The organism is Acetobacterium sp. MES1 (genome assembly GCF_002237635.1).
Lineage (GTDB): Bacteria > Bacillota > Clostridia > Eubacteriales > Eubacteriaceae > Acetobacterium > Acetobacterium wieringae.
Genome location: NZ_MJUY01000050.1, coordinates 115,343 through 173,013, shown reverse-complemented (window position 1 = coordinate 173,013; position 57,671 = coordinate 115,343). Strand labels below are relative to the sequence as shown.

The 57,671-nt window shown below is 47.0% G+C and carries 43 protein-coding genes, 2 pseudogenes and 3 riboswitches; of the genes and pseudogenes, 30 read left to right on the top strand and 15 right to left on the bottom strand.

The features are described from left to right. Positions 1-110 precede the first annotated feature (110 nt). Entirely contained in the window at positions 111-428 is a 318-nt protein-coding gene (locus BI182_RS14145; protein ID WP_148637708.1) for a hypothetical protein, read from the top strand. Positions 429-430: 2 nt separating this feature from the next. On the opposite strand, the gene BI182_RS14140 is transcribed toward BI182_RS14145, so the two are convergent. Next, a complete protein-coding gene (locus BI182_RS14140; protein ID WP_286808781.1) occupies positions 431-1,258 on the bottom strand; it encodes a metallophosphoesterase in 828 nt (275 codons plus the stop codon). A 208-nt stretch (positions 1,259-1,466) separates the two neighbouring features. Here BI182_RS14140 and BI182_RS14135 point away from each other — a divergent pair, with 208 nt between their 5' ends. The 16 genes from BI182_RS14135 (at position 1,467) to BI182_RS14060 (ending at position 19,233) form a co-directional block, all read left to right on the top strand. Continuing rightward, positions 1,467-1,964, top strand: coding sequence for a MarR family transcriptional regulator (locus BI182_RS14135; RefSeq protein WP_228880524.1), 498 nt, complete (start codon positions 1,467-1,469; stop codon positions 1,962-1,964). Positions 1,965-2,053: 89 nt separating this feature from the next. Beyond that, complete coding sequence (locus BI182_RS14130) at positions 2,054-3,220, top strand: ArsA family ATPase (RefSeq protein ID WP_228880526.1); 1,167 nt, start codon at positions 2,054-2,056, stop codon at positions 3,218-3,220. Between the two features lie 23 nt (positions 3,221-3,243). Further along, positions 3,244-3,489 (top strand): hypothetical protein, encoded by a 246-nt coding sequence (locus BI182_RS14125; protein ID WP_286808777.1) that lies wholly within the window; start codon positions 3,244-3,246, stop codon positions 3,487-3,489. 35 nt (positions 3,490-3,524) lie between these two features. Next, positions 3,525-4,685, top strand: coding sequence for an ArsA family ATPase (locus tag BI182_RS14120; RefSeq protein WP_228880531.1), 1,161 nt, complete (start codon positions 3,525-3,527; stop codon positions 4,683-4,685). Between the two features lie 60 nt (positions 4,686-4,745). Then, a complete protein-coding gene (buk, locus tag BI182_RS14115; protein WP_286808776.1) occupies positions 4,746-5,813 on the top strand; it encodes a butyrate kinase in 1,068 nt (355 codons plus the stop codon). A 219-nt stretch (positions 5,814-6,032) separates the two neighbouring features. Beyond that, a complete protein-coding gene (locus tag BI182_RS14110) occupies positions 6,033-7,262 on the top strand; it encodes an aminopeptidase (RefSeq protein WP_286808775.1) in 1,230 nt (409 codons plus the stop codon). 33 nt (positions 7,263-7,295) lie between these two features. Beyond that, positions 7,296-9,194: a phosphate/phosphite/phosphonate ABC transporter substrate-binding protein gene (gene phnD, locus BI182_RS14105; protein ID WP_286808773.1), complete on the top strand. Its 1,899-nt coding sequence runs from the start codon at positions 7,296-7,298 to the stop codon at positions 9,192-9,194. A gap of 205 nt (positions 9,195-9,399) precedes the next feature. Beyond that, complete coding sequence (locus tag BI182_RS14100; protein WP_070371298.1) at positions 9,400-9,618, top strand: hypothetical protein; 219 nt, start codon at positions 9,400-9,402, stop codon at positions 9,616-9,618. 38 nt (positions 9,619-9,656) lie between these two features. After that, a complete protein-coding gene (locus BI182_RS14095) occupies positions 9,657-11,558 on the top strand; it encodes a lectin like domain-containing protein (RefSeq protein ID WP_070371299.1) in 1,902 nt (633 codons plus the stop codon). A gap of 246 nt (positions 11,559-11,804) precedes the next feature. Next, complete coding sequence (locus BI182_RS14090; protein ID WP_286808771.1) at positions 11,805-14,447, top strand: cation-translocating P-type ATPase; 2,643 nt, start codon at positions 11,805-11,807, stop codon at positions 14,445-14,447. A gap of 245 nt (positions 14,448-14,692) precedes the next feature. Next, a complete protein-coding gene (locus BI182_RS14085) occupies positions 14,693-15,361 on the top strand; it encodes a hypothetical protein (protein ID WP_286808769.1) in 669 nt (222 codons plus the stop codon). Positions 15,362-15,627: 266 nt separating this feature from the next. Continuing rightward, complete coding sequence (locus BI182_RS14080) at positions 15,628-16,230, top strand: hypothetical protein (protein ID WP_286808767.1); 603 nt, start codon at positions 15,628-15,630, stop codon at positions 16,228-16,230. A 41-nt stretch (positions 16,231-16,271) separates the two neighbouring features. Continuing rightward, positions 16,272-16,820, top strand: coding sequence for a hypothetical protein (locus BI182_RS14075; RefSeq protein ID WP_286808766.1), 549 nt, complete (start codon positions 16,272-16,274; stop codon positions 16,818-16,820). Between the two features lie 138 nt (positions 16,821-16,958). Then, a complete protein-coding gene (locus BI182_RS14070) occupies positions 16,959-17,519 on the top strand; it encodes an RNA polymerase sigma factor (RefSeq protein ID WP_286808764.1) in 561 nt (186 codons plus the stop codon). Between the two features lie 2 nt (positions 17,520-17,521). Beyond that, on the top strand, positions 17,522-17,908 hold the full coding sequence (locus BI182_RS14065) for a hypothetical protein (protein ID WP_286808762.1): 387 nt from the start codon (positions 17,522-17,524) through the stop codon (positions 17,906-17,908). 32 nt (positions 17,909-17,940) lie between these two features. Then, entirely contained in the window at positions 17,941-19,233 is a 1,293-nt protein-coding gene (locus BI182_RS14060; protein WP_286808761.1) for a polymer-forming cytoskeletal protein, read from the top strand. 52 nt (positions 19,234-19,285) lie between these two features. Here BI182_RS14060 and BI182_RS14055 read toward each other — a convergent pair. The 3 genes and pseudogenes from BI182_RS14055 to BI182_RS14050 all read right to left on the bottom strand — a co-directional run. Beyond that, a pseudogene (locus BI182_RS14055) lies at positions 19,286-21,523 on the bottom strand (methyl-accepting chemotaxis protein); the annotation flags it as partial. Between the two features lie 81 nt (positions 21,524-21,604). After that, a pseudogene (locus BI182_RS17355) lies at positions 21,605-22,456 on the bottom strand (PDC sensor domain-containing protein); the annotation flags it as partial. Positions 22,457-22,863: 407 nt separating this feature from the next. Then, complete coding sequence (locus BI182_RS14050; RefSeq protein WP_286808757.1) at positions 22,864-26,049, bottom strand: methyl-accepting chemotaxis protein; 3,186 nt, start codon at positions 26,047-26,049, stop codon at positions 22,864-22,866. Positions 26,050-26,552: 503 nt separating this feature from the next. Here BI182_RS14050 and BI182_RS14045 point away from each other — a divergent pair. From BI182_RS14045 to BI182_RS14010, 8 genes are all read left to right on the top strand, one after another. Further along, positions 26,553-27,677: an ABC transporter substrate-binding protein gene (locus BI182_RS14045; protein WP_070371310.1), complete on the top strand. Its 1,125-nt coding sequence runs from the start codon at positions 26,553-26,555 to the stop codon at positions 27,675-27,677. Between the two features lie 3 nt (positions 27,678-27,680). Continuing rightward, positions 27,681-30,050 (top strand): bifunctional diguanylate cyclase/phosphodiesterase, encoded by a 2,370-nt coding sequence (locus BI182_RS14040; RefSeq protein ID WP_286808755.1) that lies wholly within the window; start codon positions 27,681-27,683, stop codon positions 30,048-30,050. A 71-nt stretch (positions 30,051-30,121) separates the two neighbouring features. Continuing rightward, a complete protein-coding gene (pdxA, locus tag BI182_RS14035; protein ID WP_286808754.1) occupies positions 30,122-31,126 on the top strand; it encodes a 4-hydroxythreonine-4-phosphate dehydrogenase PdxA in 1,005 nt (334 codons plus the stop codon). 240 nt (positions 31,127-31,366) lie between these two features. Next, positions 31,367-34,474 (top strand): EAL domain-containing protein, encoded by a 3,108-nt coding sequence (locus BI182_RS14030; protein ID WP_286808752.1) that lies wholly within the window; start codon positions 31,367-31,369, stop codon positions 34,472-34,474. A gap of 121 nt (positions 34,475-34,595) precedes the next feature. Further along, positions 34,596-37,667 (top strand): EAL domain-containing protein, encoded by a 3,072-nt coding sequence (locus BI182_RS14025; RefSeq protein ID WP_286808751.1) that lies wholly within the window; start codon positions 34,596-34,598, stop codon positions 37,665-37,667. Positions 37,668-37,870: 203 nt separating this feature from the next. After that, the gene (locus BI182_RS14020; RefSeq protein WP_242871607.1) at positions 37,871-38,512 is read left to right on the top strand and encodes an ABC transporter permease; all 642 of its coding nucleotides are present in this window, start codon (positions 37,871-37,873) and stop codon (positions 38,510-38,512) included. Then, positions 38,509-39,393 (top strand): glycine betaine ABC transporter substrate-binding protein, encoded by an 885-nt coding sequence (locus BI182_RS14015; RefSeq protein WP_286808749.1) that lies wholly within the window; start codon positions 38,509-38,511, stop codon positions 39,391-39,393. Before BI182_RS14020 ends, BI182_RS14015 begins: the two co-directional genes overlap by 4 nt. Before the next feature lie 4 nt (positions 39,394-39,397). Next, complete coding sequence (locus BI182_RS14010) at positions 39,398-40,342, top strand: ABC transporter ATP-binding protein (RefSeq protein WP_286808747.1); 945 nt, start codon at positions 39,398-39,400, stop codon at positions 40,340-40,342. 95 nt (positions 40,343-40,437) lie between these two features. Here BI182_RS14010 and BI182_RS14005 read toward each other — a convergent pair whose 3' ends face one another. The 7 genes from BI182_RS14005 to BI182_RS13975 all read right to left on the bottom strand — a co-directional run bounded on the left by BI182_RS14005 (position 40,438) and on the right by BI182_RS13975 (position 46,992). Next, entirely contained in the window at positions 40,438-41,652 is a 1,215-nt protein-coding gene (locus BI182_RS14005; RefSeq protein WP_286808746.1) for a cation:proton antiporter, read from the bottom strand. Continuing rightward, the gene (locus BI182_RS14000) at positions 41,642-41,995 is read right to left on the bottom strand and encodes a P-II family nitrogen regulator (RefSeq protein ID WP_286808744.1); all 354 of its coding nucleotides are present in this window, start codon (positions 41,993-41,995) and stop codon (positions 41,642-41,644) included. Before BI182_RS14000 ends, BI182_RS14005 begins: the two co-directional genes overlap by 11 nt. 123 nt (positions 41,996-42,118) lie before the next feature. Further along, the gene (locus BI182_RS13995; RefSeq protein ID WP_286808876.1) at positions 42,119-42,838 is read right to left on the bottom strand and encodes an amino acid ABC transporter ATP-binding protein; all 720 of its coding nucleotides are present in this window, start codon (positions 42,836-42,838) and stop codon (positions 42,119-42,121) included. A gap of 9 nt (positions 42,839-42,847) precedes the next feature. After that, entirely contained in the window at positions 42,848-43,528 is a 681-nt protein-coding gene (locus tag BI182_RS13990) for an amino acid ABC transporter permease (protein ID WP_070371316.1), read from the bottom strand. A gap of 184 nt (positions 43,529-43,712) precedes the next feature. Continuing rightward, positions 43,713-44,498: an ABC transporter substrate-binding protein gene (locus BI182_RS13985; protein ID WP_286808742.1), complete on the bottom strand. Its 786-nt coding sequence runs from the start codon at positions 44,496-44,498 to the stop codon at positions 43,713-43,715. A gap of 500 nt (positions 44,499-44,998) precedes the next feature. Beyond that, positions 44,999-45,868 (bottom strand): CPBP family intramembrane glutamic endopeptidase, encoded by an 870-nt coding sequence (locus BI182_RS13980; RefSeq protein WP_070371318.1) that lies wholly within the window; start codon positions 45,866-45,868, stop codon positions 44,999-45,001. After that, positions 45,865-46,992 carry a helix-turn-helix domain-containing protein gene (locus BI182_RS13975; RefSeq protein ID WP_070371319.1) on the bottom strand — a complete coding sequence of 376 codons (1,128 nt, stop codon included), beginning with the start codon at positions 46,990-46,992 and terminating at the stop codon, positions 45,865-45,867. Before BI182_RS13975 ends, BI182_RS13980 begins: the two co-directional genes overlap by 4 nt. A 221-nt stretch (positions 46,993-47,213) precedes the next feature. Here BI182_RS13975 and BI182_RS13970 point away from each other — a divergent pair, with 221 nt between their 5' ends. Then, positions 47,214-47,537 (top strand): cupin domain-containing protein, encoded by a 324-nt coding sequence (locus tag BI182_RS13970; protein WP_228880596.1) that lies wholly within the window; start codon positions 47,214-47,216, stop codon positions 47,535-47,537. Between the two features lie 61 nt (positions 47,538-47,598). Continuing rightward, the gene (locus tag BI182_RS13965) at positions 47,599-48,558 is read left to right on the top strand and encodes a D-2-hydroxyacid dehydrogenase (protein WP_286808741.1); all 960 of its coding nucleotides are present in this window, start codon (positions 47,599-47,601) and stop codon (positions 48,556-48,558) included. A gap of 158 nt (positions 48,559-48,716) precedes the next feature. Here the strand turns inward: BI182_RS13965 and BI182_RS13960 are convergent, their stop codons facing one another. From BI182_RS13960 to BI182_RS13950, 3 genes are all read right to left on the bottom strand, one after another. Beyond that, a complete protein-coding gene (locus BI182_RS13960; protein ID WP_286808739.1) occupies positions 48,717-51,236 on the bottom strand; it encodes a cation-translocating P-type ATPase in 2,520 nt (839 codons plus the stop codon). A gap of 107 nt (positions 51,237-51,343) precedes the next feature. Next, a riboswitch (NiCo riboswitch) is annotated at positions 51,344-51,438 on the bottom strand. A gap of 71 nt (positions 51,439-51,509) precedes the next feature. After that, a complete protein-coding gene (crcB, locus tag BI182_RS13955) occupies positions 51,510-51,869 on the bottom strand; it encodes a fluoride efflux transporter CrcB (protein WP_286808737.1) in 360 nt (119 codons plus the stop codon). A gap of 12 nt (positions 51,870-51,881) precedes the next feature. Further along, on the bottom strand, positions 51,882-52,319 hold the full coding sequence (locus tag BI182_RS13950; RefSeq protein WP_286808736.1) for a fluoride efflux transporter FluC: 438 nt from the start codon (positions 52,317-52,319) through the stop codon (positions 51,882-51,884). Between the two features lie 100 nt (positions 52,320-52,419). After that, a riboswitch (Fluoride riboswitch) is annotated at positions 52,420-52,479 on the bottom strand. Positions 52,480-52,620: 141 nt separating this feature from the next. Further along, positions 52,621-52,690: riboswitch (Fluoride riboswitch) on the top strand. Between the two features lie 88 nt (positions 52,691-52,778). On the opposite strand from BI182_RS13950, the gene BI182_RS13945 reads away from it, so the two are divergent. Together BI182_RS13945 and gshAB are read left to right on the top strand one after the other, a co-directional pair. Further along, complete coding sequence (locus tag BI182_RS13945; protein ID WP_286808867.1) at positions 52,779-54,467, top strand: dynamin family protein; 1,689 nt, start codon at positions 52,779-52,781, stop codon at positions 54,465-54,467. A gap of 131 nt (positions 54,468-54,598) precedes the next feature. Continuing rightward, entirely contained in the window at positions 54,599-55,588 is a 990-nt protein-coding gene (gene gshAB / locus BI182_RS13940) for a bifunctional glutamate--cysteine ligase GshA/glutathione synthetase GshB (RefSeq protein ID WP_286808734.1), read from the top strand. Positions 55,589-55,644: 56 nt separating this feature from the next. Here gshAB and BI182_RS13935 read toward each other — a convergent pair whose 3' ends face one another. Beyond that, positions 55,645-56,562 carry a LysR family transcriptional regulator gene (locus BI182_RS13935; protein WP_286808732.1) on the bottom strand — a complete coding sequence of 306 codons (918 nt, stop codon included), beginning with the start codon at positions 56,560-56,562 and terminating at the stop codon, positions 55,645-55,647. Positions 56,563-56,727: 165 nt separating this feature from the next. Between BI182_RS13935 and BI182_RS13930 the strand changes: the two genes are divergently transcribed. Further along, on the top strand, positions 56,728-57,627 hold the full coding sequence (locus BI182_RS13930; protein WP_286808731.1) for a ferredoxin-like domain-containing protein: 900 nt from the start codon (positions 56,728-56,730) through the stop codon (positions 57,625-57,627). Positions 57,628-57,671: the final 44 nt, after the last annotated feature.

Below are 57,671 nucleotides of genomic sequence, written 5' to 3'. Positions count from 1 at the left end.
ATTCGAAGAAGGGTGGAAACAAGCAGATCAGCGAAAATGAATTGCCAGGCTTTGAAAAAAAGCTTAAAATTAAAGACAGTCAAAAAACAGGGTTGGGAAAAGGAGTAACGATGTTAAAACGGATACAGAATATTAAAGGAATCGGAAAACGAGTCAGAGACATTAATAAAGCACTGAATCAGGAAGGGTTTTATCTGCCCTGGAATGACAGTCAGATCGAATTGTACTTCAGAAGTTTAAAACAGGAAATGACCACAGTCGATTGGAATGATGAAGAAGGCAATAAAATCAGGTTGATTTTTACACCCCAGATTATTAAAGAAGATGGCTATGATACAACGATCAATGTGATTGAGGTGGAATACTATACCATTTTGCAGATTGTCGAACAGATCCGTAAACAGCTTCATGCCCAAAAGCAATCATAAATCTAAGGACTGACTTCGATTGAGACAATCTCAGGGACGTTCAGGAAGCGAAAGGGCAATTTGGTCATGCCGGTGCCTTTGGTGACAAACAGGTTGGTTTGTCCCTGGCTGCCAATCGCATACAGCCCTTTGACATATTTTTTTCCATTGGCGGGCAGAATCTTCTCGGTGAGATAGGGCAGTGAGATCTGGCCGCCATGGGTATGGCCAGCTAAAACCAGCTGAACCGCATCACTGTTCATGTCATCGACAATATCTGGCTCATGGGTCAGCAGAATATTATAAGCGCCGTCCCGAGCCGCATCAGTCAGATTCAAATCAGGATTACCCCGATAAACATCATCCAGGCCTAGCACCCGCAAATTAAGCTCAGAAATATCCAGCCAGTCATTAATGAGAACCTCAAAACCGGCAGCGTTCATCAAGTCGGAATAATTGTATTGATCCAATAAGGCATACTCATGATTTCCGATAACGGCAACCTTGCCATAGGTGGCGTGGATTCCAGCCAGACTCTGAGCGATTATATCCGGATTGACGGTAAAATCGCCACTGGATCCAATCAGGTCACCGGTAAAGACAACCAGGTCGGCATTTTCCGCATTTATCTTTGCGACAATTTGCTCGAGCTGGCCGTTGTCGTTGAATTCACCCAAATGCGTATCACCAAAAAAAACGATTTTAAAGGGGGCCTCAAGTCTGCTGCTGACCAGTTTTTCCCGATTAACCATTAAGAGATTGGGTTCTATATATCGGGCATAAGGATAGCAGCCCACCAAAAGGGAGGCTAAGGTAATGGTTGTGATCAGTAAGAATTTTCCAAATTTCATCGTGACTCCTTTCGGCTCTCTGCATTATAACCCGCAAGCTTTAAAGGGTCTTTAATAATCAGGAAAAATTCTGAGAATGGCTCAGAATGGCACGGCCATTAAAAGGGAGACTTCAGAAAAAAGGGGTTGACAACAAAGTACTTCGGATGTAGAATTAAATTAATTCGAATGATGAAGTATCTTACACGTATAATAAAGGAACAGCAAAATGGAAAATCGTCTTAATGGCAATCTGGAAGCATTGATATTTGAATACCTGGACAAAATAAAATATCTTTTGTCGCCGGAGATCTGGGGCAATGAAATTTTTAATTGTTCGAAAAATGAGGTGTTTGTACTGATGCTTTTGTATCGACGAAGTGATGTGAATATGACCCAGATCGCTGACTATCTCAGTGTGCCACTGAATACGGCCACAGGGATTGTGGCCCGGATGGAAAAACGGGAGGTTGTTCTTCGCGAAAGAAGCTCAGAAGATAAACGGGTGGTCACCATTAAACTGACCGAAGTCGGCCGAGCATCAATCCAAAATATCCTCACGGAGATGATCCGTTTCGGACAATTGATAATGGATAGCTTCACTACCGAGGAGGTCAATCTGGTATTCAAACTGGTGGATAAGGTCATCGATACCATCAACCAAGATACCGGCGCGATCGTCGAAACGCAAACCAGTTCAAAAATCAGAAAAATCATCATTGAATAAAACGGCTGCCTCCGGGCAGCATCTTTTCAGCTGAATACTTCGAACAACGAACTATTCGAAAAAGGAATTAAAATAGCAGGAGGAAACTTATGAAGCGGATATTGATCTTTACCGGCAAAGGTGGGGTGGGAAAAACCAGTGTAGCGGCAGCCCATGCCCTTAAATCAGCTCAGCAAGGCCAAAAGACGCTGATCGTCAGTACGGATATGGCCCATAATCTGGGGGATCTCTTTAATCATCCAATTGGCAAAGAAGCGGTTACAGTGGCTGACAATCTTGATGCTCTGGAAATCGATCCCAATTATGTGATGGAAACGGATTTTAAAAACCTGATGCAGGCCTTTAACAACATGATCGGCTCAATTAATCCGGATGGTGCAGAAATGGATGAGTTCACGATGATGCCAGGGATGGATGAGCTATTCGCCTTACTTAAAATTCAGGAATTATACAATGACAGCGACTATCAGCGGATTATTGTGGACTGCGCCCCGACCGGAGAGACCCTGTCGCTGCTTAAATTCCCGGAGCTGATGTGCTGGTATATGGATAAATTCTTTCCTGTCGGCAAGGTGGCAGTACGGATTCTGTCGCCGGTTTCAAAATCATTATTTAAGATTCAATTGCCTGACCGTCATGCCATGAGTGATATTGAAACCCTCTATGTGAAGTTGATTGAGCTCCAGGAGTTGTTAAAAAATAAGGACGTATCCTCGGTCCGCTTGGTGACCATTCCGGAAAAAATGGTGGTGGCAGAAACCAAACGGAATTATATGTACATGAAGCTCTATAACTACAACGTCGATGGCATTTTTATCAACCGGATCTTGCCCCGGGAAATCGAAAATCCCTTTTTTGCAAAATGGATTACCATTCAGAAAAAGTACATTGCTGAAATTGAAGCCTGTTTTGATCAAATTCCCAAATATTATATTCCCTGGTACGACACTGATTTGCTGGGCCTGGATGCCATCAACCGGATCTGTACCGAGGTCTTCACCGACAGTTGCGACTTATTTGCGATCAAAGCGGATATTGCGGGTGAAAAATATGAGCAGACTGCGACGGGTTATGAACTGAAACTTTTTTTACCGAATATTACCAAAGATGCGGTGGCCGTTAATCTGGCCGGGTCGGATGTGATTGTCAAAATTGGTAATTACAAGCGGAATATTCCACTACCCAATAGCCTTAGAGGAATGACTGTCAGTTCGGCAAAATTTGACCAGAGTACCCTGGTCATTGCCTTTGAATAAAATTAAAAAGAGGAGGTTTAATAATGAACCGTGAATTTATTAAAAACATGATCTTGGCCAAGCAGTATGAGCGGGATGCGTTTTTGTCCCTGCTGTCCCCATCGATTGCCCAACATGTTTCGGTGATCGAAAAGGAAGTAAAAGGGATCGTCGTTGACCTGGCCAGGGAATGGGCACTGGATGTTGGCGCAGCGGTGAGCACTGCTGAACAGGAAAAAACTGCGGGATCGGAGCATGAAAAAAAAGTCAGAAAAGTATCTATCGATTAGTATTATTATGTGAAGATAAAAAAAGGGGGAAGACCATGCGAATTATTTTATATACCGGCAAAGGCGGGGTCGGTAAAACCAGTGTAGCGGCGGCAACGGCGGTTAAACTGGCCAAAGACGGCAAACGCGTTTTGATTATGAGTACCGACCAAGCTCATAGTTTATCAGATTCATTTGGTGTAAAGCTGGAGAACACCCCGGTTAAGATCAGTGAGTTGCTCTGGGGGCTGGAAATTGATGCGATCCTGGAAGGGGAACGAGCCTGGGGAAATATGAAAAACTACATGAAGGAATTGTTGACGGCCCGGGCGCAGGGGGGCATTGAAGCGGAGGAATTACTGGTTTTTCCGGGACTGGAAGAATTGTTTGCATTGTTTAAAATTATCGACATTTACGAGGAAAACCAGTACGACGTGTTGATAGTCGATTGTGCGCCGACCGGCGAGACCCTGTCGCTGCTGAAGTTTCCGGAAATGTTTGGCAATATGATTAAAACTGTACTGCCAATGAAAAAAAAGGCGGTTAAGGTGGCAGGCCCGATGGTTGAAAAGGTTATGAAAATTCCGATGCCGGAGGATAATGTCTTTGATGATGTGGAACAATTAAATGAAAAGCTCTATCAGCTACAGGCGTTGATGACCAATAAGGAAATCCTCAGCATCCGCATCGTCACGACCCCGGAGCGGATTGTCATCAAGGAGGCGAAACGAAATTTTACCTATCTGCATTTATACAATTATACGATCGATGCCGTGATCGTCAACAAAGTCTATCCGGCGATGGCTCTTGACGGGTATTTCAGTAAATGGATCAGTCTTCAGGAAGAGGGGCTTCAGGAAATTCGCGAGAGTTTTACCCCGGTGCCGGTTTTTACGCTGATGCTACTTGATCGGGAATTGATCGGTGAAGCGATCCTGCATGAAGCTGCACAGCAGATTTTTGGTGGAACCGACCCGGCTGGGATTTTATTTGAAGATACCATTTTTGAAGTAAAAAAAGAAGCTGATGGCTATGCGTTTATTTTAAACCTTCCGTTTGCCCAAAAAACGGATATGAATATGGGCCAGAAAGGCAGTGAACTGATGATTCAAATAAAGAATGAAAAACGCTGTTTTACCTTACCGGACGTCCTTCGCAATAAAACGGTGCAAAGTGCCAGATATGATCAGGGTAAGCTGACGATAAAATTTGCATAAAATAAGAATTGGGTTTACAATGGAAAAAAGCAATTAAAGTGAACAGGAGAACGGCAAACGATGCATAATTTTGTAATTTTAACCATCAATCCGGGCTCAACCTCCACTAAAATCGCAGTTTTTGAAAATGAAACCGAGCTGTTTAGCCAATCGGTTGAACATACCAGTACCGATCTGGAATCCTTTTTAACTGTAAATGAGCAGTTTGAATTCAGAAAAAAGACCGTTCAAAAAATTTTAAGTGCACACCGCTTTGATCTCAATCGATTGACGGCAGTGGTTGGCCGGGGTGGTTTGTTACCACCAATAGATGCTGGCGGTTACCGGATCAATCAGGCCATGAAAGAGTTGATTCTGAGTGGGCAGCTTTCGCCTCATGCCGCCAATCTTGGGGCCCTGCTGGCGGCGGCTATTGCCGAGCCGTTGGGGATTCCTGCTTTTATCTATGATGCAGTGTCGTCGGATGAAATGGCAGATGTCGCCCGGCTTACCGGGTTTCCGGAGATTCACAGAAAAAGTCTCTGCCATGTTTTAAACAGCAAAGCAATGGGCCGGAAATATGCCAGCGAAATGGGAACAAGCTATGAAAAGTTAAATCTGATCATCGCCCATCTGGGCGGGGGTATTTCGATCAGCGCACACAAACAGGGACGGATCATCGATGTGATTGCCGATGATAGCGGCCCTTTTTCGCCGGAACGGTCGGGTGGCGTTCCCTTATTGGCCTTGGTGGAGCTGATTTATGAGAAAAACTATCAAAAAGCTGAGCTGTTAAAAAAAATCCGCGGGCTGGGGGGCTTGAAAGCCCATCTGGGGACTGGGGACATCCGGGTCATTGAAAAACGGATTTTGTCCGGCGATCGGCGGGCAAAGCAGGTTTATGAAGCCCAGGCCTATCAGATTGCCAAAGGCATTGGCGAAATGGCTGCTGTGTTAAAAGGCGACATCAATGGGATTATCCTCACCGGCGGGATGGCCTATTCGGAGAAACTCACCTCGATGATCAAGGCATACATTGCCTTTCTGGCTCCGGTTAAATGTCTGCCGGGAGAAAACGAAATGGAAGCCCTGGCTCTGGGTGGACTGCGGCTGTTAAGAGGAGAAGAAGAACCCCGGATATATCGTTGACAAATTGTTCCCAGTGGAAGCTTGGTTTAACTGCTTTTCACAAATTTTTCTTGTTTCTTTCTCTGATGAACGTGATATAATTTTTACAGTTATGCAAATACGGTAAAATGAGAATTTTACAAAAAAGCAGCTGGTTTTTGCAGTGACCCGAAGCTGTCAAAACCGGCTTGGATTTTTTGTCGGGTCGCTCATAACGATATTTAAAAAGGGGGAGATCAAATGGACCATATGGAAAAACTGAGGGAATATGCCCGCCTGATTGTCCGCACCGGCGCAAACGTGCAGCCGGATCAGTTAGCGGTGATCAATTGTTCGGTTGAGAATTATGAATTTGGCCGAATGATTGTAGCAGAGGCCTATAAAGCTGGAGCCAGAGATGTAATCGTCTTCTGGAATGATGTCAAAACCAGCCGCCTGCGCTATGATCATGTCAGTCTGGAGGTATTGGGTAATATCCCGAACTGGTTGGCCGAATCCCGGAATTATTATGCCGACCAGAAAGCTGCGGTCATTTCCATTGTTGGTCATGATCCCGAAGCCTACAAAGGGGTGGCCAGCGAAAAACTGCAAACCAGCAGCAAGGCCTCGGCCAAGGCCTTCGAACCCTATTATAAAAAAATGATGAACAGTGAATTTCAGTGGTGTGTGGCGGCGGTTCCCGAAGCGAAATGGGCCAAAAAAGTTTTTCCGGAACTTTATGAACAGGAAGCCATCGTAAAACTATGGGATGCCATCTTTGAGGCGGTACGGATCGGTTCAGGTGATGCCGTTACAGCCTGGCATGACCATAAGGTGATGCTGGCTGAAAAATGTCGAATCCTCAACCAGGCCCATTTTGATGCCCTTCGTTATAAAAATAGTCTCGGAACAGATTTTACCGTCGGTCTTCACAAAGATCACATCTGGGAAGGTGGCGGTGAGTTTACCCCGGATCAGGTTTATTTTTTTGCCAATATGCCGACCGAAGAGATTTTTACCGCCCCGGACTGTTATCGGGCAGAAGGCACGCTGGTTTCCTCGCTACCGCTTTCTTATCAGGGAAACCTGATCGAAAATTTCAGCCTGACCTTTCACGAGGGTCAGGTGATCGACTATCAGGCCGCCAAAGGGGCGGAATATCTCAAGATTCTGATTGAAACCGATGCGGGCGCCCGGCGCCTGGGTGAAGTCGCCCTGGTTCCCTACGATTCACCGATTTCCAATACCGGAATTCTTTTTTATGATACCCTTTTTGATGAAAATGCCGCCTGTCATTTTGCCCTGGGAGAATGCTACCCCACCAATATCCGGGATGGCGGAAAGATGACCAAAGATGAGCTGTTGGCATCCGGGGGCAACCAGTCCGATACCCATGTGGATTTTATGATTGGTACCAAGGATTTAGAGATAACGGGAATTACCAGCGATGGTCTGGAAATTGCGCTATTCAAAAACGGTAACTGGGCCTGAAGCGTCATAAGAATTTAAGAACGGAGATAGATCATGGATGAGATAGAAAAAAATACAAATTTGGCAGATATTCACCAGGAGGTTAAAACGATTACTCAAACCTCGGAAGAACTGAAAAGTAACATCAGGAGCCTGGAAGAAAGTTCACTGCTTTCAGTCGAAATATTAAATGAAAACAAGGCCACGATGAACAACATTTTAGAGCTGCTTAACACTATCGCAGAAAAAGACAAAACCATGGAAGACGAGGAAAAGGAAAATGTCAACAGCGAGCTTTTTTCGCTGTTGGAAACCATGGACTTTGATATCAAAAAACTGAGCTGGTTTTCCGAAGAGAATGTCAAGGTCTTTAATACCATTGTCGATCAGGCCCATGAAATTGCCAAACTCAGCGAAGAAAATGCGGCCAGCACCTATGAAATCAATGCTGAAATCAATCATTTTACCCAGGTATCCAGTAAGCTTCAGGGAAATATTGTCAGAATTGAAGAAAACTCCAGCCAGTCGGTTGCGATGCTAAGCGAAAACAGAGCCACTATCAGCAGCATTTCCGACCTGCTGCTGGATTTGATTGAGGGGGTTAATCAGGCTTCAGGAATTAATGATGAATTGGACGGTTCGTCTAAACAGATCAGCAAGTTTGTCGATTATATCAAGGATATTTCCCGTCAGACCAATCTGCTGGCGCTGAATGCCAGCATTGAAGCGGCTCGGGCCGGAGCCGCTGGCAAAGGCTTTTCGGTGGTGGCAGAAGAAATCAAACGACTGTCAGACAGTACGGCGACCTTTGCCACCGAAATCGAACAGATTGTGAATCAGGTGATTGTCGAAGTGGATCGCTCCAATGCCGCCATTGAACGCTGCACTACCCGCACCAAAGATATTGAAGGAGCAGCCCAGAAATCCGGGGATGTCATCGGAGATATTCAGAAAGTCCTGATTGAGTTGAATCAATCGATGAATGAAATCAAAGATATTTCAAGCGTTCAGGTGAATACCTCCCATGGTATCCAGTCATCGGTTGCCAAGGTGTCGGATGCGGTGGACACCACCCACCGGGTGACCACCAATACAATCAGCACCATTGTGACCCAGAAGTCAAAAAATATTGAATTGCTGAATTACTGCACCAAGCTTTCAGAAATGGCCAGCAGCGTCCAGAAACTGACGGCAAAGAATAAAAATAAAGATGAAATTATCTTTGGGGTCAATCCCTTTACCTCGCCGGAAAACATCAAAACAATGTACGTGCCGATCTTAAATGCGGTATTTAAAAAGATTGGCTATAAGGTGCGCACGATGATTGTGAAGGATTATGATGCCCTCAGTGAAGGCATGAAAGAAGGCATCATCGACGTGGCCTGGTTCTCGCCCTTTGCTTATGTCACCGCTCATGAAAAAGTTAGCATTGAACCATTGGTATCGCCAAAAGTTCATGGTAAAGTATCATACAATGGCTACATTATCACCCGTAAAGACAGCGGTATTGGCAGCTTAAGTGGCTTGAGAGGTCGTAGTTTTGCCTACGTCGATGAAGGCAGTGCGTCGGGATACCTCTATGCTCAGCATAGCATGAAGTCAGAAGGGTTGAATCCCAAGACTCTTTTTTCCAGAACGGCTTATCTGGGCAGTCATGACAGTGTCATTAAAGCGGTACTGTCTCGGGAATACGATGCCGGGGCCACCTATAACGAGGCTATGGAAGAGGCAGAAAAAAGCGGGATTAATCTCGACGAATTCCGGATTATTGCCAAAACTCCGGATATTCCCAAGGATGCCATTGCTGCAAACCCCAAATTACCAATAGAATTTACTGATCGTTTACGACAGGCTTTTGTGGACTATGTCAAGGCACCCAATATCAAATCCCCCGTTGAAGGCTTTGTTGAAAGTGATGACGCCAAATACGATGTAATCCGGGAAGTAATGTAGTCTGTTAAAAAAAGGGATTATGGGGTATAACTTCCAAGAATAGAATAATGGGAGGTTGATCATGATCATATTGATTAGTAAAACAGTGGTTCTGAATCATGAAAAGATAACTGCCGAAAAACCTGGCGGTTATTTTTTTAAACAGAGCGGGTAAAATTATTTAAAACAGTGTCAAAATGACAAAAACCGACTGCAGGAGGAGAGAATGGAGAAAGTAACGGATATTAGAAACAAATATGCCCAGGAAATCACAGAGATTCTTTTTTTATTAAAGGAAGTGGGAAGCGGACGAATCTATGGCTTCCCCGGCAACTGTACTCCGGGAGATGACGAATTAAAGACCAACGTCGATACCCTCACTGAAAAATTCAATGATTTGCTTGATAAGATTGAGTATGGAAAGGATTTCGGAACGGGGGAGTAAACGGATTTAGATCCGACTAAATGAGGAGCGAAGCGAAGATGAAAAATAATCTCAAAAAATTACTGTCATTACTGCTGACCAGCTTAATGCTGACGGTTTTGATCCCGGGTAGCGCCTGGGCAGAAGAAGAAATTACCGAGCCGGGTATGGCCTCACTAAATCCGGCTTTTGTTCAATACCTGGAGGATGTTAACGCGGGAACCCTTAACACATCAACCAGTGATGGGCATGGTCGGGGTTATATCCCACCACCACTAAAACGTTATGAAGAGCCAATTGATACAGCGATCACCTCTGCCCAAGCCCTGCCAGCCGCCTTTGACCTTCGGGACACAGGCCGGATTACGGCGGTTCGCAGTCAGGGCGATTATGGCAGTTGCTGGGCTTTTGCCAGCCTGGCTTCGCTGGAATCCTATTTAAAAAAAGATACAACGGTTGATTTTTCTGAAAATAATCTGATGTGGAACAGCGGCTTTGACGGAAGCCCGGATGATGGGGGGAATTATTCCATGGCCACCGCCTATCTGGCCCGCTGGAGTGGCCCGGTGAGTGAAAGCAGTGACCCCTACGATACCCCGAAAAAAACCGGATTATCTCCGGTTTATCATGTTCAGGAAGTGAAATCGATTCCCGAACTGCCATCGGCGATCAAGCAGGCACTGATGGATGGCGGGGTGCTTTATACTTCGATGTATTCAGTACCTCTGGATGGAGAAGAGTATTACAACCCGGACACCTTTGCCTTTTATTACGATGGTACGGAAGAACCGGATCACGATGTGGCGATTGTTGGTTGGGATGACAATTACAGCCGGGATAATTTCAGTAAAAAACCGGAAGCTGATGGGGCCTGGATTATCCGTAACAGCTGGGGCGCGGATTGGGGAGATGGCGGTTATTTCTATATGTCCTATTATGATACCTATGCTGGCAGCAATGTGACCGCTTTTCATAATGCCGAAGCGACCAATAATTATAGCGCTATTTATCAGTATGATCCACTGGGTAACATCTCAGCCATGGGTTACACGGACGGAGACAACACTGCCTGGGGTGCCAATATCTTTACGGCAACAGCCAGCGACAATCTGATGGCTGTGAGTACCTATGCCTTAACCCCCGGAACGTCAGCTGAGATCAAGGTTTATACGGATGTGAATGATGGCAAGCCAAACAGTGGTACCTTACGAACCACGCAGACGGAAACCTTTGCCCGGGGCGGTTATTATACAATTGATCTGGACAATCCGGTGGGATTGGTCGCTGGACAAAAGTTTGCGGTGGTTGTTAAATACAGAACCCCGGGAACGAACGATTCAGTACCGGTAGAAAGCCGATTTGAAAACTACAGCAGCGCTGTGACGGCCAACCCCGGAGAAAGCTTTACCAGTAATACCGGAACTGGCGGTTGGTATGATACGTCTAAAAAAAGCCTCAGTAATGTGTGTATCAAAGCCTTTACGCAAAGCCGGGATACCTTTGCAAATTGTCTTTATCGCACCCATGTGCAAGATCAGGGATGGCAGAACTGGCAGAGCAATGGTGGAGTCAGCGGTACCTCAGGAGAATCCTTGCGATTGGAAGGTATTGAAATAAAAATGGACACCAGGGGCTATGATCTGGGGATTGAATACGCTACCCACGTCCAGAATCAGGGCTGGCAGGAGCTAAAAAGCAATGGCGTCATGAGTGGTACCGAAGGTCAGTCGCTGCGGCTGGAAGCCATTAAGATTCAGTTAACCGGGGCTGATGCGACGCAGTTTGACGTCTATTACCGGGTTCATGCCCAGAATGTCGGTTGGATGGATTGGGCAAGTAATGGTGGGGAAGCTGGCACGGCGGGCTTTGGTTACCGGTTGGAAGCCATTGAAATTCAGGTGCTGCCAAAGGGGTCACCGGCACCGGGATTGACTGGTCAACCCTTTCTTGAAAATAAGTAACAAAAAAAATCCGGAGTATTATCTTGACAAAGATAATACTCCGGGGTAAAATAAAACAGTTATGAGGGAGTAATTTGCGCAATTTGCGTGATAAGTCAACATGCATGGTAGTAATACCTGGCTTATCTTAATGAGTGAGACTCATGTACAGTTTTTCTGTACTTGGGTTTATTTTTTCCAGGTGCAGAGGCATCTGGTTTTTTTATTTTTTGTATAACCAGGTGTAGATTTTTGAAGGAGGTTTGAATGAAAACGTATTTGCAGACGGCAGAAGAAGTGCTGGAGGATTTAAACTCCAGCAGTGAGGGCCTCTCCCAGGCCGAGGCCAGCAAGCGGCTGGAAAAAAATGGGAAAAACAAGTTGGATGAAGCCAAAAAAGATTCATTGGTGGTACGGCTTTTTAATCAGTTAAAAGATCCGATGATTGTGATCCTGATTGCTGCTGCCGTTATTTCGGGCATCACGGCAGCTTATTCCGGCGAATCCTTTGCTGATGTGATCATCATTATGGCGGTGGTGATCATTAACTCGGTACTGGGTGTGTATCAGGAAAGTAAGGCGGAAAAGGCCATCGAGGCGCTTCAGGCGATTTCAGCAGCCACTTCCCGGGTCAGGCGGGATGGTAAGATCTGTGAAATTAAAAGTGAAGATCTGGTCGTTGGGGATGTAATATTACTGGAAGCCGGAGATGCGGTGCCAGCTGACGCCAGATTATTGGAAAGTGCCAGTTTAAAAATTGAAGAAGCGGCTCTTACCGGAGAGAGTGTTCCGGTGGGGAAGGTAGTTTGCGCACTGAATCTGGGTGATCAAAAAGATATTTCGCTGGGTGACCGCAAAAACATGGTGTATATGGGCAGTGCCGTGGTTTATGGCCGGGGTTTAGCAACCGTAGTCGCCACCGGGATGCAAACGGAAATGGGAAAGATCGCTGATGCCATTACCCAGGCGAAGGAAAATGCCACACCACTACAAATTAAACTGAATCAATTAAGCAAGGTGCTAAGCTGGTTGGTATTGGGAATTTGTGTCTTTATCTTTGCTTTAAGTCTGGTACGTTTGTACCTGGGCGACGGCATTACCGGGATCGGTGTTCTGGATACCTTTATGGTGGCGGTATCGCTGGCGGTTGCTGCCATACCCGAGGGGCTGGCGGCGGTGGTCACGATTGTGCTCTCCCTGGGGGTGACCAATATGGCCAAAGAAAAGGCGGTCATTCGTAAACTCACTGCCGTCGAAACCCTGGGCTGTACCCAGGTAATCTGTTCGGATAAAACGGGAACCCTGACCCAAAACAAGATGACGGTGGTAGATCACTTTGGTTTTGATGAGCATTTGCTGGGAAGAACGATGGCCTTGTGTAACGACGCCCATTTAAATGAAGAAAACAAAGCCGAAGGTGAGCCCACCGAGGCGGCGCTGGTTAATTATGCTTTTTCACTGGGACTAAATAAGCGGGCGATGGAAGAACAAACGCCCCGGGTGGGCGAGGCACCCTTTGACTCCGGCCGTAAGCTGATGAGTACCATTCATCAAATGGCAGATGGCAGCTTGACCCAGTATGTAAAGGGGGCTCCCGATGTACTGATCTCCCGTTGTACCACCTATTGGGACGGCAATACGCAGTTACCGCTGACCGATGCTATTTGCGAAGAAATCAGACAAGCCAATAAAAGTCTGGCGGACCAGGCTCTGCGGGTGCTGGCTGGAGCCTTCCGGAACTGGAAGACCATGCCGACCGATCAGTCACCGAATTTTCTGGAGCAGGAGCTGTGTTTTGTTGGTTTAACCGGAATGATTGACCCAATCCGGCCAGAAGTAAAAGATGCCATTGCCCAGTGTAAGTCGGCCGGAATCCGAGCGGTCATGATCACGGGTGATCACCGGGATACGGCGATTGCGATTGCCAAACAATTGGGGATTATCACTGATTCCAAAGAAGCCATCACCGGAGCCCAGCTGGATGAAATCAGCGAAGACCAGCTGCAAAAAGAAATTGGCCATTACGCAGTTTATGCCCGGGTTCAACCGGAACACAAGGTAAGGATTGTCAAAGCCTGGCAGAAGCAGGGGATGATTGTCGCTATGACTGGTGACGGCGTCAACGATGCGCCATCCATTAAAACGGCTGACATCGGAGTAGGAATGGGGATCACAGGCACCGATGTGACCAAAAATGTGGCCGATATGGTACTGGCAGACGATAATTTTGCTACAATTGTCAATGCCGTTGAGGAAGGGCGGCGGATCTATGATAATATCCGTAAAGCTATTCAATTTTTGCTGTCTTCTAATTTATCGGAAGTTATCGCCATTTTTGTGGCGACTCTGTTGGGTTTCACGATTCTCAAGCCAGTGCACTTACTGTGGATCAACCTGATTACGGATTCCTTCCCCGCCATTGCTTTGGGCGTCGAAGGCGAAGAAGCCGACACCATGAAGCATCCGCCCCGAGAATCTCGGGAAGGTGTATTTTCCAGGGGACTGGGAGTTGATGTGATCTGGCAGGGCCTCATGGTGGCCGTGGTGACCATCGTTGCCTATTTTGTCGGGCATTATATCGAAGCCGGAGTCTGGGAAATTGCCGAAAGTGCTGATGGTATGACCATGGCCTTTTTGACCCTGTCGATGGCAGAGATGTTCCATTCGCTGAATATGCGTAGCCGTCGCCAGTCGATCTTTAAGATGCAGCACCAGAATAAATTCTTGTTTTGGGCCATGGCGGTTTCGCTGGTATTGACCACGGCAGTTATTTATATTCCCACCATCGCTGCCGCCTTTGAGTTTGAACCCATCAGTTTAATGGAATATTTTGTGGCCATGGGCCTGGCGATCGTGGTCATTCCCATTGTTGAGTTGGTTAAATTTTTCCAGCGAAAGCTGGGAGTCTAGTTTGTTATTGATTGTTATGGACAGGGGCTGTGGTGCGTTTTTATGCCGCGGCCCCTTTTTGTTTATGCCAAATAGCTGCCAGGGCGATGTTAAACGATTGTTTAGTAGGGTATATTGACTTCAAGAATCAAAATGGTTAAGTGACCAATAACAAAAAGAAGATGAAAATTGAACCCTTCATTATTGTTTACAGGGGTCATGGTTTTGGTTATAATGGTAAAAATATTGGGGGTGATGAGAAGCAGATGAAAGCATTTAAGTACAGTACCATTGTAACCCTGATTCTGACGGTTTTTTCGGCAATCGCCATTTTTGCCATTGATGATGTGATACCGGGTATGGTCAGCGGTACAATGAAAAGGCATATCCTTGATAATATGGACAACTACAACGCCTTCTTATTCGGCATCTTTACAGGATCCCTGGTCAGTTTGATTGTCGCAATCGTCGGCTATGTCACGGAAAGAAGACGTCTGATTGCGGAGATCTGGAACAACGCCAGAAAATTGACCATTGATTTCCGCTTGCTGTTGTTGGATAATATTGAATTTACAGAATTGACTCATGAAAAGCTTTATGCCACCATTGAAAAACAGGATTTTAATCAGCAGGTTAGAGAATGGCTGGGCTATCACAGCTCTCCTTATATGATCAACGTGATGCAGTTGGATTTTTTAATCAACCGCGGAAAAACAGCCGCCATGCTCCGGGCTTTACAGGAAAATATCACTATTCTGCGGGCAGTTGTTGATGGCTTTATGAATGCCTTTTTAAACCGGCATTTAACAGAAAAATACGGCGATGTGGATATTGACCAGCTTTTTGATGTCATCACCAATCAGGACGAAAAACAGGTACTCAAAACAGTTCAGAAACTGCTTGATGAGATGGTTACCTTTTTAAATAAGAAATAATTAATAACCACCATTCGTTTTCGGTGGCAGGCGTAAGAGGACAGCTTTTACACCAGCCACTTTTTTTGATATGGTCACATTATCGGAGCTAATAACGGCCCCCTTGTTTGGATTAAAATGAAATCTGCCGATGTTTTAAACTGTGATTTCCGGGTAAAAAAATTACAAGAACAGATCGGTGATGGTTAGCCATCTGATCAGTCTGAGTTGATCGTTAAATAGTAGGTGTCAATGGCGTTGTTATTTTGAAAGGGAGAAAGACAGACATGAAGAAAAGGTGGTTAAAGGGGATTTGGTTTGTACTGGTTCTGACTATAATCGCAATGGTTTCAGGATGTTCAGCTGGTGGGGGGCAAAGCTCAGAGAAAGATGGCAGCAAGGATACCCAGGAAAATGACATTAAGGACAATGCCATTTTCGATCTTTATAATCAGATTGACATCAATGACAAAAAGGCAGATATTGAGAAAGATCTGGGTGCTACCGGAAACACCTCAGCCGAAGGTTCCTATGTTTATTTGGATCCAGACACTGGCTACGCCGTTAATGTGTTTTTCAATGCCAAGGATCTGGTTACCCTAAAGGTCTTGGTGCCGACTACCGGCGCCCGGGAATTGATTGAGCTGAGCAATGCCAGTGTCACAAAAGAAGCGGCCGCCAAAATTTCCCAGGGAATGACTCAGAGTAATGTTAAGAAGGCGCTAACGGGACAGGGGATTGAAATGCTGCGAATGGTCATTCCCAGCGGCGCAGACAAGGAAGCCTATGCTCTGGCCTGGATCAATGCCGATGGTTCAGTGCTGGTGGTAACCTTTGATGCCGATACCAATACCGTGCTGGCTGCCGAATTCAAAGAGAGTTTATTCTAAAAAATAGCTGTATTGAAAGTTAGAGAAGGGAGCTGAAAACCATGTTAAAGCGGGATCGATCGGTCGTTATATTTTCCGGGATTTTGATCCTGAGTATGCTGTTAGTGCTTGCTGGTTGTAGCGCAACCAAGGATGAAGCAGACCACAACCCGGACCATTTTTACAAGCTGGTCAATTTGGGGATGGAAAAAAGTCAGGTTGAATCGACCTTGGGGGTTAAACCGGAAGAGGTGGAGGGCACCTATATTTATCGGGACGATCAAACCGGTTATGGCGTTCAGATCAGTTACGATGCCAGTGATCTGGTTGTTTCAAAAGTACTATATCACGATCAGGACAGTAAGATTATGGGGCTCAGTGAAGCCAGTGTTTCTGAGGATCAAATGGCCAGTATCACCGAAGGAATGCCCTATGATGCGGTTAAATCATTGCTTGGATCAGAAGGAACAGAGATCATTGAAATGGCCAATCCCGCTGATCCCAATAATCCAATTGTGATGATGATCTGGTTTAATGATGATCAAACTGGTTTCTATGTAACATTTTTAGGGCATCAAGGAACGGTTAAAAGCGTTAAATTCTGGAAATAGCGGGAGTCTTCAAGCACTGGTTTTTAAATCAGTGCTTTTTGGTGTTTGCCAATAAAAAATAAAAAATTTTTTTTTCGGGAAGAAAAACCCGGGCTTATGCGTTATATAGATGTGCAGATAAAACGGAGGTGAAAATTGTTGAAGGATCATAAGGAAGAGGCGGCTGATGATGCCTTGATTAAAAAATACATCGCCACTGGGAATTCCGGGTATTTTGAACCCCTCGTCGAGCGTTACGAGCGGTATGCCTATATCTATGCCTATTCTCTTATGAAAAACGAATTCGACGCCCAGGATGTGGTAGCGGAAAGTTTTTTAAAGGCCTTTAGCAAAATCAGACAGTATCGGCTTGACAGCAGTTTTAAAAACTGGTTTTTAAAAATCGTTCATAACACCAGTTTTGATCTCTTACGAAAAAACAAAGCCATGGTTTATCTGGACGATCAGGAAAACAGCGAGCGTCTCTTTACAGACGAAGCCCTGAGTTATGACAATATTGAGTCCCTGGATTTTGGTGAGCTGCAAAAATCCCTGGATCAATTACCCCATGAACTGAAAGGAGCGGTAATCCTCCGCTATTATTATGACTGGGATTATAAAAAAATCTGTGAGTTTTTAAATATCCCCATGGGAACCCTGTCTTCCCGGTTGAACCGGGCCTGCAAAAAACTTAAAAACCTGTATCAAGGAGGAATGTGATCATGAATGAACTGGATAAAATGATGGCCTGTCTGGGCTTTAATGAAACCGCTGTGAAAAATTATGGTAATGCCATTCCCTTTTCCAGCAGAAAACTTGACATTATGAGTCGGATTAATCAGGCCAGCCTGGAAAAAGCCCGAAACTCAGATTTGTTCGCCCTGTTTTATATTCTGTCCATTGCCTTTTCAGTGCTGGTCATGCGTTTTATTGTCTTTGCCCAAACCGGGGATGTAACCATCATGACGGTTTTCACCAGCATCCTTATCCGTTATTCGGAGGTGCTTAAGAACAGTCTTACTGCCATGTCGTTTTTAATTTCAATCGTTATTTGTGTCGGAACCGGAGTGATGATTAATTATTTAAAGAATGAGAGTCACTTCTGTTAGGCTTAATAAAAAAAATTTGAAGGAGAAGAAAAATGTTAAAAAGAATTAGTATGTCGGTTTTAATGATGGTAATGGTATTGCTTATTACGGTATCCACCGCTTTTGGGGCTACCAATAGCAATATCAGCCCTTACGAAGATTCAGCGGGAAATGTAAATATTGAGGGGACAACGGTTCCCAATACGGAATTCGCCTTTGCCGGTTCAAACATCACTGCCAATTCGGTGTTTGACACCACCACCTTTTTTGCCGGTAATGCCATCACCCTGGATGGGGAATATAACGGAGACGTATTTGCAGCGGCAAATACGGTAACGGTCAACGGTAAAATCAACGGAAATCTCTATACCGGTGCCAACCAGGTCATCATCAATGGGGAGGTAACCCGGGATCTCTTTGCTGGCTGCTCTGATCTGACCATCAGCAAATCAGCCACTATTAACCGTGATGCCTATCTTGCGGCAGCTAATGTGAATATTGATGGAATCGTTGGTCGAAATCTTCGGGCCGGTGCTGGCAGTGTCTCAATTAACGGCACGATTAACGGTTTTGTAGAAACCGATGTGGATCAGTTAACCATTAACAATGGGGCAACGATCATTGGACCAATTAATAACCGTAGCGCCAATGAAGCGGTTGTCGCATCCGGTGCCAATGCTCCGGAAGTCAGCTGGGAGAAGATATCTAAAGAGCAGGCAGTTGAGGCAGATAAAGGATCATCTGTTGGCTCGATTCTTTTATCAATCATTACCAAACTGGCCTTTATTCTGGTCATCTGGGTGCTGATTACCTTTATGACCAAAGAATTTAACGCCAATACTTCAGTGATAGCCAAAAAGCATATTCTGGCATCGCTGGGAATCGGGGCCGGATTTTTCTTCATTACCCCATTGTTGTTGATTGTGTCCTTTATTATTTATGCACCGTTTGGAGTTGCCATGACCTTTGGGATTATCGCATTGACGATTCTAGCGATGCCGGTGGCTGCGGTGGTTCTATCCAAACTGTTGACCCGCTTCTTTGATGATAAGATGAAACCACTGCTTAGCTCGTTTGTTTCAATCCTGATTATCGCTGCGGCAGCGATCGTTCTGGGTTATATTCCCTTTATCAACTTTGTTGTCTATCTTTTCCTCTATGTTGTTGGCGTGGGTTTCATTTGTTACAATGTGCTGTTCGCCAATCGAAAACTAAAAGATGAACGGAATGACGGCGACGGCGAGCTTCTTATGATTGATGAGATCATTGACATGGAAGAAGGAACCGCAATTATCGAAGCGTCAACCGAAACCATTAGACAAGATGGTGAAGATACCCTAAAATAGTTCGATTACAGATAAAAAAAACAGGCTCCAAAGCGGATGCCTGTTTTTTTGTTTAATATTTGTCCATCTCCAGATCATCCAGAACAATCTGGGGTGAAGTTTCGGCAGTGTCTTTTTGCTTCACTGGTTTTTCGACCGGTGGCCTGGGAGAGGTGTGAAGGGCGGCACCTTTTTTCTTTAGTTTAAAAGCACCCACCATCTGTTTGAGCATTTGTGCCTGGCCGGACAGTTCTTCACTGGCGGCGGCGCTTTCTTCAGCGGTGGCAGAGTTGGTCTGAACAACGGTGGAAACCTGTTCGATCCCCTGGGTGATCTGGGCGATTTCGGTGGCCTGATCGTTGGAGGCCCGGGCGATGTTACCGACCAGACCGGTTACTTTTTCAATTTCGTTGAGAATTTCAACGAGACTGGCGGCGGTTTCATCGGCGATTCGGGTACCGGCTTCGACCTTGTCAATTGAGCCTTCAATCAGTCCGGTGGTTTCCTTGGCCGCTTCGGCACTGCGGGCGGCCAGCGAGCGAACTTCTTCGGCGACGACGGCAAAGCCTTTGCCGTGGCTTCCAGCCCGGGCGGCTTCGACAGCAGCGTTGAGGGCCAGAATATTGGTCTGGAAGGCGATATCGTCAATGACCTTGATAATCTTAGAAATGCTCTTGGAGGATTCGTTAATGTCAATCATCGCTGAAACCATCTTGGTCATTTGTTCATTGCCGACTTCGGCATTGCTGCGAACCTCTAAAGCCCGTTCGTTGGCTTCATTGGCATTGGTGGCGTTTTTCTTGGTTTCACCGGCTACTTCTTCGATGGAGGCGTTGAGCTGCTGGATGGCACTGGCCTGTTCGGTGGTACCCTGAGACAGGGCCTGTCCGCCATCGGAAATCTGGCGGGCACCGGCTTCAACCTGACCGGCAGCTTCATTGATTTCGGACATGGTTTCGCTGAGAGTGGCGGCAATGCCGTTGAGACCGGTTTTAATGGCCTGGAAATCGCCGAGATAGTCGGTGGTGATTTCGATATCGAGATTACCCTGACCCATTTCCAGTAGGGTTTTGGCGATCTCATCGACATAGTTTTTCAGGAAGGCGACGGTCTGGTTCATGTCATTTTTAATACGGGTGTAATCGCCGTTATAATTGCCAACCATGCCGGTGTTCAGATTGCCTTTGGCAAGATCCTGGAGGGTATCAGACGCTTCCTTGACCGGAGCAACAACGGCATCTAGAGTGGCGTTGACGCCATTGACAATTTTGGCAAAGTCGCCTTGATGTCGACTGACGTCAGCCCGGGTACTGAGTTTGCCATCAATACCGGCCTGGGCCAGCATGCTGGCATCATCAATCAGATTACCCACCGATTGCTTAACCTCGGCCAGGGTATCACCGATTTTGTGGAATTGAATACTCACTTCTGCGGTATATTCATCCGGCTCGCCGACATTGATATCAAAGTTGAGATCGCCCTGAGCCAGGCTGCTGAGATTATTTTCGAGCCGGGTGACCTCATTTTTAGTATAGTCACTAACCCGGATAATCGGAGTTAAATCGGTGACAACTTCCACGAAACCAATGTTCTCACCTTTCTTGTTTTTAAGATAAGCAGTATCCTGCTTATTACTTCGGCCAACCCATTCAAAGTAGCTGTCGGTTAAGCCCTGATCGACCAGACGGCGGATTCCACAGCCTTCGGTTCGACAGATGTCGGCATTGGCGTTGTAGCAATCCATACCACAGGCAGAATTACGGTCTTTAATGACGCCATTGGCAATCATCAGATCTTCAAACGGTTTATTCATAAAGGTCCATTTCATATCGTTGTCGGTAACATGAAGGGGGAAGGGAATGGCATCGATGATCGCTTCGTACCAGACCATCTGATCCACGACGGTATCCAGAGTGGCGTTAACCCCTTGGACGATTTCTCTAAAACCTCCCTTAAAGGCATCGGCATCGCCCCGGGTTTCCCATTGACCAGCAATAGCGGCCTGAGACAGCATGGTGGCCTCGGAGATCAAACCACGGATGGTTTCGATGGTCAGTTTAAGGGCCGGGGCAATTTCATCCTGGGCATCCCGTAATTCAATATCGGCTGAAACATCGCCGTTGGAAATCTGGTTCATGGTGGCAATAACGACATTCTGGAGGTCATCCGCCAGTTGATTCATCGAAGCCGTCATTTCCCCGACCTCATCCTGGGATTTTACCTCCAGTCGATCACTGAGATGTCCCTGGGTCATTTCTTTAATCATCTGGTTTAATGATACAATTGGGTTGGAAATTTTTCGGGCCAGGATAAAGGTAGCGACACCACCGATCAGCAAAATAATCAAGGCGGCAATCAGAATGACGTTGCGCAGATGATTGATCGGGGCCAGTACATCATCTTCAAATTTGATGACGATGAGGTTCCAGTTGGTTCCCGGAATGGCACTTGTATACGCTAGTTTTGTTTCTCCCAGGTAATTATAAGAGATATTTCCGCTTTGACCAACACCTAATTCTTTTATGGCCAGCCCAAGTTCTTTTAATGGTCCATTCGTTTCAATATCTTTAAAAATATTGGCTTGATCGAGAATAAGCTGTTCGTTGGGATGGGCCATAACGGCACCATCTTGGTTAATAACCATGCCGTATTTACGCTCGCCATCGCCCATGCCATTGGTGATATCCAGCATAAAGGTGGGATCACGGCGTCCGACCAGAAGGCCAACCACCTGACCATTACTTTTGATTGGTGCCACTTCAAAGACCACTGGTTCGTTGGTGACCTTGCTGATGGCGACATCGGAAATCGAGTTATTGCCAGCAAAACCGTCTTCGTACCAGAATTGACCTTCTGATTTAAATTCGCCGCCGCCGATGATATAGCGGGCATTACCATTCATATCCATGACGGCAATATCCTGATAGCCTAAACGTTCCACGTCCCCGGCAATGGAGGCCACCTGGGTGTTCCAGTCCATCGTGGCAGTTCGGGCCCGGAGGGCGATTTCATCCAGTTTTCCTAAATTACCGGAAACGATGGCGCCGATATGACCGGCACCTTCAGTAACAAAGGCCTCTTCCTGGGTACTGGATTCACTGGTCAGGGCGGCTGATCCCAGATTGATGGCGATCAGTCCCAGGGTGATTACCGCCACCGCCAGAATCAGGGTGGTGAAGGCTGTTAATTTGGTGGATAAACGGATTTTTACCGTTGTTGGATGGGGATCTTGTGCTGATTTCATGATGATGCTCCTTTCTGGATGGTACATTAAAAAAACAATTGCTTTCACAGTAAACGATTACTTCATGTTTATATATCGACATATTCGCATATAAGTTTAAAAGCGGGAGAAGATTTAAGCTAATTTTAGGTATAATCGTTTGTCAGTCATCTTAATTAAACAGGCACCTATGGGGGTGCCGTTGAGGTTGGCACTAAACTACCGTACCGACTAATTGTAAATCTGTTGTATGCGCACAATTCCTACAGTTGCAATTAAATATTCGGCTAATTATAGCCGTTTTAGCGCAACTGTTCGCCTCGAGGCACACAACATGATATTACAATTGTCGGTACTGGGTTAGCTTTTTTGACAGTCTGAAGAGGCACCTATAAGGGTGCCTGGTTGCTGTAGGAACGGGTGAGGTATCAGTATTTATCCATGTCCATATCGCCCAGGTCGATGCTGGGTGTGGGGACTGGTTTTATGGTTTCTTGAACTTTTTTAACGGCAGGGGTTGCAGCGGCATAGGATTTCCCTTTGCTGCGGAGCTTAAAGGTGTCAACCAGCTGTTTAAGCAGCTCGGCCTGGCCGGATAGCTCTTCACTGGCAGCGGCGCTTTCTTCGGCAGTGGCGGAATTTTGTTGAACGACATGGGCCACCTGTTCCACACCGGTGTCAATTTGGGCAATTCCCGAAGCCTGCTCATTGGAAGCGACGGCAATATTACCAATTAAGGTAGTGACCTTTTCGATACCGGCGACGATGTCATCCAGAGCGGCGGCAGTGTCATCGGCAATTTTGGTTCCTTCCTGAACCTTGTCAATGGAGCCTTCAATTAAAGCGGTGGTTTCCTTGGCGGCGTCGGCGCTACGGGCGGCCAGGCTACGAACTTCTTCGGCAACGACGGCAAAGCCTTTGCCGTGTTGTCCAGCCCGGGCGGCTTCGACAGCGGCGTTGAGGGCCAGAATATTGGTCTGGAAGGCAATGTCATCAATGACCTTGATAATTTTGGAAATGTCTTCCGATGACTGATTGATGGCGACCATCGAGTTTTGCATTTGTGACATCTGGGCATTGCCTTTGGCGGCGTGGTCTTTGACGGTATCAGCCAGTTCTCTGGCTTTATTGGCATCGACGGCGTTGTTTTTGGTCTGATCGGCAATTTCGGCAATCGAGGCGGTAAGCTCCTGAACCGAGCTGGCCTGTTCGGTGGAGCCTTGGGCCAGGGACTGACTGCCAGCGGAGACTTGACCGGAGCCGGAGGCAACTTGCTCGGCAGCCACGTTGATCTCACCCATAACATCATTCAGTGATTGAATAATGACATTGATGGCATTCGAAATAGTAACCCAGTCGCCCCGGAATTCCCGGGCGTTTTCGATATTAAGATTCCCTTTGGATAGCTGTTCGATTTTTTCAGTAATTTCACTAACAACTGCTTCCAGACGACTGGCAGTAGTGTTAACCGTTTGTTTCAGAGCATCCACATCACCGCTGTAATTACCCGTAATACGCTCATGGAGATTACCGTTTGATATGGCATCCATTACGACCATGACCTCGCCCAGTGGTTTGTTGATTTCGTCCAGAATGGCATTCATGCCGCCGACCAGATCTTGCCAGGCACCTTTGAATTTTGCGGCATCAGCTCGGGTTTGAAGATTTCCATCAATTACGGCGTTGGAAATCATCGAGGCACCTTCAATCATGTCACCGATGGAAGTTTTAACAGCAGTTAAACTATGACTGATTTCGTTAAACTGGGTGCTGACTTGACTGGTGTATTCATCGGCTGGGGCAATATTCATGTCAAAGTCAAGATTACCTTCGGCCAGACGCATCAGATTTTCACCCAGACGGGTAACCTCAGCATGGGTATAATCACTGACCCGGATAATTGGAGTTAAATCGGTGACGATTTCGACAAAGCCAATGTTTTCACCTTTTTTATTTTTGAGATAAGCGGTATCCTGCTTATTATTGCGTCCAACCCATTCAAAGTAGGAGTCGGCCAGACCCTGATCAACCAGACGGCGGATTCCACAGCCTTCAGTCTGACAGATATTGGCACCAGCATTGTAGCAATCCATACCGCAGGCGGAAACCCGATCTTTGATAACGCCGTTTTTGATCATCAGATCTTCAAAGGCCCGGTTCATAAAGGTCCATTTCATATCCATGTCGGTGACGTGAACCGGGAAGGGGATACCATCAATGATTGCTTCATACCAGAACATATTATCAACAACGGTATCCAGGGTCTGGTTGACACCGGCAATAACCTTGGCATAGTCGCCAGCATGGTTTTTAACCTCTGCCCGTTTGGTAAAATCACCACGAATGGCCGAATCGGACAACATGATGGTATCGGCAACCAGATTGCCGATGGCATTTTTTATCGAAACCATACTGTTACCCAGAACATCCTGATCAGACTTGGGTTGAATATCAATGGATAAATTTCCCTGGGCCATGTTTTGGGCCGCTTCAGCCTGATCCCGGATATTTTCGGCCATGTTGACAAAGGATTTGGTCAGTTCACCGATTTCATCGGCTTTGGCATCATTGGCCATGCTATAGTCGATGTCAACGGCACCCAGGGCCAGTTGATCGGCGGCTTCGGCTAGTTTGGTAATCGGCCGGATAAAGCTGCGGGTGGATAGGACAATCAGGCCGATGATAACCAGCAGACCGAGTCCAAAGATCACCAGCATCATTGTTTGGATGGTTGCAAAAGACTGATTGAATTCGGCAGTGGGTAGACCGGTGGCCAGGACCCAGCCGGTATCCCCGATTTCGGTAACATAACCCTGGCTGGCAGTGCCCGCCGAGTCATAGGCAATGGGGCCAGCGGTCTTATCAGTCAGGGCAGCGATGATGTTCTCCGAGAGATCGGTGTCACTGAGGGGGCCGTTGATAAAATCTGGGTTGGGATGATCAAAGACCATTCCGCTGTTGGTGGAAACCACGAAGAAGCCGGTTTCGCCAATTTTATTTTCAGCGATGATTTCTTTTATCCGATCAATGGAGACATCCACACAGGTGGCACCGATGAGATCCTGGGTACCGGGCTTAAAAACGGGAGCTACCACACTGACAATAATTTCATTGGTGACTACATCCAGATAGGGCTCGGAGATGAAGACCTCTTTTTTGGCCACCAGCTCCTGATACCAGGGCCGGGCGTTGATGTCGTAGGTTCCGTCGGACGAGGAACCATCGGATTGGGTAAACTGACTGGAGTCGACATCGGCGACCCAGGCCACCCGGATATTTTCCGGATCGGTGGCAACCACATTGTCCAGGGTCTGCTTAATTTCAGGAAAATTGGGGGTGGTGGTAATGCCAACGCCCGGTGTGACCTGTTCAAAATAGCTGCGAATCTCGGGGTTGGTCGACAACTGATTGGCCGTTTCCAGATAGGTTGTAAAATAGCTCTCAATTTCGTTGGAAACCGCCTGCGATCGGGCCGATAGCTCATTGACGGTGATCCGGGTGATCGCCTGATTCACGACATACAGCGAGATGCCCGCCACAATGGCAAAAATAATCGCAACTGGCAAGCCTATGGACAGTAACATTTTTACGAGTAGTCCTTTTTTCTGGTTCATTTCATTTCTCCTTTGACTCATCATCATTGATGAAAAAATTGATTGTCGCTGATAAAACAGAGTAGCCCTAGTTTAGCTTAAAATAGACATCGGAGCAAGCGATAAGAAAGCAACTTGTTGATCAGATTTTTACCCAGGGATTAAAAATATAAACAGCTTGAGCAGGGCTAAATATAAATTTTGACTGAGCTTCTGGTAGATTTTAAAAACGCCTTGAACCAGCCGAGAAAAATAACCGTAAGCAAGACGATTTATCACTTGTTCTGGATTAAAAAATGGTCTAAGATAATTCTTAAAAACTTTTCCCGGAATAATCGCAAGTCGGATCTGGGCATGATGCGGTAGTTGAACCCGTCAGGGGAGAGTGTGTAAAAATTTAGCAGGTATGACCAGCATAACAGGTTTGTAGGGGATAAATAAGGGTATACTGATAGCAATCACTTTTTTAGTAATTGATCGGGTTAAAAACCTGCATCAGCGAATACCCAAAGGAGGTCCTGTCCATGAAATCAAAGAAGCTCTTTTCAACACTGGTGCTGTTGAGCGTCACTGTTTTATGTCTGAGCTCGTGTCTTGCACAAAAACCAGTGTTGATTGGTTTTGTAGCCAGTCTTACGGGCAGCACCTCGGAGCTGGGGGTAAACGGACGCAATGGCCTTTTGATGGCAGTGGAAGAAGTAAATGCGGCCGGGGGCGTTAATGGCAAGGCAGTGGAAGTGGTAATCAAGGATGATCAGAATAACCCGGAAGTGGGCCTGGCGGTTGATCGGGAACTTCAGGAAGCCGGGATTTCTTTTATCGTTGGTCATATGACCAGCAACATGGCGACCTTGAGTGTGCCCTTTGTCAACAGTCAGGATATGTTGATGATTAATCCGACCATGAGTGCAACCACCCTGTTTGGTCAGGACGACCATGTCATCGGTGTTATTTCACCAAACAGTGATCAGGCGGCAGTCATCAAAGAGAGTATGGTAAAAGATAGCGTCGGGAAGAAGGTAGCAGTGATTTATGAATCTCAGAATCTGGCATACACCAAAACAGTAAAAGACCGAATTGCTCAGGAAATAGCACCCGTGGGTGGGCAAATTATTTATGAAGAAGCCTTTTTAGCGAGTAACAGCACCAACTACCTGGATATTGCTAAGCGGGTTTTAAGCACGCAGTCCGATAGCATTGTGATTCTGGTCTCATCGTTTGATGCCGCCATGTTTTGTCAGCAGTTTTATAAGCTGAATAATCAGACACCGATTTATCTGGCGGCCTGGTCGATGAATAATGATCTGCTCTTACAGGGGGGCGCAGCAGTTGAAGGGGTCACAATCACCAGCCTCATTGATCTGGAATCGCAGGCCCCGGCCTACATGGCTTTCCGGGACAACTATTTAAAAAAGTATGGTGCGGAACCGACCTTTGCAGCGGTATACACCTATGAAGCCACCATGTTACTGCTTAACACCGTAGCAGAAACCGCTAATCCCAACCCGGAAACGGTCAAACAAGCAATCCTGCAAAAAGGCATCTATCCGGGGCTGCAGAACGAAATAACCATTGATGGCTACGGTGATGCCAGCCGGACTATTTATGAATACGTCGTTAAGAATGGTCAATTTACAAAGGCGGAGTAGCAAATGAAGCGAATTAAGAAACTGCGAGATTTTATTCTGATTAACAACATGCTGTCCATCATCATCCCGCTGATTCTTGTGGGGTTATTGGCGACGCCGATAATTTATGATTATCTACGGAAAGATATGGATCAAAAAAACACCATGATTGCAGCAACTATCGCTCAACGGATGGCTGATTTTATGGATGATTCATTTCAGGAGCTGGAACAGATTAATGATTTGCTTGATGATGGCACACTAAAGGATGAGACAACCATCCAGCGTTATTTAAACGGAATGCTGGAAAATTCGGACTCCATTGAGGGCTTTGAAATTTTAGATGGCCAGGGAATTGTCAAAAACACGGCCCCCCAAAACGCCAATATTCTGGGGGCCAATCGTACTGGACAGCCATTTTTTACCGAACCCAAAGCAACGGGGAAACCCTTTGTATCGTCTTCCTTCATTTCGCAACAAACGGGACAGCCCACCATTACCATTGCCATTCCACACGGTGATGGGGTTCTGGTGGCTTATTTAAATCTGGAAGAAATCAGCATGCTGTCTGGAAATCATATCCGAACCTTTGGGGATACGGTAACCGTCGCCATTACCGACGGCAATGGAGTTTTTATTTCCCATCCGGATATCACCAAGGTTTTCCAGCGGGAAATTGAAGCCAATTATCAGGCCATTCATCCGGAGGCAAAAACCGGCGATCAGATTCATGCCTTTACCTACGAAGGCAAAACCGCCATGGTCAGTCATGCGGATGTTATCAATGCCGACTGGCATGTCTTCGTTTATGAATCCTATGATTCAATTTATGGTGCCCTGCGATCGTTTGTCGGAATGATGCTGTTGTTCACCTTGTTGCTGGTCTTGTTATCACGGTTTGTTGCCCGTCTGGTGTTTAAAGACATTAACCATTCCTTTGGGGAACTGAACCGCCAGACAAAGGAAATTGCCGCTGGCGATTATCATCCCATTGATACCGATAATCGTTTTGACGAATTTGATCAGTTGACGACTAATTTTAACGGCATGGTGGCCTCGGTGAAGGAGCGGGATGATGCCCTAAAGGTGCTGGCTTATTATGATCCTCAGACCAGACTGCCCAATGCGGCCTATCTGACGGAGCAGCTTAGCCAATTGATTCAGAATAATGAGGGGAAGATTGCGGTGATCTGTTTTGACATCCATAATTTTAAGCGGATCAATGATACCTATGGCCCTTCCTTTGGCGATAAGATTCTGGAAATGATGGGGGCCCGGCTGCTGGCCTTAAACTGTGCCCATGGCTTTGTGGCTCGGATTAATGGTTCCAATTTTATCCGGGTACTAACGGAGCTGGAACAAGCAGACGATGCCCTGGTCGAGATTGAAAGACTTCAGGGGGTTTTAAACCATGCTATGACCTATCATGAGAATAATGTCTATCTCCGTTTTCACGTTGGCATCGCAATTTATCCTGATGATGCCCTGGATGTTGAAGAACTCTTGCAATATGCCAATACTGCGGCAGATATTGCCAAACAGCAGGGACGCCGCTCCCAGCATGCTTTTTTTGAAAGTGCCATGAAGCAAAATCTGATTCGGAATATGACCCTGGAGAATTCGATGCGGTCAGCGCTTACAAATAACGAGTTTTTTCTGCAATACCAGCCGCAAATCGATGTCAGGAATAAAAAAATTCGGGGTTTTGAAGCCCTGATCCGCTGGGATCATCCTCAGCTGGGGCGGGTTTCACCGCTGGAATTTATTCATATTGCCGAAACCACTGGCATGATTGTCCCGATTGGGGCCTGGGTACTGGAAACTGCCTGTCGTCAGATCGTGGCGATCAACCGGAAAATGGCCACGGAGCTGATGATTTCGGTTAACGTTTCTCCGGTTCAATTAAGTCAGGAAAATTTTCCGGCAATGGTCGCTGAGGTTTTGAAACGCTGTAAGCTGGAACCGAGCTTACTGGAGCTGGAAATTACCGAAAATCTCTTTATCAATTCCTTTGAAGAGGCCAGCAGTATTTTCAAAAGCCTCAAGGCCATCGGCATCCGGATGTCACTGGATGATTTTGGTACCGGCTATTCGTCGCTGGCTTATCTTAAAAATCTGCCGATTGACACCTTAAAAATTGATCAGGCATTTACCCGGGATCTGCTTATCAGGAAGTCCAATGAGAATTTAATGGAGTCGATTATTATGATGGCCCATATCCTTCACATGGATGTGATCGTGGAAGGAGTTGAAGAATTGGAACAATTGGATTGTTTAAAAATCTATCAATGTGATCACGTTCAGGGTTACTATTTTTCCCGGCCCATCGATGAAAGCCAGCTGGAAGCACTGCTGAACCAGCTGATTGATGCTCAGGCCCAGGATCTCGATTAAAAAACTGTTGATGAACGTTTCACAAAAACAGGCCAGAATTTGATAAGTGACCTGGCAGTAAGGAGAATACGATGGATAAACCAATACTGGTCATTCCAATGGGGGATGCCGCTGGCATCGGCCCGGAAATAACCGTCAAAGCATTGGCAAATAAAGCTGTAAACGAAATGGCCCACCTGGTTGTGGTGGGGGATGGACAGGTGCTTAAGCAAGCTCTGAGGTATTCACAGGTCGAGCTGACCATCAATTGTATTAACGAGCCCCGGGAGGGCAACTTTTTCCCCGGGGTTCTTAATCTGATTGATCTGGGTAATATAGAGCTTAGTCAATTAAAACTGGGGGCGGTGCAGGCGATGACGGGAAAGGCTGCCTATGAATACATTGAAGTAGCCACCAGGCTTTGTCTTGCTAAAAAAGCCCAGGTCTTGGTGACCACTGCGATTAACAAGGAATCGCTGCAAGCGGCAAAGGTGCCCTACATTGGCCATACTGAGATAATCGGGGCCCTCACGGGAACCAAAAATCCCCTGACGCTATTTCAGGTTCATAACCTGCGGGTGTTTTTTCTCAGCCGCCATGTTTCATTGCGTCAGGCCTGCGACCTGGTTACCCAGGAAAATCTGGCGGCTTTTATCGACCAGAGTGTCATCGCCCTTAAGCGGCTGGGGGTGACAAATCCCCGGCTGGCGGTGGCCGGTCTGAATCCCCATAGTGGTGAACATGGTCTGTTTGGCCGGGAAGAGGTGGAGGCTGTGATTCCAGCCGTAGCAGCGGCCCGTCGCGCTGGCATCGATGTGGAGGGTCCCATTGGTGCCGACAGCGTTTTTTATTTGGCATTAAAAGGCAAATACGATGCGGTTTTGTCGCTGTATCACGATCAGGGCCACATTGCCACCAAAATGGTGGACTTTGAAAAAACAATTTCCATTACCATCGGCATGCCCTTTCTGCGTACCTCAGTGGATCATGGAACGGCCCTGGATATTGCCGGAAAGGGTCTTGCCAGCCCGGTGAGCCTGATTGAAGCGATCCGGCTGGGGGCTTTGTATGCCCCGTTTTTTAAACAGTCCCAGTGAGTTTTGCTCGGAGTGGCGGAGCAGACCGAATTACGATGTGTTTAAACTAGGTATTAATTTGGATTTTAATGGCCTCCAGACGCTGGAGGCCATTTTTCTATTCGTTTGAATCCATTTAAATTCCAGTCAGTAAAATAAGTGCTGATTACCGCAATAAATGAATATCCAATTGATTATTCGACTATATATATAGTATAATTAGAAAAATTAGCGTTGATCAATTATTTTTAAGGAGGACAAATGACACTTCAGAATAGCATCTCCATGACTCTCTATCTGACATTTGTCATCTATGTGGTTTTGGGCACCTATACTTTAACCCTCAATAAGGACGCCCGGCTGAACCGGGTCTTTGCGGCCTTGTGTTTTTGTTATGCCCTCTGGAGTTTGACCGGGGCGGCCACCAACTCGGCAGCGACAGCTGCCGAAGCGTTGTTCTGGCGGCGTTTCTCGGTACTTGGTTGGGGGGTGGCTTACAGTATTTTTCTGCACGTCATTATTCTTCTTAGAAATGCTCCCTGGAGTCAAGCCGATAAAAAAGGGTTGTTGTTAGCGGTGCTCTATATCCCGGCTTTGATTAATCTTATCGCTTTTTTGATTTATAGCATGCCGGAATATGGTCACATCGCGATGGTTAAAACCGATGGCGGATGGATTTCCACGACAGATGCGCAATGGTTTAATCTGATGTTTCTTTGTTATTATCTCAGTTTTACCTATGTTTCGATGCTGTTACTGGTTCGCTGGTATAAAAAACGAAAGAATTCTGCGGATCGAACCAAAGCCATGCTTCTGATGGTTTCTTTTGGTGGGGCCTTTTTTTTAGGAACCATCACCGATTTTGTGTTGGCCAGCCAGCTAGACCGCTGGATTCCGTCGCTGGCTCCGGTGGAGGTGATTTTTCCAGTGGCGGCAATCTTTTATCTGATCCATAAATATGGAATGATATCAGCCCCAGACAGTCACAATGATGCCCAGCAGGAAGGCATGATTCTGACAGCGTTTAGCCGCTCCAGGCTCTACAAGTACATCAGCTTTGTATTGATTGTCGGCAGTGTCCTGAATTTTTATGGCCGGATCGCCAATGGTGATACCCGGATTACCGGTATGTTTTTAAATTTTTTACTGGTGATGATGGGGGCGGTTGTGATGGCCATTCCCTATTTTCTTAGATCCATCACGGCGCAGGAGAATGCCTTAGGTTTGATGGTGGGGTTTATGATGCCTGTGGTGATGCTGCTGCATTTTAATGCAGAATTCAGCAATATTATCTGGCCGGTTCCAATCTTTTTTATGATGCTCACGGTGATTTTCAATAACCGGAATATATTTTTGGGTCTGGGATTCTTAACACTGCTACTGGAACTGATATTCTGGCTACTGCTACCGGATTATGGGATCCTTGTGGATCAGCGGCTCTATTGTTACCGGCTCTTGTTCTACATGATTGGCATCGGACTGACCGCTATTATTACTCAGATTTATGTGTTACGACTAAAGGAAAACAGCCGACAGGATGCCTTTCAAAAAATGATTGCAAAGCTGTCGGCCGATTTTGTAACCACAAACCGTGATAATTTTGATGAGAAAGTCAATCAACTGCTTGAGCAGAGCGGTCTTTTTACCGGAACGGATCGGGTTTATCTGGGGCGCTTCTCTCCGCCTGACAATATCGTTGTATATTCCCATGAATGGTTAGGCGATGGCATCAAATCTCTGAAGGGTTCGATTGAACACGCCCAAGGGGAAGAACAGTTATCCTGGAGTGTCAGCCAAATCTTAAAGAATGACATCGTCTATATTCCCAGTGTTGATCGGCTACCAGCTGAAGCGGAGGCAGAGCAGTTGGCGCTTAAAAAGCAAAAAGTCCGATCCCGGATTCTGGTACCGATTCAGAGTAATCACCGTATTATCGGGTTACTGGGTTTTGATGTACTGGATGGCCGGAAGGGTCTGAGGGGGATTAATCGGGATTGGTTGCAGCTGCTGGCCAATATTCTCGCTGACGCCATTGCCAAAGTTGATGCTGAGAATGATATGAATTATTTGGCTTACTACGATCCGCTCACCGGTATCCCGAATCGGTCGCTGTTTTTTAGGCGGCTGGAACAGGCTATCGATCTGGCCCGAAAAACCCAAAAGAGCTTGGGCGTAATATTTTTTGATCTGGATGGTTTTAAGGAAATCAACGATACCCTGGGCCATGACTGGGGAGACCAGTTACTATCCCGGATTGGCAAACGCCTGACGGACTGTCTTGGACACGTTGATCTGGTGGGGCGGTTTGGTGGCGATGAATTTTTGATTATGGTTCCGCAGATTTCAAAGCCCAGTGAACTGGAAAGAATGGCTGAGCAGGTGATGTCGATTTTTCATCGGCCGATGCTGGTAGCTGAACAGGAACTGTACCTCTCCGGTAGTGGCGGGATCGCTGTTTATCCTCAGGATGGTGAAACGGTTCATACCCTGATAAAAAATGCCGATCTGGCCATGTACGCCGCTAAAAAAAGCGGCAAGGGTCGGATTGCCTACTGTTCCGGGAAGATGAAAGCAGCAGTTTTGGAAAAGATGACACTGACGACCAGTCTTCATCAGGCGCTGGCAAAAGGAGAGCTGTTGTTGCATTATCAACCGCAGATTTGTGCCAGTACCCTGGAAATAAACGGATTTGAAGCGCTGTTGCGGTGGCAGCATCCTGAGCGGGGACTGATTTCCCCGGAGGTGTTTATTCCGCTGGCGGAGCAAAGTGGACTCATTAGCGGTATCGGTGAATGGGTTTTAAAAACCGCCTGTGCTCAGAACAAGTTGTGGCAGGATCAGGGCTACAAGCCAGTGCGGATGGGGGTGAACTTATCGGTGGAGCAGTTTCGGAGTTCCAATCTGGAGCGGATTATTAAGAATTGTCTGGCTGAAACTGGGCTTAAACCCCAATATCTGGAACTGGAAATCACTGAAGGGGTTGCCATGAGAAGCTCCCAGTACGTTATCCGGCAACTGCAAGCCTTAAAAAAGCTGGGCTTGGATCTCAGTATTGATGATTTTGGCACGGCTTTTTCATCGATGAACCGACTCAAGAATCTGTCGGTTGATCGGATTAAGATTGATCGTCAATTTGTCTGGGGAATCGGGGTGAAGCCCCGGGATGAAGTGTTGGTCACGGTCATGATCGATCTGGCCCGGGAATTGGGCTTGGCCGTCACTGCCGAAGGGGTGGAAACAGCCGAACAGCTGGCTTTTCTTCAGGCGCATGGATGTGATGAAATCCAGGGATTTTATTTCTCCAAGCCGGTATCGGCGGCAGCAATTGAAGCAGAAATTTATGCCAGGCAGTTTGCCGGGATAAACTAACGGTAAGCGATGGGGCGAGTAGGCTCGTTTGTCAGGAAGTGCGGCTGGCGCAAGAAAAATTTGCGTAAACGGCTAGCCAGGCCCGGTTGCAAGTACATAAAAAAGAGCGTAAGGGGATAAAATGCAGCAAACCCAAATTTCTATTTTATTCTATTTGATATTTATTCTATATAGCTGCCTGGGATTTTTCTGTTTGTTTCTCAACAAAAAAGAACAGCTCAATCAGGTTTTTTTCTGGTTATGCATGAGCTATGCGGTATGGGCCTTTGGCTTTGCCATTTCAAATACCCTAAGTGATGTCCAGAGTGTGCTGATCTGGCGGCGGATTGCGGCCCTGGGGTGGGGTGTTGCCTTTAGTGTGATGCTCCATTTTATGTTGATTTTAACCGAACACCAGCAGTGGTTGGGTAATCTTAAGATTCGAATTGCCATTTATCTGCCAGCAGTGATCACGATTGCAGTTTTTGCCCTGTTTCCCCAGCTGGCTGATGCCCAGTACAATCTGGTTCAAACCCCAATGGGATGGGGAAATATTCCTGTCAACAATTTCTGGGATATCTTTTACAATCTTTATTACCTGAGTTTTTCGTTGCTGACGCTGGGACTTTTGTTTCAGTGGTACCCGAGCACTCCAGACCGCCGAAAACAACAACAGGCCTTCTGGCTATTACTGGCCTTTGCCATTGCGATTGCTTTGGGTACGCTCACCGAAATGATGGCCAACAACCTGCTGGCTTACCCGATTCCCTCGGTGGCACCGATTATTATACTGATTCCGGTGACGGCCTTTACCTTTGATATCAAGAAGTATAAACTGATGGTTCCCGAAAATTCAGACAAAAAAATAGAGTTCAGTGAAATTCTCAGCGATGACACCCACCGGGGCCTGTTTCGATCGATGGCGATGATTTTTGTGGTGATCAGTGTTATTGGTTTGGGGAATGCTATCTTTTTCAATCTCCCGTTATGGCGCTTAATGGCGGTCAGTACCATCAATCTGGTTTTGGGGCTGTTTATTTACAGTCTGCCTTTTTCGGGACTGTCAATTGCCAATCAGGATCGGATTATCACCGGGATTATGGTGGTTGCGATTCCCCTGACCATCTTCCGTCCCGATACCTATCTGACCAATGTGATCTGGGTAGTGCCTCTGATTTTTTTATCAGTAACCATCGTTTTTAAGCAAAAGAAAATGTTTATTCTGTTGGCAACCGCAACCATTATTGCTGGTCTGGTGATGGTCTCATGGAAACCGGATCAATGGGTCAATGTGGGCACCCGGGAATACCTGGCCAGACTTTTTATTTGCCTGGTGGCCATTCTCTTGGCGGGTTATACCAATCGCATTTATATTGCCAGACTGACCGAGAATAACCGCCAGATCAGTTTTCAAAAGATGATCTCCCAGGTCACGACTCAATTTGTGTCGGTGTCTGCCAGCAACTTTGACGAAAAGGTCCAGTATTTATTAAAAACCAGTGGTGAAATTATGAATGCCGACCGGGTTTTTGTGGGACGTTTTTTTCAGGATTCGGGTGAACTGCGCTGCACCAATGAGTGGCTGGCCGAGCCCTACTTTCCGTCGGTGAATCTTAACGAAGATATCCGGCAGACTAAGTTCCCCTGGTTTACCAAAACAATTTTTAATAATCAATTGGTTTATCTGCGATCCTGCGATGAACTACCGGCTGAAGCCCAACCGGAAAAAGCGATGATGGTGCAGCAGGGAATCACCGCAATGCTACTGATTCCGATTCAGAGCCGGGAAACAATCATTGGCTTTCTGGGCTTTGACAAAATCGGAAAAGCCAAAGTGCCAGCGCTGACGGATCCGGAATTGTTGCGCGTCTTGGCGAATACGCTGGCTGATGCCATCGGTAAGGTTGAGAATGAAAACGAAATTCACTGCCGGGCTTATTATGATACGCTGACGGGTTTACCCAATCGGGTGTTTTTTCATGAACAACTGGAAAAATCAATGGCTGCTATGAAGTCAAACGGTAGTCAGCTGGGTGTTATTTTTGTGGATCTTGACGGATTCAAGGAAGTCAATGATACCATGGGGCATGACTGGGGCGATCACCTACTTAACCATATCGGCCAACGGTTGTCAGACAATATGCGTAAAGGCGATTCTCTGGCCCGGTTTGGCGGAGATGAATTTTTGATCATGGTTTCACAGCTGAATCATAAGAATGAGCTGCTTGATGTGGCAAGGCAACTGATGGCAGTTTTTAAAGAGCCCGTGTGTCTGGGGGAGCAGGAGTTTTATATTTCGGCAAGTGGCGGAATCGCTGTCTTTCCAGAAGATGGGGAGACGGTTTCGGCACTGATCAAACATGCCGATTTGGCCATGTATGACGCCAAAAAAAATGGCAAGGGACAAGTAGTGTTTTGTTCTGAGGAGATGAAAAATTGTATCCGGGAAAAAATGATCTTGACCAACAGTCTCCATCGGGCTCTGGAGCGGCAGCAACTAGCGCTTTACTATCAGCCCAAATTTGATGTAAGCAGCCAAACGATGGTTGGCTGTGAGGCCCTGCTCCGATGGCAACATCCGGAACTGGGAATGGTTTCGCCGGGGGTATTTATTCCGATTGCCGAGCAAAAAGGGTTGATGAGTGAAATTGGCCAATGGGTATTTAAGACTGCCTGCGCCCAGAACAAAGCCTGGCAGGCGCAGGGATTTAGGCCATTGCCGGTAGCGGTCAATCTGTCGGCGGCGCAATTTGACAATGATCTGACTGCTATTGTTGAGAAATGCCTGACCGAAACCGGCCTGGCTGGCCAATATCTGGAGCTGGAAATCACCGAGACCATCGCCATGGCCGAATCTTGTGGAGTGATTCTGACCCTCCACCAGCTTAAGGCACTGGGGTTGGGCATTAGCATTGATGATTTTGGTACCGAGTTTTCGTCCTTGAGCCGCTTAAACGACCTGCCGGTGGATCGCATCAAAATCGATGGTTCCTTTATCTGGGGTATCGGAGTTAATCCCAAGGATGAATCGATTATTTCGGTGATGATCCATCTGGCCCAGAAGTTGGGGCTTTTGGTAGTTGCCGAAGGCGTGGAAAGTGAGACGCAGCTGGCTTTTCTAAAAGAAAAAGGCTGTCATGAGGTTCAAGGCTATTACTGGGGCCAACCGATGACTGCAGCTGACTTTGAGAAGCAGCTGAGCCGAGTACATTAAGCTATAAAGCGACCTCCACTGATGTGGAGGTCGTTGGTGTTTTAGGGGACCAGAGTGAAGTCTTGTTTCCGCAATCTGGAGTGTTGCTTGAATCTTATTTTTGGGGGTATCAATGATAACGTATCAACATAATTTTTGTTATAATCTAATTGCTTAGATGCGTACCTAAGGAAAGAAAATAATCAGAAGGAGACGGACACTACATGGAATTCATCAAAAATTTAGGCGAATTGCTTAAGACCCGCAGCGACTTTTTTATTGAACTGCTGCTCCAGCATCTGGTGCTGAGTCTGATTGCGATTGTGATTATTACGGTAGTGGGGGTGACCACCGGGGTTCTGATTGCCAAATCACAAAAAGCGGCTAGCGTGGTGATTGGCCTGACTAACGTGCTTTATACCATTCCCTCTATTGCCATGTTCGGTTTTTTTGTCTCAATCACCGGCATCGGCAATACCACAGCGATCATCGCCCTGGTGATTTACGGGCTGCTGCCAGTAATCCGCAATACCTATGTGGGGCTCACTGAAGTAGATGATCAGATTCTTGAGGCGGCGGTGGGAATGGGCAGCACCCCCTGGCAGTTGCTGTCAAAGATTCAATTTCCCCTGGCCTTACCGGTGATTATCGCTGGGATCCGCAGCATGGTGGTGATGACCATCGCTCTGGCCGGGATTGCTTCCTTTATCGGTGCCGGGGGCCTGGGGGTGGCGATCTGGCGGGGGATTACCACGAATTTTGATGAAATGACGGTGGCTGGCAGTCTGCTGGTAGCTCTTTTGGCCTTTGTAGCTGATGGCATATTGGGAATAATTGAAAAAAGATTATTAAGGAGGACAAAATGAAAAAGTGGATGGGTTTAGTATTACTCGTCATGCTGGTATTGTTAGCAGCCGGTTGTCAAAATCAGGAAAAGAAAGTAGTTATTGCGTCAAAACCGATGGCGGAAAGCTATATCATTGCTGAAATGATGGGCCAGCTGATCGAAGCCAATTCTGATATTAAGGTGGAATATAAAATGGGCATTGGCGGCGGAACCTCCAATATTCAGCCAGCCATGGAAGCCAGCGAAATTGACATCTACCCGGAATATACCGGCACCGGCTGGCTGTTTGTGTTAAAAAATGAGCTGGTGACCGATCCGAAAGCCCTTTACGAAGGTGTTAAAACACAGTATCAGGAAAAATACAATTTTGCCTGGCTGGATCGCTATGGCTTTAATGATACCTACGCCCTGGCGATGGATAAAAGCAAAGCTGATAGCATGGGGATTAATACCTTCTCGGATCTGGCGGCCCAGAGCAATAACCTGAGCCTGGGAGCGGAGTATGATTTTTACGAACGCGAAGACGGTTATCCCGGACTGGTTACGGCCTATGGTTTTAATTTCAAGGAAACCAAAGAACTGGATATCGGTCTGAAATACAAGGCCATCGGCGAGGGTCAGGTGGATGTGATCAATAACTTTTCCACCGACGGACTGCTGGCCGAATATGACTTAAAGGTGCTAAAAGATGACAAGGGCTTCTTCCCGGCTTATGAAGCTGCCCCGGTGATCCGTCAGGAAATTCTGGATAAATACCCGGAACTGAAGGCCATTCTCAATCAGTTAGGTGGAAAGATTAATGATCAGGAAATGCAGCAAATGAATTACTATGTGGAAAAAGAAAACCGGGATGCTGGTGACGTTGCCGCTGAATTCCTGAAAGCCAAGGGCTTATTATAAGCCGATGATCGAGTTTCGTGATGTCAGCCAGCAGTATCAAGCCGGGAAACCAATTATAAGACATTTGAGCCTGACCGTTTCACAAGGCGAGTTTGTGGTGCTGATCGGCCCTTCCGGCTGCGGCAAAACGACCCTGTTAAAGATGATGAACGGCCTGATCAAGCCCGACAGCGGGGAAATCCGGATTAAGGGAAAAGAGCTCAAAGCGTGGGATCCGATAACCTTGAAACGCAATATCGGTTATGTGATCCAGCAGGTGGGGCTGTTTCCCCATCTGACCATTGAAAAAAATATTGCCTATGCCCTGGATATTCAAAAAGCCAGCGAAACAGTAAAGAAGGAACGGGCTCGGGAGCTGATCCAGTTGGTCGGTCTGGAAGAAAATTATCTGGCCAAATATCCCAACGAATTAAGCGGCGGCCAGAAACAGCGGGTAGGTATTGCCCGGGCGCTGGCGGCGGATCCGGAGATTATTTTAATGGACGAGCCCTTGGGGGCGGTGGATCAGATTAATCGGGGGGTGCTCCAGGATGAAATCATCCGGATTTATCAAACCCTGAATAAAACCATTGTCTTTGTCACCCACGACATTGAGGAAGCCATCAAGCTGGGGACCAAAATTGTGGTGATGAATCAGGGCGAAATCATGGAAATGGGTTCCCGGGATGCCATTGTCTTTCACAGCAAGAGTCATTTTGCCGATGACTTTATCGGTAACAAGGGCTTTCTATCCTATTTGAATATTGTCAAAATCGCTCAGGTGGTTTGTCCCTTTAACGGCAATGTCTCCGAAAAGGAGATAACCCTGTGGGTCAGCGCCGCTGATCCGCTGATTGTCGGGATCCGGATCTGTCTGGAAAACGGCGTCAATCAGATTGGCGTCCGGGATGGCGCCGGCCAAGTCGTGGGCGCCTTTGACCTGGGCTGTTTGTCGCGGCTGAAGTTTTAAAAAGGGCGTCAGCGCTTAGTGGCACCATGGCGTGGGAAATAAATTAATAATGGCGATGCTTCCGGTTATTTAAAGGAAGCATCGCCACTACTGGTTTAGGAATGAATTTTTTTAGGGGAAACCGGTCTGGTTTCGGGCAGTGTGATTTCACCGGCTTTGATCAGGGCATATTTGGCGGCAATCGGGCCGACCACCGAATAGATAAAGGTGGAACATAAAATAACGACCTGAATCTGTTCGGCATTAAGCGGCACAACCTTGGCGGCTACGACCACCAGTCCTAAAGCGACGCCAGCCTGGGGCATCAGGGTTGGTCCCATATATTTGCAGATATTTTCGTCCTGATGGGTGATTTTTCCGCCAAACCAGGCCCCGGCCATTTTGCCGATAACCCGGACGACCACATAGATGATCCCGATCAGTCCAATTGCGGGTAAGGCGGAAATCTGAAAGCCAGCCCCGGAGATGACAAAAAAGACCATAAAAATTGGTGGGGTAAAGGCATCGATGGTTTTCATCAGGGCATCAATATGATCGCGGTAAATGTTGACCAGGACACCGCCCAGGGCCATACAAGCCAGCAATGGGGAACCGTGAAGCAAATCAGCGACCCAGTAGGTCAGCAGAATCATCGCGATGACAATACAAATCTGATTGGAGGGTTTCTTGAAAAACCGAAAAAACAGCTTCATAACGATTCCGGCGACGGCACCCAGGATAAATGAAATCAGGATCTCATAAAAGGGGGCCAGAATCGAGAGGAGCAGATTGGTTTCGACCGCTGAATTCATGGCATTGACAATGGTTGCGGCAAAACCAAAGGTGATCAGAGCAATCGCATCATCAATCGCGACGACGCTCATCAGCATCGAAGTCAGCGGGCCTTTGGCATCATATTGCTTGATCACCATAATGGTCTGGGCCGGGGCGGTGGCGGCGGCAATGGCCCCCAGCATGATCGCAAGCTTGGGATCAAAACCGAAAAGCATCAGTACCAGGGTGACCAGAATTACCGCCATCAGGGCTTCCGCCGTGGCAATCACAACCGGAGCAATCCCGACCTTTTTAAAATAGTTGAGGTCAAACTGGCTGCCAATTGAAAAGGCGACAAAACCCAGGGCAATATCCGAGATCACCACAAAACCGCTGACCATATCCATCGAGATGAGATTGAGAAACGAAGGGCCCAAAATAAGTCCGGCAAACAGGTATCCGGTGACATTGGGCATTTTGAATTGTTTGGCCAATCGTCCCAGCAGAATTCCGGCTAACAGCATGATTGCAATTTCGATGATGATTTTAGTTTCCAATTGAACACAGACCTTTCGCGAAGTCGACGGGGATGGTAAAGACAATCCCTGAATCCGGTTCATCCAGATTGGCGACCGTGGTTTCAATCACGTCGATAACCTGGCCTATTTTTTCGTCCTCGAGAATCACAAAAATAACATTGCCTTGGGCCACATCCGGATTGAGAAAGGATCTTAACGAACCGAGAATCGGGATTTCATCGGCATCGTGGAGATGACTGAGGTGTCGGGCCATGCCCCGGCTTTCCAGCACTGTGGCTCCGCATATTTGTTTGGACGCCAAGGCTGCCAGCAGTGGATCCAGTTTATCCGGCTGGCTTAAGACATATACAAATAACTTCATTGATTTCCTCCTGTACTGACTGTGGATTAAAATTTGTCGTATCAACAGTATAGCACTTCAGCATAGCTAAATCAAAAGAGATTGATGCGGAGACTGGTACTTTGGTTCAGGCAAAATTGTCGGTTAGACTAAAATTTGCCCCAGAAAGTTCTGCAGTCGTTCGTTTTCCGGGCGATCAAAAATATCTTCCGGGGTACCTTCTTCAGCAATTAGACCTTCATGAATAAAGATGACCCGATCCGCCACCTCTTTGGCAAAGCCCATTTCATGGGTCACAATAATCATCGTTCGGCCTTCTTTAGCAAGGTCATTCATGACGCCCAGGACCTCGCCAACCAGCTCCGGATCGAGGGCCGAGGTCGGTTCGTCAAAAAGAATCACCTTGGGTTCCATCGCCAGCGAGCGGGCAATGGCCACCCGCTGCTGCTGTCCACCGGAGAGCATGGCCGGGTATTCGTCAGCCTTATCCAGCAGGTTAACCTTTTCAAGCAATGTCATGGCCAGCTCCCGGGCTTTCTTCCGATCCATTTTTTTAACCGTAATGGGACCTTCCATCACATTTTGCAGCACCGTCATATGGGGAAAAAGGTTAAAGCGCTGAAAAACCATGCCCACCTTCTGGCGGATTTCGTTGATCTCTTTGGCCGTTACCATTTGCCCATCAATATAAATTTCACCCTCGTTTTTTTCTTCCAGGAAATTGATACAGCGCAGCAGGGTGCTTTTTCCCGATCCACTGGAACCAATCAGACAGACGACCTCACTCTCGGAAACGGTTAAATCGATGCCACGCAACACTTCCAGTTCGCCAAAATATTTGTGTAAGTTTTTAATTTCAATCATGCTCATTGTTTACCTCTCATTCACTTTTAACTTTAATTCGACCTGACTGAGAACTTTGGTCAGTCCCATGGTAATAATCAGGTAGTACACTCCGGCGGTGAAATAAATCGGGAAGACATTAAAGGTGGCGGCGCTAAACTGACGGGCCAACAGCATTGTTTCGGTGATCGTGATCACACTGGCAAGGGAAGAGTCCTTGACGGCAATGATAAACTGATTTCCCAAAGCCGGGACTGATCGCTTAAACGCCTGGGGTAGCACCACCCGTTTCATGGCCTGCCATTTGGTCATTCCCAGCGAGCGGGCGGCTTCCCGCTGGCCGTAGTCGATGGATTCGATGGAACCCCGGAAGATTTCACTGATATAGGCGCCGTTGTGCAGGGCCAGAGCAATGATTGCTGATGGGAAAGCGTCAATCATAATACCCAGGCTGGGGAGTCCATAAAAGATAAAATACAGCTGCAGCAATAGGGGGGTTCCCCGGACGATGGTGATATAGACGTCCATGGTTTTTTTTAACCACTTATATTTGGTCAGTTTTAATACGGCCACCACCAGACCGATAATCATCCCCAGAATGATGGAAAAGAACGCCAGTTGCAGGGTTAAGATGACACCGGGGATAAACTTCGGCGCAAACTCCACCACGGTTTTAAAAAATTCAATACTATTGTTGATGACAGCATCCATGGGATACCTCCTTTTTTTGAATGAGTAGAAATTAGAATAACCATAAAATGATGACATCCGTGTCGTCTCGATAAAAAGACACGGATGTCACAGTTTTAGATTTTTTCATTCAGATCCACCCGGATCCGATTTAAATGGGTTCAGGCAGTTCGGTTAAGATCCGGTCTGCCTGAATGCATAACGGTTATTTTTCGAGAATATTGATGCCAAACCAGCGGTTGCTGATTTCGGCGTAGGTACCATCGGCAATGATGGCGGCCAAAGCCTGGTTGACGGCTTCCAGCAGCTCCTTATCATCCTGACGGATCGCGATGGCGATGTTTTCGGTATACAGCAGATCACCGACGGGTTCAATGGCAACGCCATAATCAATCGGGGCTCGGGCGCCAACGACCTTGCTGGTCACCAGCCCATCAGAACGGCCCTGATCGACACTTTTGAAATTATCGACGTCACTCTGGAATTGAAGAATTTCGGCAATATTTGTCATGCCATCCAGGTATTCATGAAAGGTGGTACCGGTAACGACGCCAACCTTACCATTTTCCAGTTCATTGATGCTATTTAATCCCGAACCGGCTTTGGCAAAAAACTGTGCCCCGTCATAGTAGTAGGGATCGGTGAAACTAACCTGTTTCAGACGTTCCTCTGTCACCGCCATACTGCCGATGATCATATCAAAACGATTACCGGTCAGACCGCCGATGATACCGTCCCATTCGACGGTAATGGGCTTGGCCGTAACCCCCATTTTTTCGGCGATGGCAGCAGCAATTTCAATATCAAATCCGGCCAGTTCACCATTTTCATTGATATAGTTAAACGGGGGATAAGCTCCGGTCATAGCAAAGGTCATCTCACCTTTTTCGATAATCTTTGAATAGGTGGTTTCGTCAGCAGATGCTCCGGAACAGCCACTTAAAATACCGACCAACAGCACCCCTAAAATCATCATCATTAACTTTTTCATTTCTTCCTCCTGAATAAAATTAGTAAATTTATATAAACTTGATTTAATCCTTTCTCGATTGAGTGATTAAAATCAAGGAAAAGCAATAGCTACCGAGTTCGTCGAGAAATCCAAAATTTTAAAGGAAAAATTTATAAAAAAAAGGGCACTCCAACTCTGTAAATACAGAGTTAGAGTGCCCTAGCTTCGCTATAAAAAATAACTCACAATATACCATTTGTGACAAAAATGTCCAATAGTATAGTGTATGACCTCTCGATCCTACACAAGCCCCAGTTCCATAAAATGTTTTTCTGTACAGGTTTCATTTATTAAGCTCCCAGCTTACACATTTCCACGTTTCTCAACACGTAAACAAGCTCACCAGGAAAACTACTCAAAGTACATACTTCACAACTTTATTGGACATATTATATCAAAGCTATATCATTATGTCAACCTAAAATCATTTTCATATTAAAAGCCAAGAATGATTGTTTGTTTTTTGGTGTTTTTTATAATTAATCAATGGTATTTTTACTGCCCACCCGGACAAACGATAAAATCCCGACAACAATGAACCCGAGCCCGCCGATGATCCCCACCGGCAGCGGCCCGATAAAGGGACTGGGGGTGCCCAGGGCAAAAAAGAGGGAGATCCCGGCCATACCATTTAAAGAGCCATGAGCGATGGCAGCGGGCAGAAAGCTCTTGGTGCGGATCGCCAGCAATGAGAAAAAGGCGCCCACTACCACACAGAAGATCACCATCGCCACAATCCCGCCCCAGGGCGCAGTGGGATAGCCGGTGCCGTAATTATGCCCCATGGCAATAATCGGGGCATGCCACAGACCCCAGATCACTCCGGAAATAACGATCGAAACCCGGGGGCTGTAGTGTTCCATCAGCTTGGGCAGCAGATAACCCCGCCAGCCGATTTCTTCACCGGAGGTGGTGATGATATTAAGCAACGGGCTGAGAAAAATCCCCAAGAGCAGCTGAGAAATAAAGATGGCTGTCATGCTTCCATCGGGCAGCGTGATGCCCTGGGCGGCATATTGAGCAGTAATCTGGCTCATGGAGGGGTCGAACTGGGCCGGAAAGATCAAAAAATAGAGGATCGCCCCGAAAATAATCAGTAGCGCCGGACCAAACCAGGCAGCCAGATAATAGCGGACATTGCCTTTAAAATGGGGCTTAAGTCCAAAATCCTGAAAGCCTTCCCGGGTAATCAGCCGGGTGGCCACCACCCCCAGTGCGGGCATCAGCATCACGGCTGACAGCACCGCAATGGCGTAGCTGTTTCCCAGCCCGCCATTGGCCATTAAGGCAAATTCCAGGGCCCAGGTCAGTAAGAAAGTGATGCCTAAAAAAATTCCAATTCGTTTCATTGTTTGTCTCCTTCATCAATTAAATGTGCTTCCAATTTTTTGATCAGATCCACAAAGCGGCGATCCTCTTTGAGAAAATCAAACAGGGGATTGGCCACCAGGCCGTCGAGCATGCTTTGTTTAATGACGTCTTCGCTGCGGGGCGGGCCGACGCCCAGATCAAAGGTCTCAAACCAGGGCTGGATGGCGTCAAAATAGTCATCACCGTGAAGGGCGTAGGGAAAAAAGTCAGAAACGCAGACCTCGGTATAATCCGCCAGAAAGGCCAGGGTGGTGTCAGCGTCCTGATGAATGGCATAGACCTGAGCGGCGGCGTGATAAACCTGCGCCATGGTATTGGGATGCAGGGCATCGAGATCATAAAGCTTGGCGACCCCCAGGGTGCGGGCCAGAATCGTTTCGACCTGGTCAAGATCACTGGCATTTAGCATCAGATAGGCGGAAGCCGTCGAAACCAGAAACAGCAGATGCTGGTAGCTGCTGATCTGCAGAACCTGCCGGGCCTTATCGGGGTTGCTGGCCATCTGATAGGCCTGAGCCAGCATTTCGGTATCGGTGGGGAAGGGCCGGACATCTTCGCCCAGCAGATCCATCACCTGAGCCGGTTGACCCAGCATCAGATAGCAGGTGCCTTCAATAGAGAGCGCATCCCGGGCTAGAATCCGGTCGTCGCTCTCAGCTCTGATCCGCTGACAGAGGGTCACCGCCTGATTCAGTACGGCAGTGGCGGCTGCCGGATCAGCTGCCAGCATATGATGATTGGCCAGCAGTACGGCCATCTGCAACAGCAGCGGAAAACAGGAATAGTATTTCTTAATGATGAGCTGGCATTCGGCCAGAACCTCAGCAAAGGGTTTGCTGGCAAAGTCATCGGCCAGCCGATGATAAAGGGCCTTGATCGCTGCCGGGGTCAGCTGGGGGGAATAACCCATCAGTTCATCGATGGAAATATTAAAATAGGCGCTAAGATGGGGCAGTAAGGTTATATCCGGGTAGCTTAGCCCGGTTTCCCATTTGGATACCGAGGCCTTGGACACTCCCAGATAATGAGCCAGATCTTCCTGGGTCAGGCCCTTTTCCCGGCGTTTGGTTACGATCGTTTTGCCAATATTCAGTTCTTTCATTTCATCACCTCAACCTGATTATAGGATTTTTCAAGAAAAAGCACAATGGATTTGCAGTTGATTTTGGTTGAATAAATCAACTAACAGGTGATTTAACCAAGCTTAATCGTAAAAAATAATAAGATCTGATATTTGCGTTTTTAAACCCGTTAAATATGGGTATAAAAAATACATCGTATCATTTGAATGATAAAAGCAGCGTAAAGAAAAGGAGAAAGACAATGGTTGAGCAGATATTTAAACTGACAGGCGGCAATGACAAGGTCGTTGAAAAGGTGATTCTCGATGAAAACCTTCATTATATGCATGTGATTATTAATCAGAGTGACGGTTTCCCCGAACACTTTACCAATGCGGTGGTCTATATGACAGTGGTCCGGGGGATTGTCTCGCTGCAGCTCGATGATCAGGATTATTATGCCTATCCGGCGGGGACGGTATTAAAAATTCCCGGTAATACCAAAATGGTGCTGAATAACTTTAACCCGGAAACCCTGGAACTGATTCTGATCAAGGCGCCACCACCAGCTGAGTTGCCAGAGTAACGAAAGAAATAAGATTGCAATGAAGATATACCAAAAATTACGCAGAAACTAGGTGACAGAAATGAAGATAGTTGTTTTGGATGGATATGCCCTGAATCCCGGGGACCTCAGTTGGGAGAGTCTGGAAAAATTGGGAACGGTGATGGTTTATGACCGTACCGCCGAAGCCGAGGTGGCAAAATGGATTGGCGATGCCGAGATGGTTCTGACCAATAAAACCCCGATCACCTGCGAAACCCTGAACCGCTGCCCAAAGCTTAATTACATTGGGGTGCTGGCGACCGGCTATAACATCGTGGATGTGGCAGCGGCCAGTGAGCGGGGGATTACCGTTACCAATATTCCTAGCTATGGCACCAATGCAGTGTCCCAGTTTGCCATTGCCCTGCTGATGGAATTATGTCACCGGATTGGTGATCATGCTCATTCGGTGCTGGCCGGGGATTGGGCCAATAACCAGGACTGGTGTTACTGGAACTATCCGTTGATTGAACTCAGCGGAAAAACCATGGGGATCATCGGCTTTGGAAAAATCGGTCAGCGCACTGGTCACATTGCTCAGGCCCTGGGGATGAAGGTACTGGCCTATGATGTGATGAAATACCCGGAGTTGGAATCAGAGACCTGCCACTATGTGAGTCTCGATGAATTGTATCAGGAAGCTGATGTGATTGTGCTGCACGTGCCACTTTTTTCATACACCCGGGAGATGATCAATGCCGAAAGTATCCGCAAGATGAAGGATGGGGTGCTGATTATTAACAACTCCCGGGGCCAGCTGATTGCTGAAGCGGATCTTCGGGATGCCCTTAACAGCGGCAAGGTCGGCGGGGCAGCGGTGGATGTGGTCTCCACTGAGCCCATCAAACTGACCAACCCGCTGCTGCAGGCCAAAAACATCATTATTACGCCCCATATTTCCTGGGCTCCCCGGGAAAGCCGGCAGCGGCTGATGGACATTGCGGTGGATAATCTGGCCTGTTATCTAAAAGGTGAGCAGCGCAATGTGGTGAGCGGTTGATAAAATTAAAATACAAAAAACACGAAATAAAAAATTTCAAAACAAAGAGACGCCTACCATCCACGTAAAAGTAGATAGTGGGGAGCCTCTTTTTTAAAGCGATTATTAGGTCAGGGATGGTTGGTGAGCAAAACTAAAGAAGTAATGCGGTAGTGGCATTACTTTTTAAGTTTATTGATCAGCTTAACCAGCTCATACCAAAGCACCGAGATCCCGGCAATGACAAAGACGATAAGAAATTGGAAAAGAGTGAGCGGAGCAAATTTCAAAAAGGCATTTAAGGGTGTATACAGGATCACAAAGAGCCCCACCAGCGTGCCAATACTTACAGTCCACATTACTTTATCGGTTGCCAGCCGTTTCATTGACTGAAAAGCAAAATCATGATCGGAGCTATTGACTTGGACCAGGAAGAGATTCGCCAGCATAATAATGGCAAAACCCATGGTTCGGGCCAGCTCTGGGCTACCCGGATTCTGATTCAGCATATAAAGATAGGTGCCGAAGGAGGCGGCAAACAGAACCAGACCCTGGCTGACGCTTTTTAACAGGATTTTAGCATTGAGTAGTTTTTCCTTGGGATTTCGGGGCGGTCGCTCCATAATATCGGTTTCGGCGGGTTGGCGTTCCAGTACAATCGAGCAGGTGGGATCGATAATCAGCTCCAGCAAGACCACGTGCAGTGGCAATAACAGCAGGCTGGCCGGGGCAATTCCCATCAGTGGGGCCAGCAAGGCGGCAAAGGCAATCGGGATATGAATGGTAAAGACGTAGCCCACCGCTTTGCGGATATTGTCAAAAATCCGGCGGCCGTCCGCAACGGTATCGACAATGGTCGAGAAATTATCGTCCATTAAAATCAGATCGGCGGCCTCCCGGGAGACCTCGGAGCCCCGTTTGCCCATAGCAATCCCGATATCTGCATATTTCAGGGCCGGGGCATCATTGACACCGTCACCAGTCATGGCGACAATTTCGCCGTTTGCTTTAAAGGCTTTGACAATCCGCATCTTGTGTTCGGGAATAACCCGGGAAAAAATACTGACATCTTTAACTTTTTCGCAAAGTTGGGCATCAGTCATCTGATTTAGCATGTCCCCGGTGATGATATGATCACAGTTTGGCATGCCGATTTTTCTGGCGATGCTGGCAGCGGTGATGCCGTTGTCACCGGTAATCATTACCACCCGAATACCGGCCTGATTACAGCTGGCAATATCGGCTTTGACCGATTCCCGGGGGGGATCGGCCAACCCAATCAGACCACATAGGGTCAGCTGGCAATCTTCAATTGTCTCGGGAATATCGGCTTCGGTTTTGGGCTTCATCAGGCCGACGGCAATCACCCGCAGGCCCTGTTCGGACATGGCCCGGATTTTTTCATCTACCCGAGTCCGCTCGCTGGCCGTGAGCGTTGCGATCGTCAGAATTCGTTCCGGTGAGCCCTTGGCGGCAATGATAATCTCATCGTCGTGGAACCAGACGTGGCCCATCATTTTGAGTTCATTGGTAAAGGCATATTCGCTGATCAAACGTCCGCCAAAAAGGTGATCCCGGGAAATGCCAGCGGCTTCACAGTGGTTGAGCATCGCTTTTTCCATCGGGTCGTAGGCTTCGGTTTCACAGCCCAGGCCCATGATTTCACATAAGGTATCGAGATTACCATCAAGCGCCCAGGTCTCCTGGACAGTCATCTGATTCATGGTGATGGTGCCGGTTTTATCAACGCAGAGCACCGATACCGCTCCCAACGTTTCGACTGACGGCAGTTTACGCACCAATGATTGCTTTTTAGCCAGCCGCCAGGCGCCCATCGACAGAAAGACGGTCAAAATGACTGGGAATTCTTCGGGGATCATGGCCATCGCCAGGGTAATCCCCGACAGGATGCTTTCAATCAGCCGGTCGCCTAGAGCGTGGTCGGGAATATTGATATAGGTAATCACGCCAACCAGGGCACAGAGGACGGCGGCAATGCCGGCGCAGAGTTTCACCAGGCTGCCAGTCTGCTTCTGGAGCGGTGTCGGTTCATCCGGCGCTTGCGCGACGTGGATCCCAATTTTTCCGTACTCGGTGGTGGGGCCAATTTTATCGACCTGAACCAGAGCCGTCCCCTGGGTCACCAGGGTACCGGCGTAGCAATAGTCGTTGCGCCAGTGATCTGAAGTGGGATTGGTGTTGCGGGTGGCAATTTTCCAGACGCCCTCGGCTTCTCCGGTTAATGACGATTCATCAATACAACAATCATTGCAGCGAATCACAAAGCCGTCAGCCGGGATTTTAACGCCTTCATGGATCATCATCAGATCGCCGGGCACTAGATCGACGCTGGCGATGGTGACTTCCTGACCGTCCCGAATGACTTTGACATGGGGCGCCGATAAATCTTTCAGGGCATTGAGGGTTTTGTCGGTTTTCCATTCCTGGATCACATCGATGCTGATGATGCCGATGACAAAGATCAGCATGATGGCACCATCTCGGGGTTCTCCGAGGACAAAATAGATGGCAGCTGCCACCAGCAGTAGCACAAACATCGGCTCGCTGATAATGTGCAGTAGTTTGTGAAAAAAGCTTTCTTTTTTCAGGGGGGCCAATTCGTTTTTGCCATACTGCTGTTGTCGCAGGGCGGCTTCTTTGGTGGTCAGTCCCACCGGGTTATTTGAGTTTTCGGTCATAAGGTTCCTCCATTTTCTGTTTTGCCTGATTATAAAAACTCTCAGCACTCAGGAGATGGTCTTATCTGTTCTCAAAAAGGTATAAAAAAAACACCCATGGAACAAAATTCTGTCCCACAGATGCGAAAAATCAAATCTGCTGCCGCTGTAGCGGCCCGGCTCCAAAAACACGTATGTTGATGGCCTGATCAGGTTGTACTGTCGATTAATATGCAGCGCAAAGAGATACGTTTATTTTAAGGCCGGGAATCGCATTTGTCAAGCGTAAATTATCTAGCCGATCAGGGTGTTTGCCATCAGGAAACCGCCATAAAAGGCGCCAAAGCTGAGTACGAGGGTGGCCACCACATAAAAGATGGCACTGAGGATGCGGTTGTTCTTTAGCAGCACAAAGTCTTCAAACATAAAGGTCGAAAAGGTGGTGTAGGCCCCCAGAAAGCCTTCGGCAAAAAGGCCATAAAGCAGGGTTGAAATATCAAAACCGGTGACAACACCAAGTAGAAAGGCGCCGGAAACATTAATCACGAAGGTGCCGATCGGGAGGTGTTGATGCCGTGTGGCAAAGCGTTTGCCCAGAACATAACGGGTGGTACTACCCAAAGCTCCGCCTATAATAACGCATAAAGTTTCCATCAGGTGTTTTCCTTAATTGCTATCAAGGCTGAATCGGATTGCCAGATTTTTTCCCACTGGGTGTAAAATATGATGGCCGAGCAGATGGCCCAGGTAAACCGCACCGACTCCGAGGATAATGGAGGCCGCCACATAGGTACAGAAAAACCGCAGATAACCGGCGTCCAGAATATTCAGGCTTTCTTTGCAGAAGGTTGAGTAGGTGGTAAAGGCGCCCACCAGTCCGGCGGTTAGGCCAAGCTTTAAATCGGTGCTGATCCGTTCGGTTTTAGAAAAAATGGCATTCAGTGACCCCAGAATCAGACAGCCAAACAGGTTGATGACCAGAATGGTTAAGGCCAGATTAATCAGTGGATCAGAGAATTGGAACAGGTTGGGGGAGCTTTTCAGCTCAAACCGCAGCAGCGCACCCAGGGCACCGCCTGCGGCGATAAAGTAGTATTTTTTCATGACAGTCCTCCTGACTTAAGTGACAAAACATTTCGACACGAAGGGATTAAAATTTTGTGAGGTGGGTTATTTTAGACAATAAAAAACCTGCAGCATTACAAATCCTGCAGGAGTCATCAGCTGATAAGCAATTTTGGTGAACTCCATCACCTTCTATGAAATAATGTTATCATGAGGAAATAATCGTGTCAATAAAAGGTGGTGCTGAAATCGAAATCAAAAATAAAACCGAAATAAGTGTGGTCAGATTTGAAGGTTTTTTTCAATAAATAATTGAGATTTTCATTTTGATCGATTAAACTATAAAACAGGTGATGAAGTTCGCCCTGGCAACCGCCAAAATGCGTTAAGCTGATGACTTCTGTTAAAATACAGAATCGTTGGCTTTTTTTGATTGCCGCAGCATTTTTTGCGGCCCATGTTTTTATCAGAGATCCAACCAGGAGAGGTAGTGTGAATATGAGTAAAGATGAGACTATCACCGCCATCGATGAGGTGGCTGCTTTACTCCGGGCCACCGGGGTTTGCGAAGAAGACACCATAAAAATTGGGAATTTAAAAGAAAAAATTAAAAACCGGGAGCTGGTCATATCGGTCATCGGTCAGTTTAAGCGGGGAAAGACCACCTTTATTAACGGCGTCCTCGATGCTGAGGTGCTGCCGGTGGGGATTATTCCGGTCACCTCGGTGGCCACTAAAATTCAGTACGGCGATGCCTTGGCCGAGGTTTATTTTAAAAGTGGGGCGCATCAACCGATACCGCTTACACAGTTGGTCGGGTATATTGCTGAGCAGCAGAATCCCAATAACCAGAAAGGGGTGTCATTTGTCAACCTGTTTTTGCCTAATCCCTTTTTAAAGGATGGGCTGATTCTGGTGGATACCCCGGGGGTTGGGTCGATTCATCAGAACAATACGGATGAAGCCTATGCCTTGATGAAAGACAGCGATGCAATTGTCTTTATGCTGTCGGTGGACAGTCCGATTAACGAAATCGAGCGGGAATTCCTTAGTCAAGCCCGCAACTACGCCGCCAAGTTTTATTTTACAATCAATAAGATCGACACCATCAGCCCGGCCGATTTGAGCGCCTATCTGGGTTATTGTCATGATATTCTCTGTCAGATCATGGAGGTGGAAGCGATTGAACTATTTGCCATTAGTGCCCGAACCAAAGCTGGAATGGCTGCGCTTTTTGATAAAATCACCGGGGACATGGCGGTTTCGGCCGACCGGATTATTCTTGATTCGGTCCAGATTAAGTTTCGGGAGTCGCTGGCAGCGGCGCTGTCCCATCTTATGCTATACCGCCAGGCTTATAGTATGCCACTGGACAATCTGGAAGAAAAACGCTGCGAACTGGAAGAAAAACTGAGAAGTCTGGATCAGCTTACCAAAGATGCCAGCTTTTATCTGCTACGCAACATTGACGAGCTGCTGGAGCAGATTCGGGCAGTGCTGCAGGATGGCGCCAGGGAGATTGGGAAGAAGCTGGCTGAGGAATTGGCGGCAGCCTATCAGCAGCATCAGCAGAATAAAACAAGAGATCTTGAGAGCGTGCTGATGGCGCTGCTCGATACCTGCCTGACCCAGCATCTTAGCGACCTCAGCGAGACCGGGATTAACAGCCTGTCCCGGGGTTATGAGCATCTGGCGGCAATTCTCAATCAACAGATTGATGATCTCAAAGCGTTTCTGGGTCAGGTGGTGGCGGAACTCTTCGGCATAAACTATCAGGTTGATACCACTGTGCATACCTTGTCCTCGCGGGATGATTTCTATGTCAAGGTCAATCAGAAACCGGCGGCTTTTTTGGTGGATATCAATGATCTGGTTTACCTGTTGCCCCGGGGTTACGCCAATAAAAAAATCTACGCCCGTTATCAGCAGAAGATGGCCACCGATACTGAGCATAATGTCAACAACATGATTTATAATTATCAGTATAAGATCCGCGAGAGCGTCCGGGATTTTACGGCCGCACTGGAACAGGAGTCAAATGCACTGAAAAAGGATCTTACAGCGTTGGTCAATCGGGTCATTGCCGATAAAGAAGATACCTCAAAACAGCTGGGGGATAAAATCCGGGAGTTGGACAAGACTTGTGAGCGGTTGACGTTGTTGCTTGATCAGTTGCAGCAAGGATAAAGACACTTGTTTGGATTGGTAGTCAAAGGCTTTCTGTAGACACTCCGGGAATAAAAAAACTGTTCCTCCCAGAGCGAAGCGGTTATACTTAGAATATAGTTTAGTTTAAAACACGTCAGGAGGAGTTCATCATGTTTAATAATCAAAATGACGGCTTGGAATTATCAACGGCGATGCTGATCGATGCAGCAAAGCAGCGGGGGATTACGGTCGAGATCCTGGATGCTGAGGATAATTTTATCCGGCTAACAAAAGGCGAAAAAACCGAATACGTCAAGCAGGCGACACGGACTTCAAAGGATACCTATATTGCGCCACTGATTATGGAGAATAAAGAAGTCACCAAACTGGTGCTGAGGGAGCTGGGGATCAATGTGCCAGCCGGGATGATGGTGCAATCGGTGGATGAAGCGATGGCCCATTTTGAAAGCTTTCGGGGTCGGGATCTGGTGGTCAAACCCAAATCCAGCAATTTTGGGCTGGGGATTGAGATATTTAAAAAGCTTCAGTGCGCCAGCTGTTTTCAGCAGGCGGTGGTTAAGGCTTTCACGTATGATACGGCGGTGCTGATTGAAGATTTTATTCCCGGCAAAGAATACCGTTTTCTGGTGATTGGCGAGCAAGTGGCGGGGATTCTTCACCGGGTACCGGCCAATGTGGTGGGGGATGGGGTTTCTACCATTGCCGAGCTGGTGGCCGAAAAAAACCGCAATCCGCTGCGGGGCAAGGGCTATGTGACGCCGCTGGAGAAGCTTACGCTGGATGATACCGAAATCGCTTTTCTTGGCGAACAGCATAAAACGGTTGCGACCATTCCCGCAGCAGGCGAAACGGTTTATCTCCGGGAAAACTCCAATATCAGCACCGGCGGCGACAGCATCGATTTTACCGATGCGATCATCGACGATTATAAGGCCATTGCGGTTAAAGCGGCCCAGGCGGTGGGCGCCAAAATCTGTGGGGCCGACATCATTATAAAGGATTTAAAGGCCAAACCCGATAAAACCAATTACAGTATTATTGAGCTGAACTTTAACCCGGCCTTGCATATTCATAACTATCCCTTTGTTGGTGAGAACCGCCACGTCGATGACAAGGTGCTGGATTTGTTGGGGTTTTAGAAATTATTGATAAAATTGAAACCAGCCTTGTCAACTCGAAGGGGGCTGGTTTTTTATTAGACCAGATGGCCGACTGGTGCGGTTATCATCATATCGGTATTTCCGTATTTTCGGGCAATATCCATAAAACTCGAGACGGCTGGGCTGAGATGCTTGTCTTTATGATAAACCAGACTAAAGCTTCGATTCCAGATCGCCTTCTGATGCCGGATCGCATAAATATCACCATTTTCGATTTCTTCCGTAACCAGACGAATCGAAATGGCGGCCAGACAATTATTTCTCATGACAATCGTTTTAATAATTTCCGGCGAGGTTACTTCCCAGCCAATGTTCAAAGTAAGGTCTTTGCTGCGGGCAAAATCGATAAATAATTCCCGGGTACCGCTGCCTTCTTCCCGCAGCACAAAGATTTCTTTTTCCAGTTCCTGTGCGTTCAGTTCCTGGCGGCCCGCAAAGTGATGATGGCGACTGCAGGCTATTACCAGATAGTCGTCAATCACTGGTTCAATAATCAGATCGGGGTGTTTTATTTCACCTTCCACCAGCCCGATATCCAGCTCGGCTTTCAGCAGCCGCTCTTCAATCATTTTGGTATTGTTGACATAACTGAAGCTGTCGATGTTGGGGTTGGACTGTTTGAAATCAGTGATCAGCGAGGTCAGCAGACAAGCCCCGACGGTAATGGTTGAACCGATCCGGATCGCTTCTTTACTGCCAAGGCTGGAAAAACTTTCTTCTAAGGCATCAAACTGCCGAACCACGATGTGCGCCTGGTTGAGTAATTGTTGGCCGGCTGGGGTAATGAAGAGACGTTTACCCAGTCGTTCAAACAGCAGCAGATGATAATGATTTTCCAGTTCTTTGATCACCTGACTGACTGAGGGTTGGGTGATGAAAAAAGTTTTCGCCGTGGCCGACATCGAACCAGTTTCGGCCACGGAGATAAATATTTTTAAGTGACGGATATCCATTTTTCCTCCAGTGTTTCAAATATATCATTTTTGCATATAGGTAATAACTATGAAATATATAAAATAATACCATTTCACTTATAAAACAGCAAGGGTTATACTTAACCTAACATGCATGTAATTAAAAGAAAGCGAAGAAATAGGACCTATTTTTGAGGAATTGAGATGGCAACACTGACAATCAGTCAAGCAGAAGAAAAAAGAGTGAAAGCGTTAGGCTTTTTAAGTAATCGGGGGACTGACAATTTTTCGGGTCGGGTGATTACTGAAAATGGTTTAATCACTGTGGAACAGGCTAAAAAAATTGTGGAGGCCGCCGAAAAATATGGCAATGGCTATTTAGCGTTAACCTCTCGTTTAACCATCGAGTGTCAGGGGATTCCCTTTGAGCAGATCGATGCGTTCCGGAATTATCTGGCAGAAGCTGGAATCGAAACCGGGGGAACCGGAGCAAAGATCCGTCCGGTTATGTCCTGCAAAGGCAGCACCTGTCAATATGGTTTAATTGATACCTTTGGACTTGCCAAAGAAATTCATGACCGTTTTTATACCGGGATGCGAAATGTTACCCTGCCGCACAAATTTAAAATTGCGGTTGGAGGCTGTCCCAATAATTGTGTCAAGCCGGATCTCAACGATGTCGGCATAATCGGCCAATTTCAACCGATTGTTAATCAGTCAGCATGTCGGGGTTGCAAAAACTGTGCTGTTGTTAAGTCTTGTGCTGTCGGTGCTGCACAGCAGGTTGAAAGAAAGATTAAAATTAATAATCAGGCATGTCTCAACTGCGGCATCTGTATTGGCAAATGTCCCTTTGAGGCGGTTGTTGGTGGCGATCGGGGTTATAAAATCGTGATTGGCGGTCGTTGGGGCAAACAGGTAAATCGGGGACATGCATTGAAGCGGATCATTTTAAATCAGAAAGAACTTCTGGACACCGTTGAAAAGATAATCAATTTTTACTCAGACAATGGTTTGCCACGGGAACGGTTAGCCCAGACCATCGAGCGGATCGGCTTTGATGCAGTTGAAACGGTCTTATTAAACGATGAAAAGCTGAGATAGCCGGATGAAAACTCTGTCAGAAGCAAATCAATTCGCAGAAATTC

What these genes read in the sequence shown, in the direction of transcription:
- BI182_RS14145 (WP_148637708.1), top strand. Translation starts at nt 111, where the DNA reads ATGTTAAAACGGATACAGAATATTAAAGGAATCGGAAAACGAGTCAGA.
- BI182_RS14140 (WP_286808781.1), bottom strand. Translation starts at nt 1,258, where the DNA reads ATGAAATTTGGAAAATTCTTACTGATCACAACCATTACCTTAGCCTCC.
- BI182_RS14135 (WP_228880524.1), top strand. Translation starts at nt 1,467, where the DNA reads ATGGAAAATCGTCTTAATGGCAATCTGGAAGCATTGATATTTGAATAC.
- BI182_RS14130 (WP_228880526.1), top strand. Translation starts at nt 2,054, where the DNA reads ATGAAGCGGATATTGATCTTTACCGGCAAAGGTGGGGTGGGAAAAACC.
- BI182_RS14125 (WP_286808777.1), top strand. Translation starts at nt 3,244, where the DNA reads ATGAACCGTGAATTTATTAAAAACATGATCTTGGCCAAGCAGTATGAG.
- BI182_RS14120 (WP_228880531.1), top strand. Translation starts at nt 3,525, where the DNA reads ATGCGAATTATTTTATATACCGGCAAAGGCGGGGTCGGTAAAACCAGT.
- buk (WP_286808776.1), top strand. Translation starts at nt 4,746, where the DNA reads ATGCATAATTTTGTAATTTTAACCATCAATCCGGGCTCAACCTCCACT.
- BI182_RS14110 (WP_286808775.1), top strand. Translation starts at nt 6,033, where the DNA reads ATGGACCATATGGAAAAACTGAGGGAATATGCCCGCCTGATTGTCCGC.
- phnD (WP_286808773.1), top strand. Translation starts at nt 7,296, where the DNA reads ATGGATGAGATAGAAAAAAATACAAATTTGGCAGATATTCACCAGGAG.
- BI182_RS14100 (WP_070371298.1), top strand. Translation starts at nt 9,400, where the DNA reads ATGGAGAAAGTAACGGATATTAGAAACAAATATGCCCAGGAAATCACA.
- BI182_RS14095 (WP_070371299.1), top strand. Translation starts at nt 9,657, where the DNA reads ATGAAAAATAATCTCAAAAAATTACTGTCATTACTGCTGACCAGCTTA.
- BI182_RS14090 (WP_286808771.1), top strand. Translation starts at nt 11,805, where the DNA reads ATGAAAACGTATTTGCAGACGGCAGAAGAAGTGCTGGAGGATTTAAAC.
- BI182_RS14085 (WP_286808769.1), top strand. Translation starts at nt 14,693, where the DNA reads ATGAAAGCATTTAAGTACAGTACCATTGTAACCCTGATTCTGACGGTT.
- BI182_RS14080 (WP_286808767.1), top strand. Translation starts at nt 15,628, where the DNA reads ATGAAGAAAAGGTGGTTAAAGGGGATTTGGTTTGTACTGGTTCTGACT.
- BI182_RS14075 (WP_286808766.1), top strand. Translation starts at nt 16,272, where the DNA reads ATGTTAAAGCGGGATCGATCGGTCGTTATATTTTCCGGGATTTTGATC.
- BI182_RS14065 (WP_286808762.1), top strand. Translation starts at nt 17,522, where the DNA reads ATGAATGAACTGGATAAAATGATGGCCTGTCTGGGCTTTAATGAAACC.
- BI182_RS14060 (WP_286808761.1), top strand. Translation starts at nt 17,941, where the DNA reads ATGTTAAAAAGAATTAGTATGTCGGTTTTAATGATGGTAATGGTATTG.
- BI182_RS14050 (WP_286808757.1), bottom strand. Translation starts at nt 26,049, where the DNA reads ATGAACCAGAAAAAAGGACTACTCGTAAAAATGTTACTGTCCATAGGC.
- BI182_RS14045 (WP_070371310.1), top strand. Translation starts at nt 26,553, where the DNA reads ATGAAATCAAAGAAGCTCTTTTCAACACTGGTGCTGTTGAGCGTCACT.
- BI182_RS14040 (WP_286808755.1), top strand. Translation starts at nt 27,681, where the DNA reads ATGAAGCGAATTAAGAAACTGCGAGATTTTATTCTGATTAACAACATG.
- pdxA (WP_286808754.1), top strand. Translation starts at nt 30,122, where the DNA reads ATGGATAAACCAATACTGGTCATTCCAATGGGGGATGCCGCTGGCATC.
- BI182_RS14030 (WP_286808752.1), top strand. Translation starts at nt 31,367, where the DNA reads ATGACACTTCAGAATAGCATCTCCATGACTCTCTATCTGACATTTGTC.
- BI182_RS14025 (WP_286808751.1), top strand. Translation starts at nt 34,596, where the DNA reads ATGCAGCAAACCCAAATTTCTATTTTATTCTATTTGATATTTATTCTA.
- BI182_RS14020 (WP_242871607.1), top strand. Translation starts at nt 37,871, where the DNA reads ATGGAATTCATCAAAAATTTAGGCGAATTGCTTAAGACCCGCAGCGAC.
- BI182_RS14015 (WP_286808749.1), top strand. Translation starts at nt 38,509, where the DNA reads ATGAAAAAGTGGATGGGTTTAGTATTACTCGTCATGCTGGTATTGTTA.
- BI182_RS14010 (WP_286808747.1), top strand. Translation starts at nt 39,398, where the DNA reads ATGATCGAGTTTCGTGATGTCAGCCAGCAGTATCAAGCCGGGAAACCA.
- BI182_RS14000 (WP_286808744.1), bottom strand. Translation starts at nt 41,995, where the DNA reads ATGAAGTTATTTGTATATGTCTTAAGCCAGCCGGATAAACTGGATCCA.
- BI182_RS13995 (WP_286808876.1), bottom strand. Translation starts at nt 42,838, where the DNA reads ATGATTGAAATTAAAAACTTACACAAATATTTTGGCGAACTGGAAGTG.
- BI182_RS13990 (WP_070371316.1), bottom strand. Translation starts at nt 43,528, where the DNA reads ATGGATGCTGTCATCAACAATAGTATTGAATTTTTTAAAACCGTGGTG.
- BI182_RS13985 (WP_286808742.1), bottom strand. Translation starts at nt 44,498, where the DNA reads ATGAAAAAGTTAATGATGATGATTTTAGGGGTGCTGTTGGTCGGTATT.
- BI182_RS13980 (WP_070371318.1), bottom strand. Translation starts at nt 45,868, where the DNA reads ATGAAACGAATTGGAATTTTTTTAGGCATCACTTTCTTACTGACCTGG.
- BI182_RS13975 (WP_070371319.1), bottom strand. Translation starts at nt 46,992, where the DNA reads ATGAAAGAACTGAATATTGGCAAAACGATCGTAACCAAACGCCGGGAA.
- BI182_RS13970 (WP_228880596.1), top strand. Translation starts at nt 47,214, where the DNA reads ATGGTTGAGCAGATATTTAAACTGACAGGCGGCAATGACAAGGTCGTT.
- BI182_RS13965 (WP_286808741.1), top strand. Translation starts at nt 47,599, where the DNA reads ATGAAGATAGTTGTTTTGGATGGATATGCCCTGAATCCCGGGGACCTC.
- BI182_RS13960 (WP_286808739.1), bottom strand. Translation starts at nt 51,236, where the DNA reads ATGACCGAAAACTCAAATAACCCGGTGGGACTGACCACCAAAGAAGCC.
- crcB (WP_286808737.1), bottom strand. Translation starts at nt 51,869, where the DNA reads ATGGAAACTTTATGCGTTATTATAGGCGGAGCTTTGGGTAGTACCACC.
- BI182_RS13950 (WP_286808736.1), bottom strand. Translation starts at nt 52,319, where the DNA reads ATGAAAAAATACTACTTTATCGCCGCAGGCGGTGCCCTGGGTGCGCTG.
- BI182_RS13945 (WP_286808867.1), top strand. Translation starts at nt 52,779, where the DNA reads ATGAGTAAAGATGAGACTATCACCGCCATCGATGAGGTGGCTGCTTTA.
- gshAB (WP_286808734.1), top strand. Translation starts at nt 54,599, where the DNA reads ATGTTTAATAATCAAAATGACGGCTTGGAATTATCAACGGCGATGCTG.
- BI182_RS13935 (WP_286808732.1), bottom strand. Translation starts at nt 56,562, where the DNA reads ATGGATATCCGTCACTTAAAAATATTTATCTCCGTGGCCGAAACTGGT.
- BI182_RS13930 (WP_286808731.1), top strand. Translation starts at nt 56,728, where the DNA reads ATGGCAACACTGACAATCAGTCAAGCAGAAGAAAAAAGAGTGAAAGCG.